Raw genomic sequence first — 57671 nt, 5'->3', positions numbered from 1 at the left:
CTCGTCGGGCCCGCGCATCATGCTCGACGTGCATATGGACGAGCTGGGCGGCATGATCCGCCGCGTCACCCCCGACGGCTATATGACGATGCAGATGCTCGGCGGCTGGCTCGATCAGGCGCTGCCAGGCCAGCGCTGGATCATCATCGGCGCGAACGGGCCGGTCCACGCCGTCACCGGCATCCGCGACGCGCACCTCGTCCCCGCCACGTCGGACGAGCGCAACAAGGTGGTCAGCCGCGACAACGTCTTCCTCGACGTCGGCGCGAAGGATGCCGCGGGCGTCGCCGCGCTGGGCGTGTCGCCGGGCGATCCGGTGATCCCCGATTCGACCTTCCTCGCGATGCCGAACGGCCGCTATGTCGGCAAGGCATGGGACGATCGTGCCGGTTGCGCGGTGGTGATCGAAGCGATGCGCCGGCTGCGCGCATCGGGCCACCCCAACCAGCTTTTCATCGCCGCGACCGTGCAGGAGGAGATGGGCATGCGCGGCGCGCAGCCCGCCGCCGAAGCGATCAAGCCCGACATCGCGATCGCGATCGAAGGCGGGCTCACCAGCGACAATCCGCCCAAGCAGAATGCCGAGGAGACGCAGGGGCGGCTCGGCGCCGGGCCGGGCATGTTCCTGTTCGACGGCAGCGCGCTGCCCAGCCGCCGCATGGTCCGCTTCGTCGATGATACGGCGCGCGCCAAGGGCATCCCGCTGCAGCACGATCTGATCGCCGGTTATGGCGAGGATACCGCGCCGATCCAGAAGTCCGGCACCGGCGTGCCGACCGTCAATCTGGTCGTGCCGGTGCGTTATACCCACGTGCATAACGGCATCATGGATCGCGCCGACTTCGACGGGATGGTCGATCTGGTGGTGGCGCTGATCCAGAAATTGGACGCGCCGACGGTGGCGAAGCTGCGCGACTATACCCCCGCGCCATAATCTCGAGCGAAACGCGCTGCAGGCGTCAGCCTTGCGCCAGCAGCGCCTCCGCCTCGGCGATCGCGCCGGGCCAGCCCACGTCGAACCATAGCCCCTGGTGGACGAAGCCGTAGAGGCGACCGTTCGCGATGGCGCGATCCCACAGCAGGTTGAACGAATAAGCACCTTCCGGCGCATCCTCGAACAGGCGGCGCGACACGATCTGCACGCCCGTGAAGACGAATGGCGCGACCCGGCCGGGTCGCCGCCGCGTGAGCTGGCCGTTCGCGTCCATGTGGAAGTCGCCGATGCCGCCATGGCAATTGGCGCGGGCGAGCGGCACGACCAGCAGCAGCGCATCCATGATCGAATCGTCCCAGCGCGAGCCGAGCAGGCGGATCGCGTCGACCGGACCATCGATCCACAGATTGTCGCTGTTGGCGATCAGGAAGCGTTCGTCCGGGATCAGCGGCAATGCGTTCGCCACGCCGCCACCCGTCTCCAGCAAGCGGTCGCGCTCGTCGGACACGATCACCTCGATGCCCTGCACGCGATGGCGCAGGTGCGCCTCCAGCGCATCGGCCAGATAGTGCGTGTTGACCACCGCTCGACCGATACCGGCGGCGCGCAACCGATCGAACACGTGATCGAGCAGCGGCTTGCCCGCCACCTCGACCAAAGGCTTGGGCCGCGTGGCGGTCAGCGGCCGCATCCGTTTGCCGAGCCCTGCCGCGAGCACCATTGCGGTGGCGAGCGGCGGCGCGTCGTGCGCCCCCGGCCGCAGCGTCAGCGCCGCGCGCGCGCTCATGCCGCCACCCAATGCGCGGCGCGCGCGGTCGGCGGCACGTGCGCGTCGAACCATTCGCGCACCGGCGCCAGCGCCGGATGCGCGAGGTCGCGCTCCAGATAGCCCCATACGCGCGGCTGGAAGGCGAGGTAGCGCGGCTTGCCGTCGCGGCGCCACAGCCGCGCGAAGATGCCGAGGATCTTGGTGTTCCGCTGCGCGCCGAGGATCGCATAGGCCGCGCGATCGAGCGCACCGTAGCGATCGAGCATCGCCGCCTCCAGCTCCGCGCTCACGTCGCGGCGCGCATCCTGCAACAGCGAGACGAGATCGTAGGCCGGATGCCCCGCCAGCGCGTCCTGGAAATCGAGCAGGCCGAGCGCGCCGCCGGGCAGCAGCATGATATTCTCGGCATGATAATCGCGCAGCACGGTCACGTCGTGGCGCCCGGCAATGGTGTCGAGCACCGCCTCCCATGCCGCCGCGAAACCGCCGCCTGCCTCCAGCCCGACCGCCGGCAGATACCATTCGGTGAACAAACCCGCCTCACGCTGATACACCGCCATGTCGTAAGGCGGCAGCATGTCCGGACCGTGACGGTGCAGATCGCGCAGTACGTCGATCGCCGCCTCGTAGATCGGGCGTTCGCGCGTCGGCTCGGCGGCGACCACCTCCGCCACCCGCGCATCGCCGAAATCCTCGAGCAGGATCAGCCCTTCGTCCAGATCCTGCGCCAAGATGCGCGGTGCGGCGAAGCCCAGCGCGTGCAGGTGCGCCGCCACATGCAGGAAGGGGCGGCTATCCTCATGCGCCGGCGGCGCATCCATCAGCACCGCGCGCGCATCGCCGCGCACCACGCGGAAATAGCGACGGAACGAGGCATCGCCGGCAAGCGGGAGGATCGCGGCCCCATCCCACCCGGCACGATCGAGGAACGCTGGCGCGGCGGACGGCGGAATCATCGTCGGGGCGGCGGCCATCGCCCGTCCCAAGCGTCCGGCGCGACCCAAGTCAAGCGGCGCCCACCGTCCGCCACATCGTCGAGCGCCAGACGGAGCATATCGGGCCACAGGCGCCCGCCCATCCGCTCGGGCCACTCGATCAGCAGCACCGAGTCGGTGCGCGCGTCGTCAAGGCCGAGTTCGTCGATCTCGTCCGCATCCTCGATCCGATAGAGGTCGACGTGCCATAATGGCAGCCGCAATTCGGGCGGCGCATAGGCGATCACGATCGGAAAGCTGGGGCTCGGCGCCTCGCCGGCAAGGCCGAGGCCGCGAAGGATCCCGCGCGCGAGCGTGGTCTTGCCCGCGCCCAGCGGCCCAGATAGCGCGATCGCGTCACCCGGCCGCAGCAAATCGGCGATCGCAGCGCCGAGCGCATCGGCAGCCGCCTCGTCCGGCAAGGCGATCATGCCTTTGCTCACGCGGGCGACGCGCCGGTGTCGTCCTGTTGGCGCAATGGCAGGCGGATGACGGCGGTCGTGCCCCGGCCTACTTCCGAAAGCAGATCGATCCGGCCGCCATGCGCCTCGATCAGCTGGCGCGCGAGCGGCAGGCCGAAGCCGTTGCTCTCGCTCGCTTCGGGCTCATCGTCGGTCGGGGTGAAGCTGTTGCGGCTGAAGCGATCGAAGATGCGCTCGCGCTGCTTGGCGGGCATGCCGCGGCCATTGTCGGATATGACGACCTCCGCCATCTCCTCGACGATGCGGCTGCGGACGAGGATGCGGCCGCCCGCGGGCGTGTAGCTGAGCGCGTTGCGCAGCAGATGGCCGATCGCCTGCCCCAGCCGCTTGGGATCGCCCGCCACCTCGCCGCTTTCCGGCGCGATATCGGTCGCGAGCATCAGCCCGTCATTCCGCGCCGCATCGCGCGTGAGGTCGACCGTGCCACGCACGAGCTCGGCCATCGACACCACCTCGGTCGCCATCGGCAGGCTGCCGGCGACGCTCTGCGTCAGGTCGAGCGCGTTGTTCATCAGGCCGGAAAGCCGTCCCACCGCCGAAAGGATCGACTCGACATAATCGCGCGCCGTGTCGCCAAGCTCCCCGGCATAGCCGCCGGCGAGCAGTTCGGCGAAGCCGGTGATCGTCGTCAGCGGCACGCGCAATTCGTAGCTCATGCTGGCGACGAACGCGTTCTTGAGCTGGTTCGCTTCCTCCAGCGCCTCGTTGCGGTCGCGCAGCGCTTCTTCGATGCCGCGGCTGGCGGTGATGTCGAGCAGCGTGAACAGCGCGTTGCCGTCGGGCAGCGGCACCGCGGCGAACTCGAAATGACGGCCGTCGATCAGGCTGATCCGACCCGACCGCTGCTGCCGGTCGATCGTCGCGATCCGCACCAGTTCGCGGATCAGCCCCGCGCGGCTCGGATCGAGCAGTTTGGGTGCGATCGCCTGCACCAGCGCGTCGACGCGCGGATGCCGTGCAAGCTCCTCCTCCGACAGCCCCCAGATCTCGCGGAAGCGATTGTTCCAGAGGTGCAGCCTGCCGTCGGCTGCGAACACGCCAACCGCCTCGAACAGATTGTCGAACGTCGCGGTGCGCACGCGCAGCAAGGTGTCGCGCGCGCTGGCAAGCTGCAGATGCTCGGTCCGATCCTCGAAGATCAGGAGCAGGCCGCGATCGGGCAGCGGCTGCGCCACCACGCGCAGATGCGTGCCACCGGGCAGCAGCCAGCTTTCCTCGACCGGATCGGTGGTCGAGAACCATTGACGACGCTCGGCACGCCAGCCGGGAAAGTCGCGGCTTTCGGGCGCGCGCTGCGACTCGCGCATGCGCTCCAGGACGCGATCGAACTCGGGCCGATCGGCCAGCCAGTCCGGTTCCATCGCGAACAAGCGTGCGAAGTGACGATTGCAGAACACCAGACTGTGGTCGCTCGCAAACTGTGCCACGCCCGCGGAAAGACGGTCGAGCATGTCGCGTTGCGCACGGACGAACAGGCCGAGATCGGCACGCGCCTCCTCCAGTTCCTGGATGTCGATCGCGTAGCCGGCGACGCCCGCCTCGCCGATCGGCACGTCCACGACGCGCATCATCCGGCGCTGGCCGGCGACGATCGCGGGCGCAGTCCGCATCCCGATCGTGCCGCGCTCGCGTGCGGCGGCGGCGCTGGCCATCGGCGTCGGCCCGTTGCCGCTTTCGATCAATTCCAGCCCGCGCGCGATCACGTCGGCGGCGTCGGCGGCCTCGATCGCGCGGACATAGGCGCCGTTGACGAGCGCGAGGCTCATGTCGGCGCCGCGATGCCACATCGGGAAGGGCGCCGCCTCGATCAAAGCCGACAGTCCGTCGAGCGCTCGGGCGAGCCGCGAGGCGCGTTCGGTCATCAGCGCCACTTCGCGCTGTTCGACGGTGGCGTCGAGGAACCACAGCAGCACGGCGCGGCGCGCATCGCGGCGGACGCTGTAGGGCTCGCCCTGGATGCGGAAGATGCGCGACGATCCGGGCAGCGCCATGTGCCGGCGGATCGGTGCGCCGGTGGTTCGGCAGGCGGCGACCTCTCCCGCCAGCACGTCGAGATCCTCGGTGGCAAAACCGCCGGGGCCGCCAAGCCCCTCCAGCGTGCGCGGCACCTCGGTCAGGCCGATCCACACCGCGACGCGCGGATCGGCATCGACGCCGCCATCCGGGTAGACCAGCATCGGCGCCGCCGGCGAGCCCGCCAGCAGATCGGCGATGGCGTGCGATTCGTCGATTGCGCGCCCGGCGCGGGTCGTGCGGCGGATGCCGACCACGGTCGCGATCAGCGCGACGATCAGCCAGACCGCCCCCAACGCCACGACCGGCGCGAAATGCGCCAGATCGTTCATTGGTTTACGCCCGGCCGAAACGGGCGCGGCGCAGGCCCCTGCATGCGATAGCCTTAGAACAGAGGCGGGGGCGGATGCACGCCCTTTTGTGGCGAGCTGTCACGCTGCCCGGACCGCACCCGTCCGTCCCTCATCCAGCCGGCAGGCTGAAAGAGGGACGGCGGGCGCCTTCGCGATCAGTAGCGGTAGTGATCGGGCTTGAACGGACCTTCGGTCGACACGCCAATATAGGCAGCCTGCTTCTCGGTCAGCTTGGAGAGCTTCACGCCCAGCTTGTCGAGGTGGAGGCGGGCGACCTTCTCGTCGAGATGCTTCGGCAGGACGTAGACCTGATTGGCATATTGGTCCGCCTTGGCGAACAATTCGATCTGCGCCAGCACCTGGTTGGTGAAGGACGACGACATGACGAAGCTCGGATGGCCGGTCGCGCAGCCGAGGTTCACCAGCCGGCCCTTGGCCAGCACGATGATCTCCTTGCCGCCGGGGAACTCGACCAGGTCGACCTGCGGCTTGATCTCGGTCCACTTGTAGTTGGACAGAGCCGCGATCTGGATCTCGCTGTCGAAGTGGCCGATGTTGCAGACGATCGCCATCGGCTTCATCTTCGCCATGTGATCGGCGGTGATGACGTCGGCATTGCCCGTCGCCGTCACGAAGATGTCGGCGCGCTCGGCGGCCTCTTCCATCGTCACGACCTCGAAGCCCTCCATCGCCGCCTGCAGCGCGCAGATCGGATCGATCTCGGTCACGATCACGCGTGCGCCGCCGTTGCGGAGCGACTGCGCCGAGCCCTTGCCGACGTCGCCGAAGCCCGCGACCGCCGCGACCTTGCCGGCGAGCATCACGTCGGTGGCGCGACGGATCGCGTCGACCAGCGACTCCTTGCAGCCGTAGAGATTGTCGAACTTCGACTTGGTGACGCTGTCGTTGACGTTGATCGCCGGGAACGGCAGCTCGCCGCGCTTGGCGATCTCGTACAGGCGGTGGACGCCGGTGGTGGTCTCTTCCGAGACGCCCTTGATCGCCTTGACGGTGGCGGTCAGGTAGCCGGGCTTGGCGGCGACGAACGCCTTGAGCGCGCGGTGGAACTCGACCTCTTCGTCATTCTCCGGCTCGGCCAGCGTGCCGCCGGCTTCCAGCTTGGCGCCGAGCAGAGCGAACATCGTCGCGTCGCCGCCGTCGTCGAGGATCATGTTGCAGGGCTCGTCGCCCCAGTCGAAGATCTTGCCGACATAATCCCAATATTCGGCGAGCGACTCGCCCTTGACCGCGAACACCGGGATGCCGGCGGCGGCGATTGCAGCCGCGGCGTGATCCTGCGTCGAGAAGATGTTGCACGATGCCCAGCGGACCTCGGCGCCGAGCGCGGTGAGCGTCTCGATCAGCACAGCGGTCTGGATCGTCATGTGGAGCGAGCCAGTGATCTTCGCGCCCTTCAGCGGCTGGCTCGTGCCATATTCCTCGCGGAGCGCCATCAGGCCGGGCATCTCGGTCTCGGCGATCACGATCTCCTTGCGGCCCCAGCCGGCGAGCGCGATGTCGTGGACCAGATAGTCGTTGAAGCTGTCGAGAGCGGCGGTGGCCACGCGATATTCTCCTGAAGGAAGGCGGGACGGCGGCGGGGCCGTCCCCGCATGCCGCCGCGCCTACCCTATCCGGATGTGCCGACGCAATATAAAGCTTTCCTTATATCAGTTCCGCCCGTCCCATCCCGGCTGCGGGGCGTAGCCCGGTTGCGGCGCATAACCCGGTTGCGGGGCATAGCGCGGCGCCTGCTCGTAAGCAGGCTGGGGCGCGTAGCGCGGTGGTTCGGGATAGTCGGCCGCCTGATATTGCGGCGCCTGCTGGTAGCGCGGCGCGGGATAGTCATAGCCAGGGGCTGGCGCACGATCGGCATATTGCCGCGGCGCTTCCGCATAGCGCGGCGCAGGCCGATACTGCGGAGCCGGCTCCGCATAGCGTGGGGCATATTGCGGCGCTGCCTCGGCATAACGCGGCGCATATTGGGGTGCGGGCTCGGCGTAGCGCGGCTGCGGCGCATATTGGGGCGCCTGCTGGGCATATTGCGGCGCGGGAGCGGGGGCGGCTGCCGCAGCCGGCATCGGCGCAGACGCGGCCGCCGCGACCATCACCGCCGCCTGTGCCACGGGCGCGGCCGGAGCGAATGCCGCCGCCGGATCGACCTTGCCGACCGGCGTCGCTGCGACCGATTCGTCTCCCGGCACCGGCTCGTAGCCGGCGGGAAGCGGGGCTCCGTTCGCCATCGCCGACGCGACCATCACCGCCGCGGCCGGAACAAGGGCATCGGTCGGCGGCGATGCCGGCACCGTCAGCACGGCCGGCGCGACCGACGGTTCGCGACCGCACGCACCCTCGGCAAGTTGGGCAGCAATGCCCTGACGTTCGGCGATCAGCAGCAGGCCTTCGACCGAGCCCGCCATCATTCCGGCCTCGCGCGCGAGTGCTGCGACGCCCACGCAATCCTCGGCTCCGCTGCGCCCGGCGCCATAGCCGTTGGCCATCGAGGTGGTGAAGGCATCATAAGCGCGCTGTCCCTCGACCGGGCCGCGAGCGTGGATGAAATGCGCTTTCAATCGTTCGTTCTGGCTGACGATCGCCACCCTGTTGGCAAGAACGAACGCATTGTAGTCGCTCATCATGCCGTGGCCGGCCGCCTGACAGCGCAAAGCCGCCACCATCAGCATCGACTGGAACTGGCGCACCGTCGCCGCCGAGCTGTCCTCCGCGCTCCAGCATGCCGCGCCCGCCGGTGAAATGAGCATTGCGGCTGCGGCCGCGCCCCCCAGGAACCCCTTGAACATCATTGCCCTCCAAGCAGAACAGGCACTCCCCCAAGCGCAGCGCCAATCTGCCCGGAAATGATGAATCACGACCTAAAGATCGAAGATCATTGGTCGAATGTTGATGCTCGATGCCGGGTTAACCTTCCGGCCTTGCGCGCGCCCCTGGAAGCAGCCTGGGCACGGATCGATGGACGCTGGAGCGCGGCGCGTGATTTGGCTATGATCGGCCAATGTCTTTTCGGGCGAAGCTGCACGTCACCGAACGCCGCCGATCGGAACGCCGTACCGGCGACACGTCGGGCACGATCGCGAATGGCGGGATCACGCGGACGGTGATCGTGCGCGATCTGTCGCTGCACGGCTTCCGGGCCGAGGGCGCTGCCGAGTCGGACGTGGGCGCCGTGGTGCACCTTCAACTGGCCGGGCCGAAACCGGTCGAGGCGCGCGTCATCTGGCGCGAGGGCAAGGCGTTCGGCTGCGAGTTCGTGACGCCGATCAGCGCAGTCGCTCTCGCCGATGCTTTTTCGGGCCGCGCCGTCGTCGGCTGATCGCACCGTCGGGGATCGCGCCGCGTGCGCGCGCGTTCCGGCCCCATGAAACGCCTGCTTCTCGCCGCCGCGATCGTCGGCACTGCCGCCACCGCCGGCACCGGCGATCTCCGCTCGGTCGCCGGCATGCAATATCACCAGCGCGTGCTGCTGGTGTTCGCGCCCAGCCTGCGCGACCCGCGGCTGACCGAGGAGCGCAAGGCGATGGCGGCGATCGCGCTGGATGCCGCATCGCGCGACCTCGCCTTCGTGCAGGTCGCCGATCAGGCGGTGATCGGCGCACACGACAAGGCCGAGCATCTCCGCCACGCCTTCAAGGTACCTCAGCCCGTGTTCAAGGCGCTGCTGATCGGCAAGGACGGGCATGTCGCGGTCGCCTCCGATCGACCGATCGACGGCCGCACCCTGATCGGTGCGATCGACGCGATGCCGATGCGACAGGAAGAGGTCCGCCGCGCCAAGCAGGGGCTACCCCCACCGCAGTTCTGACGCACCGGAACATATCGGGGGTGACGCAGCCGCACGAAATGACCTAGTCTGCCGTCACGATGGCCGATGACCTCTTCGCTTCCCCCGCCTCCGCCACCCCGCAATCCTATGACGCCTCCGCCATCGAGGTGCTGGAGGGACTCGAGCCGGTGCGACGCCGGCCGGGCATGTATATCGGCGGGATCGACGAACGCGCCTTCCACCATCTCGCCGCCGAGGTGCTCGACAATGCGATGGACGAGGCCGTCGCCGGCCACGCCACCCGGATCGAGATGACGCTGGCGGCAGGCAACCGGCTGACCATCACCGACAATGGCCGCGGTATCCCGGTCGATCCGCATCCCAAGTTTCCGGGCAAGTCCGCGCTGGAGGTGATCCTCACCACGCTCCACTCGGGCGGCAAGTTCAGCGACAAGGCCTATGCTACGTCGGGCGGCCTGCACGGCGTCGGCATCAGCGTGGTCAACGCGCTGTCGACCGACACCGTGATCGAGGTCGCGCGCGACCGCCAGCTCTATCGCCAGACCTTCGCCAAGGGGCATCCGACGTCGGGGCTGGTCCAGGTCGGCGCGGCGCCGAACCGGCGCGGCACCAGCGTCGCCTTCACTCCCGATAGCGAGATCTTCGGTGATGTGATGCGGTTCAAGCCGGCGCGGCTCCACCGCCTAGCCCGCTCCAAGGCCTATCTCTATGCCGGGGTCGAGATACGCTGGCATTGCGATGCAGACCTGATCGGCGACGACACGCCGGCCGAGGCGGTGTTCCAATTCCCCGGCGGCCTTGCCGATCATCTGCGCGAGCAGCTCGGCCAGCGCGCCTGCGCGACCGCGGAACCCTTCATCGGCCGGCAGGATTTCCCGAACGCGCAGGGCTCGGTCGAATGGGCGGTCGCCTGGCCGCTCTATTCGGACGGCTCGTACAGCTATTATTGCAACACCATCCCTACGCCCGACGGCGGCACGCACGAGCAGGGGCTGCGCGCGGCCTTGGTGAAGGGCGTGCGTGCGTTCGGCGATCTGGTCGGCAACAAGAAAGCCAAGGATCTCGCGCCCGAGGATATCGTCACCGACGTCGAGCTGATGCTGTCGGTGTTCATCCGCGACCCGCAATTCCAGAGCCAGACCAAGGACCGCCTGACCAGCCCCGAGGCGGCGCGGCTGGTCGAAAGCGCGATCCGCGACCATTTCGACCATTATCTGTCCGACAATATGGAACGCGGGCGCGCGCTGCTGGGGTTCGCGCTCGATCGCATGGACGATCGCCTCCGCCGCAAGGCCGAACGCGACGTCAAGCGCAAGACCGCCACCTCGGCGCGCAAGCTGCGCCTGCCCGGCAAGCTCACCGATTGCGCCAATGACGATCCGGCCGGCACCGAACTCTTCATCGTCGAAGGCGACAGCGCCGGCGGCTCGGCCAAGCAAGCGCGCGACCGCAAGACGCAGGCGATCCTGCCGATCCGCGGCAAGATCCTCAACGTCGCGTCGAACAGCGCTGCAAAGGTGGGCGCGAACCAGGAGATCGCCGATCTCGGCCAGGCGCTCGGCTGCGGCGTGCGCGACCGCTGCGACCCCGCCACGCTCCGCTACGAACGCATCGTCATCATGACCGACGCCGACGTCGACGGCGCGCATATCGCGACGTTGCTGATGACCTATTTCTTCCAGGAAATGGCGCCGATCGTGCGCGACGGCCGCGTCTTCCTCGCCCAGCCGCCGCTCTATCGCCTGACCGCGGGCGGCAAGAGCCTTTACGCCCGCGACGACGAGGATCGCGCCCGCATCGAGCGCACCGCGTTCAAGGGCAAGAAGGTCGAGGTCGCGCGCTTCAAGGGCCTCGGCGAGATGAACCCGCAGCAATTGCGCGAGACGACGATGGACCCGAAATCGCGCACGCTGATCCGCATCACCCTGCCGCAGGAATATGAGGAACGCGCCAGCACGCGCGATCTGGTGGAGCGACTGATGGGCAAGAATCCCGAGCACCGCTTCGCCTTCATCCAGGCCAATGCAAGCGCGCTGGATGAAGAGGCGATCGACGCCTAGCGCGTCGCCGCATTCGATACGCCTGCGGAATAATAGCTTTAGACCAAAGACTTAGCCGGCCACACCAACGCGATCTTAACCAATAGAAACTATCACGGTCCTCGTCGAGCGAGGGGGGCCCAGTTATGTTTCGTAGCGTTGCGTTCACTGCCCTCGCGCTCCTCGCCGCCGCACCGGCCTTTGCCGAGGGCAATCTGTCGCTCTCGGTCACGGGCGGCACCCTGGGCGTCGGCCCGCAGCTTGCTTATCGCATCAACAAGTCGTTCGGCCTGCGCGCCGATGCGACCTTCCTGGCGTTCAGCCACGGCTTCAATTCCAACGATCTACATTATGACGGCCACGCCCACCTGCAATCGGCGGGCACCGCGATCGACATCTATCCATTCGGCGGCAATTTCCGCTTTTCGCTCGGCGGTCGCGAGAATGGCAACCGGGCGAGCGTGGAGGCGATGCCGACCAGCGACGCCAATGTCGGCGGCATGGTCTTCACGCCGCAGCAGATCGGGTCGCTTCTGGGCCAGGCCAAGGTGCGCAGCGTCGCGCCGACCGCGACGATCGGCTTCAGCGGCAAGCTCAAGCGCGGCTTCATGATCGGTGTCGATGCCGGCGTGATGTTCCAGGGCATGATCAACCTGTCGAAATTCACCTCGTCGACCGGGCTGATTCCGCAGACGCGGCTGGAGCAGGAGGAGGCGAGCCTCCAACGAGATCTGTCGCGTTTCAAGGTCTACCCGATCCTCCAGCTGGCGCTGGGCTACCGCTTCTAGAGTCCGCCCGTCATGCCAGCGCAGGCTGGCATCCCATCTGCAATTCCCATCCGTCATGCCGGACCTGTTCCGGCATCCACCCCTCGCCTTGACGCCGCGCTCGCGGGTCGGTGGCCCCCGGAACAAGTCCGGGGTGACGATATCTTCCGGAGTTAACGCTTAGTCGTCAGGCTCAGCTACTGCGTCAGCGCGGCGACCAGCGACTTGACCTTCTTCTGCCGCCACTGCGGCACCGGCGCGATCAGCCAATAGCCTCGCTCGACCTCCTGCCGGCCGAACTCCACCGCCCGACCGGCGGCCAGATCGGCCTCCGCCAGCAGCACCGGTACGGTGGCGCGGCCCAGACCCGCAATCGCGGCGTCGATCGCAAGGCCGGCATCGGCCACCGTCGCGATCGGCTCGCTTTCCCCGCCCGGGCAGCCGGGCCAGCCAATCGGCCGCGCCGATCCATCGGGCGCCCCCACCGTGACGAACGCGCGCGGCCCGATCGGCACGCCTTCATGCTCACCCTTCTCGCCGGTGAAGCATACCGCCAGATCGAGATTCGCCTGAGTGAAATCGAGCCCGTCGTCGGACGCCACCAGCGCGAAGGCGAGCTCGGGATCGGTCCGCCCATAAGCGGCGAGCCGCGCGCCGAGCCACTTGGCGGTGAAGTCGCGCGGTGCTGCGATCGTGAGATGGCGGGACGATTGCTGCGCCTGCATCGCGCGCACCGCTTCCTCCATCTCGAGGAAACCGCGCCGCAGCGCGTCGAGCCCCGCCGCGCCCTCCGGCGTCAGTTCCAACCCCTTGGCGGTGCGGCGAAACAGGACGACGCCCAGCACATCTTCCAGCGTGCGGATCTGCTGGCCGACGGCGGCGGGCGTCACCGCCAGCTCGTCCGCCGCGCGGGTGAACGACAAATAGCGCGCGGCGGCATCCAGCACGCGCAGGCCGTTCAACGGCAGATGGGTCCGCTTCATTCCGCCACCGCCGGGCCGTTGAGCGGAAAGCGCGGGATCGTGACATCGAAGCTACGCCCGTCCGCTGCGACCATGCTGTAGCTGCCCTCCATCGCGCCGGAAGGCGTTTCCAGCGGGCAGCCCGAGACATAATCGAACGAGTCGCCCGGCCCGATCACCGGCTGCTCGCCGACGACGCCCTCGCCCTCGACATGGCGGCGCGCGCCGCGCCCGTCGGTGATGATCCAGCGGCGCGCGAGGAGCTGGATCTCGCGCGTTCCCTCATTCTCGATCCGGATATGGTACGACCAGAACCAGCGGCCGTGCGCCGGCTCCGACTGATCGTGAAGAAAGCTCACCGCCACGCGCACCACCACGTCGCCCGTCGTGGCGCTGTGGGGGAAGAACAGGCCGAGCGTGGGACTGCTCATAGCCCGACCGCGCGCAACGCATGATCGAGATCGTCGATCACGTCCTGCGGATCCTCCAGCCCGACGTTGAGGCGCAGCATCCCCTCGGTCACGCCCATCGCGGTGCGCGTCTCGGCCGACAGCCCGGCATGCGTGGTCGAGGCGGGATGCGTCATCAGCGAGCGTGAGTCGCCGATATTGTTGGAGATGTCGATCAGTTCCAGCGCGTCGAGCAGCCCGTGCGCCTGTTCCCGCCCGCCATCGACCGTGACCGCGAGGATCGTGCCGGCGGCCTCCATCTGCCGCATCGCCAGTGCATGCTGCGGATGGCTTTCCAGCCCCGGATAGAGCGTCGCCACGCGGCCATCGAGGAAGCGTGCCACCGCAAGCGCATTCTCGCTCTGGCGGCGGATGCGCAGATCGAGCGTTTCCAGCCCCTTCAGCACCACCCAGGCGTTGAATGCCGAAAGCGTCGGCCCGGTGTTGCGGGTGAACGACAGCAGAGTCTTCTCGATGAAGTCCTCGTGCCCGCACACCGCGCCGGCCAGCACGCGCCCCTGCCCGTCCATCATCTTGGTGGCCGAATAAGCGACGATGTCGGCGCCATGTTCCAGCGGCCGCTGCAGGACCGGCGAGGCGAAGGCATTGTCGACCACCGAGAGGATGCCCGCCTCGCGTGCGATGCCGCACACCGCGCCCAGGTCGACGATGTCGAGCGTCGGGTTAGCCGGCGTCTCGAAGAAGAACAATTTGGTGTTGGGCTGGATCGCGTCGCGCCACTGATCGGTATCGCGCCCGTCGACGATCGTCGTCGCGATGCCGAACTTCGGCAGCAAGGTATCGGTCAGCCAGCGGCACGAGCCAAAGGCGGCGCGGCCGGCGACGATATGATCGCCCTGTTCGAGCTGGCACAGCAAGGCCGCGGTCATCGCCGCCATGCCGGTTGCCATCGCGCGGCATGCCTCCGCGCCCTCCATCAGCGCGATTCGCTGCTCCAGCATCTCGACGGTCGGGTTCTGCAGGCGCGAATAGGTCATCCCCTGCTGCTCGCCGGCGAAGCGCGCGGCGGCGTCGCCCGCGCAATCGTAGGAATAGCCGGAGGTGAGGAACAACGCCTCGCTGGTCTCGCCGAATTCCGATCGGGCGGTGCCGCCGCGCACCGCTTGAGTCGCCGGCCGCCAGCGGCTGGTGATGGAACGGTCTTGACCTGTCCTGCGCTTCATGGGCGAAGCCTTTGCCCGCGCGGGCCCATCGCCGTCAACGCTGGCCCATATCGATAGGAGCCGATCATGACCGACATCCAGAACGTGCCCGTGAAGACGCTGGCCGGCAAGGACAGCAGCCTGAGCGATTATGACGGGCAGGTGCTGCTCGTCGTCAACGTCGCTTCGAAGTGCGGGCTGACCCCGCAATATGAGGGGCTGCAGGCGCTTTACGAGAAATATAAGGACGAGGGCTTCGTCATCCTCGGTTTCCCGTCGAACGACTTTGCCGGGCAGGAGCCGGGCAGCGAGGAGGAGATCGCCGACTTCTGCAGCACCAATTACGGCGTCACCTTCCCGATGTTTTCGAAGATCGCGGTTGTCGGCCCCGACAAGCACCCGCTCTATCGCGAGCTGGTCTCCGCCGCGCCGGTGGCGGCCAATACCGGCGCGTTCCGCGCGAAACTGAGTGGCTACGGCATGACGCCGAACCCCGAGCCGGAAGTGCTTTGGAACTTCGAGAAGTTCCTGGTCGGCCGCGACGGCGAGGTCGCGTCGCGCTTCTCGCCCGATACCGCTCCCGACGACGACGCGCTGATCCAGGCGATCGAGCGCGAGCTGTTCGCGAGCGAATAACCGACGCGACACCGACACTTAGTGCGGGTAGGCGCGGCCGATCGCAACGAGGGGGACGGAATGCGGATCGGTTTCGCGCTTGCCGCGCTTGCAGCCACGGCGGGCAGCCCCGCTTGTGCCGACGACGGCGCGCTGCTGCCCGACTGGCTGGCCCTGCATGGGCAGGGCACGTTCGTGCTGCAGGGCACGCCCGGCTTCCCCTCTCCTTATGAGGGGCAGAACAGCCTGGCGCCGCACCAGCGCAAGGAGACGGTCGACGCGACGCTCTATGCCGGCGTGCGACCGTGGGCCGGCGGCGAATTGTGGGTCAATCCGGAGGTCGACCAGGGCTTCGGCCTGTCCAACACGCTCGGCGTCGCCGGTTTCCCCAGCGCCGAGGCGTACAAGGTCGGCAAGAAGCATCCTTATGTGCGCCTCCAGCGCCTGTTCTTCCGCCAGACGATCGGCCTCGGCAGCGAGACCGAACAGGTGGAGGGCGCGCAGAACCAGTTTGCCGGCACGCGCCGCGCCGACCGGCTGGTGCTGACCCTCGGCAAGGTCAGCGTCGGCGACATCTTCGACACCAATCGCTACGCGCACGACCCGCGCGGCGATTTCCTCAACTGGTCGGCAGTCGACGTCGGCAGCTTCGATTATGCGGCCGATGCGTGGGGCTATTCGACCGGCGCCGCCGCCGAGCTCTATCGCGGCGCGTGGACGCTGCGCTTCGGCGCGTTCAACCTCTCCAAGGTGCCGAACGGCGAGACGCTGGAGCGCTCGTTCGGCCAGTATCAGCTCGATCTGGAGCTGGAGCATCGCCACAGCATCGGCGGTCGCGACGGCGCGGTGCGGGTCACGATGTTCCGCAATCGCGGCCGCTTCGGGCGCTACGACGACGCGCTGGCGCTCGCCGCCGCGACCGGTGCTGCGGCACCCGACACCGCCTTGGTGCGCGCGCGACGCACGCGACTGGGGGCGAGCGTCAATCTGGAGCAGGCGCTGACCGACACGATCGGCCTGTTCGCGCGCGCCGGCGTGGCGGACGGCCAGATCGAGCCCTACGACTTTACCGATATCGATCGCACGGGCCAGATCGGCCTGTCGATCGACGGCGCCGGCTGGGGGCGGCATGGCGACACGATCGGGGTAGCGGCGATCGTCAACGGCATCTCGCAGGCACACCAGCGCTATCTCAACGCCGGCGGCTATGGCGTGCTGGTCGGCGACGGCCGCCTGCCGCATCCAGGCGCCGAGGCGATCGGCGAGGCTTATTATCAATATAAGCCGATCGAGGCGCTGGCGGTGGCACTCGATTATCAGCTCGTCGGCAACCCCGGCTACAATCGCGACCGCGGCCCGGCGAGCGTGTTCGCGATCCGCCTGCACGGGCAATTCTGATTATCTACGTGCTCCTGCGCAGGCAGGAGCCCAGAGCTGCAGGGGGCGCACTCCGCTATCCTGGGCTCCTGCCCGCGCAGGAGCACGTTAGCTTATAGCTCGCCGAAGCCGCCGCCCGTCGGCGTGGTGATCGACACGCGATCGCCCGTCGCCACGTCGAAGCTTGCGCAGCTATCCAGCCGCTCCTCCGTCCCGTCGCCGCGCAGCACCGCATTCACGCCGGTCTCGCCCGGCGCCCCCCCAGCAAGCCCCGGCGGGGCGATCCGGCGGCTGCCCGACAGGATCGAGCATTGCATCGGCCGCAGGAAGCGCATCACCCGCCGCGTGCCGTCGCCCGAGCGATGCCGCCCCGCCCCGCCCGACCCGCGCCGGATGACGAACTCCTCGAGCAGCACGGGGAAACGCGTCTCGAGGATCTCGGGATCGGTCAGGCGCGAATTGGTCATGTGCGCATGCACCCCGGCCGCGCCGTCGAAGTCCGGCCCGGCGGGCGAGCCTGAGCAGATTGTCTCGTAATATTGCACCGCATCGTCGCCGAAGGTGAAGTTGTTCATCGTCCCCTGCGCCGGTGCCAGCGCGCTAAGCGCAGCGAACAGCGCATTGGCCACCACCTGGCTCACCTCGACATTTCCGGCCACCACCGCCGCCGGATAAAGCGGCGCGAGCACCGATCCTTCGGGCACGATCAGCTTCACCGGGCGCAGGCAGCCGGCATTCATCGGGATGGCATCGTCCACCAGCACGCGCATCGCATACAGCACGACTGCACGCGTGACCGGCGCGGGCGCGTTGAAATTGTCGTCGCGCTGCGGGCTGGTGCCGGTGAAATCGACAACCAGTTCGCGCCGCTCGCGATCGGGCCGCACGGCGACGCGAACGACCGATCCCTGATCGATCTCGCACTCGAACGATCCCGGCTCCAGCCGGTCGATCAGGCGGCGGACCGACTCCGCCGCATTGTCCTGCACGTGGCCCATATAGGCCTCGACCACGTCGAGCCCGAAGCCGCCGATCATCTGGCGCAGCTCGGTGACGCCCTTGGCGTTGGCGGCGACCTGCGCCTTCAGGTCATTGACGTTCTGCGCGACGTTGCGCACCGGGTAAGGTGCGTCGAGCAGCAGGTGGCGCAGCGACTCCTCCTGGAACGCACCGCCGTCGACCAGTTTGAAATTGTCGATGTAGACGCCTTCCTCGCGGATGGTGCGCGCATCGGGCGACATCGATCCCGGCGCGATACCGCCGATGTCGGCATGATGGCCGCGGCTCGCCACCCAGAAGATCAGCCGCCCCGTGCCCTCGTCGAACACTGGGGTGCATACGGTCACGTCGGGCAGGTGCGTGCCGCCATTATAGGGCGCGTTGAGCACGAACACGTCGCCCGGCCGGATCACCTCGTTCTGCGCGGCGATTGACTGGACCGAGCGATCCATCGAGCCGAGATGGACCGGCATGTGCGGCGCATTCGCCACCAGCTCGCCCGCCGCGTCGAAGATGGCGCAGGAGAAATCCAGCCGTTCCTTGATGTTGACCGAATAAGCCGTGTTCTGGAGCGTCACGCCCATCTGCTCGGCGATCGACATGAACAGGCTGTTGAAGATCTCCAGCATCACCGGATCGGCGTGCGTGCCGATGGGGGCCTGATTCACCTTCGGCTGCGGCCGGGTGAGCAGCAGATCGTCGCCCGCGGTGAGTTCGGCCTGCCAGCCGGCCTCGACGACGATCGTCTGGTTGGGCTCGGCAATGATCGCCGGGCCGGCGACGATCGCGCCCGGCGCCAGCTCGGCGCGGCGGAAGACGCCGGCATCGTGCCACGCGCCGTCGCTGAAGAAGCGCGTGCGCCGGCCGGCTTCCGCCATATGGCGCGGGGGCGAGGCGTCGACTGCCTCGATCAGGGGCGCGGCACCGCCGACCGCCTCGACGCCGATCGTCTCGATCACCAGCGGCTTGGCCTCGTCGACGAAGCCGTAGCGGCGGCGATAGGTATCGAGGAAATCGGTGCGCAGCCCCGTCCGCCGATCGTCAACGATCGCGCCCGCGCGCAACCTGTAGGCCGGCAGCTCGACCGTCGAATCGGTGCCTTCGTAGCGGATATGGACGACGACGTGGACGTCCGCCGCATCCTCGGCCACGCCTTGTGCCGCCAGCTCCGCAAGGCAGTCGGCGGCGAGGTCCGCGCCCCAACCCTCCAGTAGCGGCGCCGCTTCTTCCAACCGCAGGCCGATCGTGCGGACGCGCGTTGCGCGCAGCTCGGCGAGACCCATGCCATAGGCCGAGAGCAGCCCCGACAGCGGATGGATCAGCACGCGCGTCATGCCGAGCGCGTCGGCGACGAGGCAGGCATGCTGCCCGCCCGCCCCGCCGAAGCAGCCGAGCGTATAGCCGCTCACGTCATGGCCGCGCTGAACCGAGATCTTCTTGATCGCCTCGGCCATGTTGGCGACGGCGATACGGATGAAGCCATCCGCCACCTCCTCCGGCGTGCCGCGCCCCACGTTCGCCACCAAGGCGGCGAAGCCCTGTCGCACCGCGTCCGCATCGAGCGGCTGGCGCCCGTCGACGCCGAAGATCGCCGGGAACAGATCCGGCAGCAGCTTGCCGACCATGACGTTCGCGTCGGTCACCGCGAGCGGTCCGCCGCGCCGGTAACAGGCCGGCCCCGGATTGGCGCCGGCCGATTCCGGGCCGACGCGGAAGCGCATGCCGTCATATGCCAGCAGCGATCCGCCGCCTGCCGCGACGGTGTGGATAAGCATCATCGGCGCGCGCATCCGCACGCCGGCCACCTCGGTCTCCAGCGCGCGCTCGAACGTGCCGCCATAATGGGCGACGTCGGTCGAGGTGCCGCCCATGTCGAAGCCAATCATGCGATCGAACCCCGCCGCCTCGCCCGTCCGCGCCAGCGCCACCACGCCTCCCGCCGGGCCCGACAGGATCGCGTCGCGCCCCTGAAACAGGTGCGCGGCGGTGAGGCCGCCCGACGACATCATGAAGCTCAGCCTTATGCCGGTGCGGCCCACATCGAGCGCGCCGGCGACCTGCTCGACATAGCGGCGCAGGATCGGCGAGAGGTAGGCATCGACCACGGTCGTGTCGCCGCGGCCGACCAGCTTGACTAGCGGCGACACGGCATGGCTTGCCGAAACCTGGGTGAAGCCGATCGCGCGCGCCAGCGCAGCCAGTGCCGCCTCGTGCGCCGGATAGCGATAGCCGTGGATCAGCGCGATCGCGACCGAACGGATGCCCTGCGCATAGGCATCGCGCAGCGCCGGCTCGGCCGCGTCGATATCGAGCGCACGCTCGACCGTGCCGTCGGCGCGAACGCGCTCGTCGACCTCGATCACCGCCTCGTAGAGCAAGCTCGGCTTGACGACCTCGCGCGCGAAGATGTCGCGCCGGTTCTGGTAACCGATCTCCAGCACGTCGCGGAAACCGCGCGTCGTGACGAACAGGGTGCGGTCGCCCTTGCGTTCCAGCAATGCGTTGGTCGCGACGGTGGTGCCCATCCGCACCTCGCCGACGAGCCCTGCGGGGAGGATTGCATCGGCGGCGAGGCCGAGCAGCTGGCGGATGCCCGCCACCGCCGCGTCGGGATAGGCCTCCGGGTTTTCGGACAGAAGTTTGGCCGCGTGCAGCCGCCCGTCGGGATCGCGGCCGATCACGTCGGTGAAGGTGCCGCCGCGATCGATCCAGAAATCCCACACGCTCATGCCGCCGCCACCTTCGATCGAAACCGGCGCGACCTACCGGATCGGCGGCCGATGGCAAGGGATGGCGGGGTGGACGCGAGGCGCAGCGCGCGCCCCGCGTCCCTAGGTCATCAGAAGTTGTAGCGGATACCGGCGCGGTACATGCGCCCGAGCACGTCATACAGCTGCGGATTGACGTCGATGCCGGTGTTGGTCTGCGGCGAACCGGCCGGATCATGATTGAAGACGTTGTCGACCTTGAAATAGGCCGTCAGCTTCTTCGTGATGTTATACGAGCCGCCGACGTCGAAGTAGAAGGCGCCCGGCATGTGGTTATAGTCGACCGTCGGGTTGTTGACGGTCGAAACCGGGCAGTTCGTCGTGCAGACGACATATTCGTTGCTGAACACGCCGTCGCTGAACCAACGCTGCGTCAGCGTGAAGCTGAACTTGTCGGTATCCCAGCTTTCGGTGCCGAGCAGCTTCCATGTCGGCGTGGCACCGGCGTTCACACCCGCGAGCTGGGTCGGGATCGTGCCCGGCAGACCGGTATCCTGGATGAAGTTGCGGACGTTGGTCGCAAGCGCGCGAACGCTGAACCGGCCCGGCAGCTTGAAGCGATCGAGCGCGAACTGGTAGCTCGCCTCGATATCGAAGCCGTCGGTGAAGATCGACGCCAGGTTGAACGCCTGCACGTTCACGAAATTGGCGCCGTTGGTGTTGTTGAGGTTGAACGAGCCGCAGGTGGCGGTGACGCCCGAGAAGCAGAGGTTGATCTGCTGCTGCGCGCTGAGCGACGAGACGACGCCCTTCACCTTGATGCGGTAATAATCGAACGACAGGCTCAGCCCCGGCAGGAAGCTGGGCCGCGACAGCACGATGCCCGCCTCGGTGTTGCGCGCGATTTCAGGCCGCAGCGCGGTGTTGCCGATCGTGTTCTGGATGATCGTGACGGCGCGGTTGTTGAACGGATCGGTGATGTTCGGCACCGTCGTCGCGATCGGCGCCGCGAACAGCTCCGACAGGTTCGGCGCGCGCACGTCGCGCGAGGTGACGGCGCGCAGGCGCACCGCCTGGATCGGCGTCTGCCACGTGCCGCCGATCTTCCACGTATAGACCGTGCCCGACGTGCTGTAGTGGGTGCCGCGCCCGGCGAGGTTGAGGTTCGCCTTGCCGATCGTCTGCGAATCGAACAGCGGCGTGTTCAGCTCGATGAAGCCTTCATAGACGTCATACTTGCCGTGGCCGTCGTGATAATTGCCGGCATACCAGTTGTTGCCCGCCGTGCTGAGCAGCGGATCGGACGGATATTGGTTGGTGTACGGGCTGTCGGCCGACACGCCGTTGCCATAGGGATCGGCGGTCACCTTGTAATATTCGCGGCGATATTCGGCGCCGAACGCGACCGACAGCGGCCCCGCCCACAGGTTGACCGGCTGGCCGCTGAAGCTGAGGCTCGCCGCATCCTGCGTCTGGCGAGTATGCTGGTACGGTCCGTTGCCGGGCTCGATATAGGCCATCGTCGCCGCGCTCGGCGTCGCGCCGCCGATGATGTTGAGCGGCTGGCAGCCAGCGGCCACCGCGACCGCGCTGGCGCAGGTGATCTGGCCGTTGGCGCCGACCACCGCCTGGATCGCCGCATTGTAGCGCGGCGTCAGCGTGATGTTGCGGACGTGGATGTCGGTGATGTTCTCGCCATGCTCGTAATATGCGTCGTAGGTCCAGCTCGACCCGAACACGCTGAACTTGCCGTCGGCGCCCAGCACGCCGCGATACTGCTGGCGCACCGGATTGACGTCGATGTTCTCGGGGAAGATCGCGTTGCTGACGCCGTACTGGAAGCTGGTGATGTTGTTCGCGGCGCACGCCGCCTGCACCGACGACGGCACATAGGGGTTGGAGCACTGGATCGTCAGGCTCGCCGCCTTGGCCGCACCCGGATTGGGGGTGTTGTGCGAGCCGACGCGCGCGATGTTCACCGTCGCGTAGATCTCGTTGTCGGGCGCGATATCGAAGCCGACGCGGCCATAGCCGTCCCAGCGGGTCAGTTCCGACTGGAGGCTGGTGCCGTTGCCGACATTGCCCGACAGATCGCCGCCGACGCAGAAGCCATTATAGCAGCCGCTGACGTTGCCGGCCGCATTCTTGGCCGGGACACCGTTCGAGCCGTACTGGAACTGGAACGGCTGCCCCGCCATGTTGAACGCGGTGCCCTGCAGCGGGCCCGAGGTGATGAGGCCGTATTTGGTGTACTGATAGGCCTGCGCGTGCTGGCGGAACAGGTATTGCGGGCTACCGTCGTTGGTGATGCCGCGGTTGATGAGCGTGTCGGTCGAATACCAGTCGCGCCCGTTCGGCCCCGGCCCCTCGCCGAAGCCGTAAGCGGGGACGCCATCCTCGTGGCTATATTCGCCGCTGACGACCACGTGCAGCCGACCGTCGAGGAACGACTTACCCGCGGCCGCCTGGAACGTGTAATTGCGGTCGTCGCCATAGGTGGTGCCACCGCCGAGCGCGTTGGCCTTGAAGCCCTCGAAATGCTTGTTGGTGATGAAGTTGACGACGCCGCCGACCGCATCCGAGCCGTAGGAGGCCGATGCGCCGCCGGTCACCACGTCGACGCGCTGGATCAGCAACTGCGGGAACAGGCTGACGTCGGGTACGCCGGTGACGTTCGCGCCGACGACGCGCTGGCCGTCGATCAGGGTGAGCGTGCGGATCGTGCCGAGGCCGCGCAGCGAGAAGGAGCTGAGGCCCTGCGTGCCGCTCGACGTGCTGTTGGTGCCGACGGTCGCGCCGGTGCTGCCCTGCAGCGACGGCAGCTGGGCGATCGTCGTGAAGACGTTCGGCTGCGCGCTCTTGGCGAGTGCGGCGGCGCTCAGCACCTGCGTCGGCGTCGGCGCGCTATAGCCGCTCGATGTGATGCGCGTGCCGGTGACGACGATGTCGGCGGGCGTGGCGTTGCTCGATCCGCCTGCCTGCGCCTGCGGCGTCGGCAGCGTGGCGGCCGGATCGGGCAGCGCGTTGGTCGCATTCTGGCCGCCGTTCGGGGCGGGCGCGGGCGCCGGAGCGGGCGGCCCCTGCACCGCCGGCGTCGCCTGCGCGAACAAAGGCGCGGCGCAGATCATCGCAGCCAGCGCAACGCCCGTGGCGAGCGCGCGACGCGCGGTGCTGCGGTGGGTCTCGGTCATTCTTTCCTCCACGAAATTCTTAATTGGCCACCGTCACCCGCGCACTGCGAACAGCGCGTGGTGGGCGAGGATGAAGAGGGTGCGGCGGTCGGGACCGCCGAAGATGAGCTGAAGCGGCCGTTCGGGCACGTCGATGCGGCCGATCTCGCGGCCGTCGGGCGCGTAGACGAACACCTGGCCGTTCGCGACGTAGACATTGCCCTGCGCGTCGACCGCGACGCTTTCGCCGCCGCGATTGGCGAACGGCTTGAGCCCGGTCACCGCCCCGCCCGCGCCGACCATGCCCGAATAGGTCACGTTCTCCGACGAATTGGCGACGAACACGCGCTCGCCCACCTTCGCCGAGACGAAGCCGTGCGTGTCGAGCGTGTCGGAAAAGCGCCAGCCGAGATGCGTCACCGGCCCCTGCTGGAACACGCGGAAGGCGGGCAGGACGACGCTTCCGTCGGCCGAGACATATTCCCGAGCCTTCGGCGCGCCGATGTCGCGCGCGAACATCTCGGCCAGCGTCGTGAAATGGTCGGTGGCAGGATCGTATTGATCCTTGAACTCGCCATTGTTCCAGAAATTGCCCGGCAGCAACGTGCGCGCATCGGGATGCGCGGCGGCCGGCGTCGGCGGGATGAGCGTGATATGGCCGTCCGCGCTGCCCGGCGTCAGGCTGTAGACGCTGGCCTCGGCACCGAGCGACGACAGGACGAGCAGGTCGCCCGAAGCCGCCACTGCGAGGTTGACCGGATCGGTCGGAAAATCGGCGACGATGCCGAGCCCGGCGCCTTCAGCCCAGCGATAGACGCGCTGGAAGCGATGATCGACGAAGTAGAGCGTGCCCTTGGCATCCACCGCCGCGCCGGAGATCGACCAGAAGCCGTCTTCCAGCTTCTCCACCTTCGCGCCCGCCGGGAAGACGGACGACGCTGGCGCTGCCGGGACAGCGGCGACCGGCGGCACGTCGAGCGCCGCAAATTCGCGCTCGCGCACCTCCAGCTTGTGCGTCATGTCGGTGATGGCATTTTCGAACGGAAACTTGCTGGTGCGCAGATAGGTCGCGCAGCCATTGTCGTCGCAGGTGGCGTAGCCGCTCTCGGCATTGACGTGGACGTTGCGGAAGCGCAGATCGCCCGAATTGTAGAGGCGCGCGGCGCTGGCATTCGGCTTGTAGTTCCGCGTCACGCGATAGGCGTGATAATTGGCGAACAGGATGTTGCGCGAGTTGCGCACCTCCAGCGAGATGGCGTCGCCGCCCTCGCCCACTTCCTGCTCGGTCTGCGGCGCGAGGAATTCCCAATTCTGCACGCCGTCGAGCACGATCTCGTTGCGGACGTGATGCTCGTTCGAGAATTCGTAGACGTGGCCCGGCGTCTTGGTGTTCGAGACGTAGAGGCCGTTTTGCGCCTGCGTGTTCGGCGCCCAGATGTCGGCGAAGGTGCCGCCGCCGCCATCGGTCACCCACAGGCCGGGATATTGCGCGTCGATCAGCTGGCTGGCGATCGGATCGCCGCCGGGCCGCGCATAGACGCCGAGCGGCTTGCCGTCGGCGATGAAGGTGCCGCCACCGCCCTGGATCTTCACATCGTCGATCAGCGAGCTTTCGCCCGAGCGCCACAAGATCGGGTTGACGCGCGGATTGATGCGGCCGCCGAAGACGCCGAGGCCCGACAGGATCGTGTCGCTGCCCTTCGCGGTCTCGATCATCGGCTTGGGGCCGCCCAAGCCCGCAAAAGCCGGGCTGTTGTCGGGCAGCTGGATCTGGGTGAGGCTGGGGTGAAGGCCGATCAGCACACTGTCGCGGCGCAGCTTCAGCGTGTCGGAGATCATGTAGAAGCCGACCGGGAAATACAGCACGCGGTGCGTGTCGATCGCGCGCTGCAGCGCCACGGTATCGTCGCTCGTGCCGTCGCCCTTCACACCGAGCGTGCGCACGCTCACCCAATCGCTCGTCGGCGGCAGCGCGCGGATCGCCGCCGCGTGCGCAGCCGGCAATCCTGCGGTGCGGACGGCGTCCATCTTCGTCTGGTAGGTGCCGGGCGCGCCGAGCCCGGCGAGCGTCAGGCCGTAGGTGAATTCCTTGACGCGATAGCTCGCCGCCGGCCCGGCCACAGTCTTGCCGCTGGTGCGGAAGCGGGCGAAGGTCGGCATGCCGGTGGCGACCGCATTCTCGAACCCGATCTGGGTGAAGGCATTGTTCTCGTTCGAGATGACGATGCCGGCGGTGCGGACGTTCTGGAAGCGGACGTCCTTGCCCCAGAAGCTGTCGCTATAGCCCTCGTCGATGTCGATCCCGACCGGCACGTCGCGGATCGCGACGTTGACGAGCGTCAGGTCCGCCTCATGCTCGCGGATCGCGGCGTCGCGCTGCCCGTCGAAAGTGGAATCGATCAGGGTGAACTGCCACGCCGGCGAGGTCTTCTCGGTGACGATGCCGTAGCGACCGCCGTGAAAGTGGAGATCCTCGCACTCGTTGCCCGCCTGATAGATTCCGGCGAAGCCCGATCCGAGGCGGAAGTCCATGTGGGTGAGGAAAGCGTGCTGCGCCACACGGAAGCGCACGCCCGCAGCACCCTGATTGCCCGCGCCTATCTCGATGTCGACGTTGCTCATCGACGAATAGAAGGTCGCCGAATTGGCGTCGCGGATCGTGTCGTTGAACGGCACCGTGCTCGGCACGGGCACCGGCACCTTGCCGACATCGTACTGGTCGCCGCCGGTGAAGACCACCATCGTGGCGACGCCCTTCTGGAAACCGGGCGTGTTGTCGCCCAGCACCAGCACCGGGCGCGTCCGGCCGACACCAAAGATTCGCACGCCCTGCGGCACCAGGATCGAGCGGCTGATGCGGTAGCGGCCCGACGGCAGGAACACGATGCCCTCGCCCGTATGCCCGCGCGAGGCCTGGATAGCCGCCTGGATCGCGCCGGTGTCGTCGGCGCGGCCATCGCCGACCCCCTTCACCGTCACGGCGCGCGGATCGTCCGGGCGCGTCGCCAGCACCGACGATGCCGCAGACACGCTCGTGCCTGCGAGCGCACCCATCAGGAGCCCCAAGCACCATATCGCGCGCATCCGCCTGCCTCCTCGTCGGCACCGCGTCATGGCGCGCGGTCCTTAAGGGTGGCGCGATAAAGATTAGCGCTAACAGCATCATCCGCGACGAAGGTCTTAGTGGCGGGTTTGCAACGGCGGCGGGTAAAGCCCAGACTATGATAGAGCCTCATGGGGGAGAGGGCCTGATGGGGAATCGCGCCATCGTAGTGATGGGTGTTAGCGGCAGCGGCAAATCGACGCTGGGCGCGATGCTGGCGGGGACGCTCGACGCGCCGTTTCTGGAGGGCGACGCCTTCCACCCGGCCGCCAACGTCGCGAAGATGCACAGCGGCGAGCCGCTAACCGACGAGGATCGCTGGCCGTGGCTCGACCGGCTCGGCCGCGCGCTCGGCGAGGCGGTGATCGAACGCGGGACTGCGGTGGCAGCCTGCTCGGCGCTGAAACGCAGCTATCGCGTCCGGCTGCGCGAGGCGGCGGGGATGCCGATCACCTTCGTGCTGCTGGAGGCGGACCGGCAGGAATTGATGCGCCGCATGTCCGAGCGGCCGGGCCATTTCATGCCGACGAGCCTGCTCGACAGCCAGCTCGACACGCTCGAGCTGCCGGGCAGCGACGAACCGGCGATCATCCTCGACGCGCGCGAACCGGCGGATCGCCTGTGCGCGCGCATCCGCGAGAAACTGGAGGCCAGCCTGTGACCCGCATCCTGACGGCGATGTTCGCCTGTCTCGCCGCGGCGGGCACTGCACAGGCGCAGGGCACGCCGGCCGATCATCCGACCATCCTGCTCTGGCCGAACGGCGCGCCGGGCGCCGAAGCGCATCATGGCGAGCCCGAAAAGGTCGTCGATACCTATGTGCGGCTGGTCAACGATCCGTCGCTGACCGTCTATCGCGCCGATCCGACCCACGCCAACGGCGTCGGCGTGGTGATCGTGCCCGGCGGCGGGCATCGCATGCTCGTCTGGGTGAACGAGGGCGTGCAGCCGGCGCGCGCGCTTAACCGGGCCGGCATCACCACATTCGTGCTGAAATACCGCCTCGCCCGCGCCGAGGGCTCATCCTACCAGATCGAGCGCGATGCGGCGGCCGATGCCCGGCGTGCAGTGCGCTGGGTCCGCGCGCATGCCGCCGATTATGGCGTCGACCCGCACCGCATCGGCCTGATGGGCTTCTCGGCCGGCGGCGAGCTGGTCTCGCTGGTCGCCGACAACCCCGCACCGCCGCCGCCGGCGCATCCCGATGCGATCGACGCGGCCGACGCCCGGCCCGATTTCCAGGTGCTGGTCTATCCGGGGCCGCTCGGCATCCCCGCCAAGGCGGTCGCGGGTGCGCCGCCGGCCTTCCTCGCGGCAGGCTCGCTCGACCAATGCTGCGGTACGCCGACGCTGACGCTCTACCAGCAGCTGCGCTCGGCGGGCGTCTCGGCCGAACTGCACATGTTCGCCGACACCGATCACGGCTTCAACGTCGCGATGCATTCGGAGCGGCTGTCGCTGCAGCATTGGCCCGACCGGCTGATGGACTGGCTGGGCGACGAAGGCTGGCTGACGCCGGACGGCCGCAAGGCCGCCGCCGCGCGCAAACCGTTCGAGTAAAACCCGTGCTCCTGCGTAGCAGGAGCCCGGAGCTATGAGCGCCACGGTGGCCGCCCTGGGCTCCTGCTTCCGCAGGAGCACGGCAGCTAGAGCCGCGCGGCGTAGAGCGCGTGGTGGGTCAGGATGTAGAGCATCCTGCCGTCCGTCCCGCCGAACAGCAGTTGCAGCGGCCGCTCCGGCACGTCGATGCGGTCGACTTGGCTGCCATCGGGCGCGTAGACGAACACCTGTCCGTTCGCGACGTAGACGCGCCCGTCCGACCCGACCGCGACGCTTTCCCCGCCGCGATTGGCGAACGGCTTGAGATCGGTCACGGCCCCGCCCGCGCCCACCAGCCCCGAATAGGTCTTGTTCTCCGATCCGTTGCTGAGGAACACCCGCTCGCCCGGCTTGGCCGAGACGAAGCCGTAGCTCGACAGGCTGTCGGAGAAGCGCCAGCCGAGATGATCCGACGGGCCTTGCTCGAAGGCGCGGAACGCCGGCAGCACGAGACTGCCGTCGGGCGAGACATATTCGCGCGTCTTCGCCTGCCCCATGTCGCGCGCGAACATCTCGGCGAGCGTCGTGAAGCGGTAGGTCGCGAAATCGAGCTGGTCGCGGAATTCGCCATTGTTCCATAAATTGCCGGGCAGCAACGTGCGCGCGCTGCTGTGCGCCGCGACCGGCGTCGGCGCGATCACGGTCAGTTTCTCGGCGGACGTGCCCGGCTTGAAGCTGTAGACCGTGCCTTCGCGGCCATAGGACGACAGCACGATGATGTCGCCCGAGCGGTCGATCGCGAGATTGACCGGATCGAGCGGGTCGTCGCGCTCGACCGTCAGGCCTTCCGCCTCGCTCCAGCCGTGGATGCGCTGGAAGCGATGATCGACGAAGTAGAGCTTGCCCTTTGCGTCGACCGCGCCGCCCGATGCCGAATAGAAGCCGTCCGCCAGCTTGCGCACGCGCGCGTCGGGCGCGGCCGGCGGCGTCGCGCCGGGCAAATCGAGCACGGCGAACTCGCGCTCGCGCACCTCCGCCTGTTTCGTCACGTCGAGGATGGCATTCTCGAACGGGAATTTGCTTGCGCGCAGCTCGGTGGCGCAGCCGTTTTCGTCGCAGGTGGCGAGCCCGCTTTCGGCATTCACGTGGACGTTGCGGAAGCGAATCTGATTGTCGCCCTGCAGCCGCACCGCGGTCAGCGCCGGCTTGACCGTGCGGGTGACGCGATAGGCGTGGAGATTGGCGATCAGCAGATTCTTCGCGTCGCGAATGTCGAACGAGACGGTGTCCTGGCTCTCGCCGCTCTCCTCCTCGGTCTGGGGGCTGAGGAATTCCCAGTTGGCGATGCGCTCCAGCCCGAATTCGGTGACGACGTGATGCTCGCTCGACACTTCGTAGACATGGCCGGGCGTGGTCGTGTCGGAAACGCGGAAGCCCGTCTGCGCATAGGTGTCCGGCGTCCACAGATTGCTGAAGGTGCCACCGCCGCCATCGGTCACCCACAGGCTGGGATATTGCCCGCTCCAGCGCTTGCGCTGGTCCTGATCGGCGCTGTGCGTGTCGTTATAGGGGTCGAAGCGCGTGCCGTCGGCGAGCGCGGTGCCGTGGCCGCCCTGGAACTTCACATCCTCCAGCAGCGACTCCGCGCCGGCCTTCCACAGTAAAGCGGTCGCGCGCGGGTTGATGCCGCCGGTGAACAGGCCGAGGCCGGACACGATCGCCGCGCCGCCCTTCGCGGTCGCGATCAATGCGCGCGGCGCGCCGATGCCCTGGAAAGCGGGCGTGCCGTCGGGCAGCACGATCTGCGTCATGTCGGGGTGCAAGCCGATCAGCACGCTATCCGGCCGCAGCTTCAGCGTGTCGGTGACGACGTAACGGCCCGCCGGGAAATAGAGCACGCGGTGCGTGTCGATCGCGTGCTGGAGCGCGGCAGTGTCGTCGGCGGTGTTATCGCCCTTCGCGCCGAGCGTGCGCACGCTGACCCACTCGCGCGACGGCGGCAACGGCCGGATCGCGCGTGCGGCCGGCGCCGGCATGGCGGCGATGCCGGCAGCGTCGATGTTGGTCTGATAGGTGCCCGGCGCACCGAGGCCGGGCAGCGTCAGGCCGTAACTGAAATCTTTGACCCGATAGCTCGGGCCGGCACCGGCGATCGTCTTGCCGCTGTCGCGGAAGCGGGCGAAGGTCGGCATGCCGGTCGCCAGCGCATTTTCGAAGCCGATCTGGGTATAGGCATTGTCCTCGTTCGAGATGACCACGCCGGCGCGCGCGACATTCTCGAAGCGAACGTCCTTGCCCCATAGCCAGTCGCCATAGCCCTGGTCGATATCGATACCAACGGGCACGTCGCGGAAGCCGACATTGACGAGCGTCAGGCTCGCCTCATGCTCGCGGATCGCCGCCTCGCGCTGGCCGTCGAAACTGGAATCGATCAACGTGAACTGCCACGCCGGCGACGGCTTCTCGGTCAGGATGCCGTAGCGGCCGCCGTGGAAGTGCAGATCCTCGGCTTCGTTGGCGACCTGATAGATGCCGGCCAAACCCGATCCGACGTGGAAGTCCATGTGGTGCAGATAGGCATGCTGCGCAGCATGGAAGCGCACGCCGACCGCTGCCGCATTGCCCGCGCCGATCTCGATGTCGACGTTCGCCATGCCCGAATAGAAGGTGCCCGGATTGGCGTCGGCGATGGCCGGATCGAACGGCACGTTGTCACGCGGCGGGAATGGCACGCGGCGACCGGGGCGATGCGCGTCGGGATCGGTCGCGCGGCCGCTGCCGACGAACACCACCATCGTCGCCACGCCCTGCTGGAAGCCCGGCGTGTTGTCGGCCAGCACCAGTACCGGCCGGGTTGCGCCCGCGCCGAACAGCCGCACGCCCGGCCACAGGTGGAGCGAGCGCGAAATGCGATAGCGGCCGGCGGGCAGGAACACGATCCCCTCACCCTTCGCCGCCGCCGCATCGAGCGCCTGCTGGATCGCGGCGGTGGCATCGGTGCGGCCATCGGCAGGCGCCTGCACCGTCACCGCGCGCGGATCGTCAAGCGGAGCGGACAGCAGGTTCAACGGCATCATCGGCCGGTTCGGCGCGGCCATGCCGGTCCCCGCCAGCGTCGCCGCGACCGCGGTGCCGATCATCATCCTGTGGCGCAATTTCATCGAAGCCTCTCCGCTTGTTCTCTTGGTTATGGCATCAGCCGTTTGCGGCCCTGCGACAGGTGCCAGCGCATCGCCAAAGCGGCGCCGTCGGCATCCTGCACGCGAATCGCCTCGACCAGCATTTCATGCTCCTCGATCATCGCCGCGATCGCCGACGGCGGCCGCGAGCGCGAAATGTCGACGCCGGCGCGCATGATACGATCGATTTCCTCGTGCATATGGTCGAAGCTCGACAGGAATACCGGATTGGCGGTGGCGAGCACGATCTCGCGATGGAGCGCCATATCCTCGCCATGCGCCGGGTCGCTCGACACGAGCGCGGTGCGCAAGTCGGTCAACGCCGCCTCGATCGCGTCCATCTGCGCGAGCGAGCGACGCTGCGCGGCCAGCCGTGCTGCCTCCGCCTCCAGCACGAAGCGCACCTCGTAGCTGCCCAGCGTCGCCGACAGATCGGCCATCGGCATGTGCGAGCCGAGCCGCGCCGACGGCCGGCGCTTGACGAACGATCCGGCGCCGCGTCGCGCCTCGGTGATGCCGTCGGCAGCCAGCCGTACCAGCGCCTCGCGCACCACCGTGCGCGACATGCCGAACATCTCCGCCAGCGCCGATTCGGACGGCAGGCGGTCGCCGCTCTGCAGATCCTCGACGTCGATGATCTCGACGATGCCGGTATAGGCGCGGTCTGCGAGCCGGCCCTCGCGAATGAGGCCGGTCACAGGATCGCGCTGGCGAGCAGCACGAACAGCAGCCCAACCACCGCCACGATCGTCTCGAGGATCGACCATGTGCGGAACGTGTCGGGCGTCGACGTGCCGAGATAGCTTCGCACCAGCCAGAAGCCGGGATCGTTGACGTGGCTGAAGAACAGCGAGCCGGCGCCGGTCGCCAGCACGACCAGTTCGGGGCGTGCCCCGGTCGCGGCGACGACCGCCGGCATGATGCCGGCGGTGGTGATCGTGGCGACGGTGGCCGAGCCGGTCGCGAGCCGTACGCATACCGCGATCAACCACGCCATCAGGACCGCCGGGACATGGCCTTCCGACGCCACCCGCGCGAGGAATTCGGCAAGTCCGGCCGTCACAAGCACCTGCTTGAGCGAGCCGCCCGCACCGATCGCGAGGATGATCGCGCCGGCTGCCTTCATCGCTTCCAGCCAGATCGGCCCTTGCACGTCCGCCTCGCGCATCCGCCACCCAAACAGCAGCGGCAGCGCGGCGAGGTTGGCGATCAGCAGCGCCAGGATCGGGTTGCTGGCAATGCCGAGGAACGCGATCCTGGGTGCGATCGACGGGGGCAGGACGGCATGGATCTGCCCCGCGGCGATCAGCACGACCGGCAGCAGGATCGCCGCCAGCGTGCGCGCATTCGACGGCGCCGTGACGAGCGGCCGGTCCATGTCGATCACCGGCGTCGACACCTTTACCCAGCGCGAGGCGAACATGGCGAAGATCGGGCCCGCGATGATCGCGGTCGGGATGCCGATGATCACGCCATAGACGATGGTGAGGCCGAGATTGGCGTGCAGCGCATCGACCGCCAGCAGCGGCCCGGGATGCGGCGGCACCAGCGCATGCACCACCGACAGGCCCGCCAGCGCCGGCAGCATCAGCCGCAGCCGCGCCTCGGTCGGGCTACGATCGCGGATACCGGTCGCTGCCGCCGCGACGATCGGGAGCAACAGGACGAGCCCGGTCTCGAAGAAGAGCGGCAGGCCGACCAGCAAGGCCACCGCCATGCTCGCCCATGGTGCACCCTTGGGTCCGCTGAGCCGCAACCCGGCGGCGGCGAGCGACGCCGCGCCGCCCGAAAGCTGCAGCATGGCGCCGAGCGACAGGCCGAGCGCGACGACGAGGCCGGTGCCGCCGAGCACGTCGCCTGCGCCCTTCTGCACCGCCTGCGCCGTCTCCGCCATCGGCAGCCCGGCCAGCAGGCCCACCACGAAGGCGCCACACAAAAGCGAGACGAAGGGATGCAGCCGTCCGCGCACGATCAGGACGATCGACAGGCCGATGCCGATCAGGGCGGCGAGAATGAGTTTGATATCGGCGGGCGTCATTGGTCGCTGCCCCGGTGCAGGTGCACAGCCGTCATCGCACTCCCCCCTTTTGATCGCGCCGCGTTCGCGCGGCTTTCACCAACCTGTATGACAGCCAGCAACCGTTCGCAGCAAAAATCTTTTGTTGACGCTGTAGGACGGGCGGCATAGCCTGAAATCTGTCCAACCGATTTCGACTATCGATCGGCAGACACGATGCGGCACGGCGCAAGGCCGGCGCATCTCACACGGGGAGAGGCTGCATGGAACAGCAAGCGCAAAGCATCGGAAATCCGGGAATGGCCGGCCACCGGAGCGTGGCGCCGTCCATGCTCGCCAACCTGACGCCGACGCAGCTGAAGGTGATGGAGGGGGTCCATTCGGGCCTGCTCAACAAGCAGATCGCCTTCCGCCTCGGCATCGCCGAAAAGACCGTCAAGGCGCACATGACCGCGCTGATGCGCAAGCTCAACGTCCGCAACCGCACCCAGGTCGCGGTCGCCGCACAGACGCTGCTGTGGGTCGCCCGCGACGAGGCGGCGTGACGCTCTAGCCGTCCATCGCCTCGACATTCTCCAGCACGCGCTGCAGCAGCGCGATCAACGTCGCGACCTCCGCCTCCGTCAGCCCACGCGTCGCATCGCGATTGCCCTGCTGCAGGATCGCGCGACCTTCCGGTAATTTTGCCAGCGCGGTCTCGGTCAGCGAGACCAGGCTGCTGCGACCGTCGGCCGGATCGGGCTCGCGTCGGACAAGGCCGTCGCGCTCCATCCGCGCGAGCAATTGCGCCATCGTCGGCTGCTCGACCCGCGCCCAACGTGCAAGCTCGGTCTGCGAGCGCCTGGCCCCATCCTTGAGCGCGGTCACCACGGGCAACTGAGCGGTCGCAAAGCCGAGCGGGCGCAGGCGCGTATCGCCCACCCGCGCCAGTCCGCGCGCGATCCGGCTGATATAATGGCCGGGCGTCCCGAACGGGTTCCAGTCGTCGCGCCGCATTGCATAGCGTCCTATGTTTTTGTATAGGCTCCTATGTAAATGGAGGTTATGGTGATGGCAACGACTCCACGCATCGCGATCATCGGCGGCGGTCCGGGCGGGCTGATGCTGGCACGCCTGCTCGCGCTGCACGATATCGCTTGCACGGTGTTCGAGCGCGACACGTATGCCGACGAGCGACCGCAGGGCGGTTCGCTCGACCTTCACCCCGACACCGGCCAGCGCGCGATGCGGCGTGCGGGGCTCGACGCCGCCTTCCTTGCAGAGGCGCGACCCGAGGATCAGGGCGACCGCCTCTACGATCCCGACGGCACATTGCTGTTCGACCGCAGCGGCGCGGGCGACGACCGGCCGGAGATCGACCGCACGGCGCTGCGGCGCATCCTGCTCGAGTCGCTGGCGCCCGGCACCGTGCGCTGGAACAGCCGGGTCACCGCTATCATCCATGCCGGCGACGATCGCCACGACGTCATGGTCGACGGCGCATCGGCGCGATTCGACGTCGTCGTCGGCGCGGATGGCGCATGGTCGCGCGTACGCCCGCTGCTCTCGGCCGCGACGCCGGGCTATGAAGGGGTCGCGCTCATCGAACTGGGCCTCGATGTGCGTCGCCATGCGTCGGTCGATGCGCTCGTCGGCGGCGGCAAGATGATGGCGGTGGGCGACAATCGCGTGCTGATCGGCCAGCGCAACGGCCATGGCCATATCCGCGGCTATGCCGGCTGGCGGATGCCCGAGCCGGCAGCCCGCGCGCTCGCGGCCGCGACGCGGGAGCAGGTGCGTGCAACCGCGCTAGCGGCATTTGCCGGCTGGGCGCCGCACCTCATCGACCTGATCGTGCAGGGCGACCTGCTGGCGGTTCGGCCGCTCCACGCGCTGCCGATCGGGCATTGCTGGACGAGTCGCCGTGGCCTCACCTTGATCGGCGACGCCGCGCATCTGATGTCGCCGTTCAGCGGCGAAGGCGTGAACCTCGCGCTGGCCGACGCCGCCGATCTCGCCGAGGCGATCGCATCGAACACGGGATGGGCCGCCGTTACAAAGTTCGAGCGACGGATGGTCGAGCGCGCCACGCCGGCCGCCGAAGGAGCGGCTGACGGACTGAACGGCGCCTTTTCCCATGCTGGCGTCACCCACATTCTCGCCCATTACCGCGAGCGCAGCGCCGCCTGACGCGGTGGGCGGCTGGCGATGACGTCGCTCGCCACGCGCAATCCGAAGCCCGAGCTGCGATAATCCGCGATCGGCCTGCGCGGCGGCGGCGCGTAATTGCGCGCGGCCGAACGGATCAGCGCCGGCGGATCGCCCCACGTGCCGCCGCGCGCCACGCGGAACCGGCAATCGGGCGCATCGACCGCCGCCGCGTCCACTGGCCGGCCCGCAAGCGTGTCGACATAACAATCCTGCACCCACTGCCAGACGTTGCCGATCATGTCGGACAGTCCGAATCCGTTGGGCGGAAACGAGCCGACCGGCGCGGTATTGAGCCAGCGGTCGCGCCCCGCGGTCGCCGGCGTGCAGCATTCGTCCGCACCGTAATTGGCGAAGTCGTGGCTGGCCGCGGCGCCCCACGGGAATGCGGTGGTCGTTCCGGCGCGCGCGGCATATTCCCACTCCGCTTCGGTCAGCAGCCGATAGGGCCGGCCGGTGCGCGCGCTCAGCCAGCGGACATAATCCTGCGCCTCGGCCCAGCTGATGCACACCACGGGATCGTGGTCGGTCTGGGCAAAGCCGAGCTTGCGCCACGATGCCTCCGCGCCATTGGCGAGGCCGCTATAGGCGCAACCGAGCCCATCAGGATGGCTGCTCGCTTCGACGAAAACACGCCATTGGGCGCGCGTCACCGCGAAGCGCCCGACCGCGATGCTGCGCACCGCGACATTCGTCTGCGGCTCCTCGTCCGGTTTGTGGCCGGGCTCGTCCGGCGGCGATCCCATCGCGACATGCCCGGCCGGGATCACCACCATCTCCGGGCAGTCGGGGCAGTCATGGAACATGTGGGGCTGCCGCGCGGCCCCGCCCAGCAGCAGGCCGAGCGACACCGCCGCTGCACATGCGCCGAAACGCCTGAGAATCGCCCCCGCCCCCACGCTCCCGCCATAACCGATTCGGCAGGCGCGCGGGAGACCAGGCTCAATGCTCGATCGTGTAGGCCGCCATCGCCGACCAGTCGCGGTCGCCATTGCCTGCCTCGACCGTCTCGCGCATCCGGCCATGCACCGCGTCGAGCATCGGCAATTGTCGGCCGGCCGTCTCCGCCGCCTCGCGCGCGAGCCGCAGATCCTTCAGCCCGAGCGTCGCCTTGAAGCCCGGCTCGTAATTGCCGGCGGCGATGTTAGCCGAATAGGTCTGGTAGGCACGCCCGCCGAACAAGGTGCCGAGGATCAGCTCGAAGAAGCGGTCGCGCGGCAGATCGTTGGCCTCGGTCAGCACCACCGCCTCGGCCATCGCCTCGATCGCCATCGTCAGCATCATGTTGCACGCAATCTTGGCGGCGTTGGCGGTGGGCGGCTCGGCGCCCATATCCCAACTCCGTCCGCCGATCACCGCGAAGATCGGCGCCACGCGCGCGACCGCGTCCGGCGCGCCGCCGGTGAGGATGTTGAGCTCGCCCTTGGCGGCGACGTCGGGCCGGCCGAGCACCGGCGCCGAGACGTAGCCGATCCCGGCATCCCTGTGCGCGGCGACCAGTTCATGCGCGAACGCGACCGAGATGGTCGACGCGACGACGTGCACCACGCCGGCCCGCGCCTGCGCGAGCAGGCCCGCATCCAGCACGACGCTGCGGATCGCGGCATCGTCCGACAGCATCGTCAGCACCGCATCCGCCTGAAACGCCTCGGCCGGCGAGCTTACCATCGTCACGCCATCGATCGCACCGCCCGAGCGGTTCCACGCCTTCACCTCATGCCCGGCGGCGGCGAGGTTCTTCGCCATCGCGCTGCCCATCGCGCCGAGCCCGATAAAACCGATCTGCATTCGATATCTCCTGTGCCGGCGCCAGAACGCCGCCGCGGCGCCATGGCTCCAACGCGGCGCTTGCGTTCCGCCGCGCGCCGCCACAGAGGCGCGCCATGCGGATCGTCTTCATGGGAACCCCCGACTTCGCGGTGCCGACGCTGGATGCGCTGGCGGCCGATGGGCACGACATCGTCGCCGTCTACACCCAGCCGCCTCGGCCGGCCGGGCGCGGCAAGGCGCCCACCCCCTCGCCGGTGCAGAAGCGCGCCGAGGCGCTCGGTCTGCCGGTGCGCTCGCCGGTCTCGCTGAAGAGTGAGGCCGAGCAGGCGTCGTTCGCGGCGCTGGAGCCCGACGCCGCCATCGTCGCCGCCTACGGCCTGATCCTGCCCGAGGCGATCCTCGACGTGCCGGTGTGGGATTGCCTCAACGTCCACGCCTCTTTGCTGCCGCGCTGGCGCGGCGCCGCGCCGGTGCAGCGCGCGATCCTCGCCGGCGATGCCGAGACCGGCGTCACGATCATGGGCATGGAGGCCGGGCTCGACACCGGGCCGATGCTGGCGACCGCGCGCACACCGATCGGCGCGAAGGATGCCGGCATGCTGGCGCACGAACTGGCCGGGCTGGGCGCGCGCCTGATCCTGGAGGTACTCGCCGATCCGGGCGAGCATCCGCCCGAGGAACAGCCCGAGGCCGGCGTCACTTATGCGGCCAAGATCGACAAGGCCGAGGCGCGGCTCGATTTCACCGCGCCCGCGCTGCAGGTCGAACGGCAGGTGCGCGCCTTCGCTCCCGTGCCGGGCGCATGGTTCGAACATGCGGGCGAGCGCATCCGCGTGCTCGCCGCCGATCTGTGCGACCATGCCGGCGCGCCGGGCGAGGTGCTGACCGACGGGCTGGTGATCGGCTGCGGCGCGGCGTCGATCCGCCCGACCAAGGTGCAGCGCGCCGGCCGCGCGTCGATGGCGACGCAGGACCTGCTGCGCGGCTTCCCGATTGCGGTCGGCACGCGCCTGACATGACGCGATTCCGCCTGACGGTGGAATTTGACGGACGTCCGTTCATGGGCTGGCAGCGGCAGGCGCACGGCCCGTCGGTGCAGCAGGCGATCGAGCAGGCGGTCCAGTCGATCACCGGCGAGGAAGCCGCGGTCCACGCCGCCGGCCGCACCGATGCGGGCGTGCATGCCTTGGCGATGGCCGCGCATGTCGAACTCGCGAGCGCGATCGCGCCGTTCCGGCTGATGGAGGCGCTGAACGCGCGCCTTCGCCCCGCTCCCATCGCGATCCTCGCATGCGAGGCGGTGGCGGACGATTGGCATGCACGCTTCTCGTGCATCGGCCGCAGCTACGAATATCGCATCGTCAATCGCCGCGCGCCGCTGACGCTGACGCGCGGGCAGGCATGGCGGATCGCCCGCCCGCTGGATGCCGATGCGATGCACCACGCCGCGCAATTGCTGGTGGGGCTGCACGATTTCACCACCTTCCGTTCGGCGCATTGCCAGTCGGACAGCCCGGTCAAGACGCTCGACCGGCTCGACGTGCGGCGCGAGGACGAGATGGTACTGATCGCCGCGGCGGCGCGCTCATTTCTCCATCATCAGGTGCGCTCGATGGTCGGCTGCCTCGCGCTGGTCGGCCAGGGCCAGTGGCGCGAAACCGATGTCGCGCGGGCGCTCGCCGCATGCGATCGCGCCGCGCTCGGCCTCAACGCGCCGCCCGACGGCCTGTATTTCACCGGCGCGCGCTACTGACTTTGCGCGTGGCCCGCGCTGCGCTACCAATCCGCCATAACCAGATCTGAGGAAACGCTCCCCATGCGCCTTTCGGGCCGTCTGCTCGCCTTCGCCTCCATCCTGCCGCTCGCCTTCGCTCCAGCGCTGTCGGCGCCCAAGCCCGACGACAAGAAGGCGGCGAGCGAGGCTCCCGCGGCCAAGGGCCCGGACAAGGCCGACATGGGCGACAAGCCCAACCTGCTCCCCTTCCCCGTCGACCGCAGCATCAAGCAGGTGACCCACGTCGCCGGCAAGACGATCGCCTACACCGCCACCGTCGGCTCGCTGCCGGTGCGCGACGCCGACGGCAAGAAGACCGGCGAGGTGGTGTTCACCGCCTACACGCTCGACGGGCCGCGCGATCCGAGCCGCCCGATCACCTTCGCGTTCAACGGCGGCCCCGGCGCGGCGTCGGTCTATCTGAACCTCGGCGCGATCGGGCCGAAGCGCGTGCAGTTCGGCGCGGCGGGCGATGCCCCGTCCGATCCGGCCGTGCTGCGCGACAATCCCGGCACGTGGCTCGATTTCACCGATCTGGTCTTCATCGATCCGGTCGGCACCGGCTTCTCGCGATCGCTGCTCAAGCAGGATGAGACCGACAAGACCTTCTTCACGATCGAGCACGACATCCAGTATCTCAGCCGCATCGTCTACGACTGGCTGCAGAAGAACGGGCGCATGACGTCGCCGAAATATGTCGTCGGCGAAAGCTATGGCGGCTATCGCGCGCCAGCGATCGCGCACACGCTGCAGACCGATATGGGCGTCGGCGTCTCGGGCGTGGTGATGGTGTCGCCCGCGCTCGACGGCCGCGCCGAGGGCGATCCGGATCTGTCGCCGATGGGCTGGGTCGCGACGCTGCCGTCGATGGCGGCCGCCAATTATGAGCGGCAGGGCAAGCCGCTCAATCCCGAGACGATGAACGCGGTCGAGACCTATGCCCGCACCGAATTCGTCACCGATCTGCTGAGCGGCCGCGCCGACACGCAGGCGACCGCGCGGCTGGTCAAGAACGTCACCACCTATACCGGCCTCGATCCGCGCGACGTGCAGCAAATGGGCGGCCGCATCGAGAGCCGCGAATTCCTGCGCGCGCTGTATCGCACCACCGGCAAATTGGGCTCGTGGTACGATTCCAACGTCACCGCCTACGATCCTTTCCCCTGGTCGCCGCGCCAGCGCACCGGCGATCCGATCCTCGAGGGCATCCTCGCGCCGACCACCTCGGCGATGGTCGATTTCGTCACCAATCAGGTCGGCTGGAAGGTCGATGCGCATTACGAGGCGCTCAACGGCTCGGTGAACGAGCATTGGGAAAAGAACTGGTTCACCCAGATCGAGAGCGCGTCGGACCTGCGCCAGGCGCTGGCGGTCGATCCCAAGATGAAGGCGATGATCGTCCACGGCTATGACGACCTCTCCTGCCCCTATTTCCAGAGCAAGCTGATCGTCGCGCAGATCCCCGAAATGGGCGGCGTGCAGCGGGTAAAGGTGAACGTCTATCCGGGCGGCCACATGTTCTATTCGCGCTCGGACAGCCAGGCGGCGTTCCGGCGCGACGTGATGGCGCTCTACGGCGTGCGCTGAGGAGCGACACGCCGTCACACCGGAAATTCTCTACCGTTCCGCGACGCTCGAGGTGCGGCGGGTCGCCGCACCCGACGCGCCTGCGCGCGTCGTCACGTTCGACAGCCATCATGACGATCCGGGCACGGACAGACTGGGGTTCGGCGAGGCGTTCTTCGCGAGCGAGGGTATCGGCGCGATCCATGTCCTGACGGCCGCTAACGACTGGTTCCAATGCCCCGACACGCCAGCGGCGCTGGCGGCGGTGCGCGCCGCTGCCAATGCGCCGCTGCTCGCCTACGGATCGAGCATGGGCGGCTATGGCGCGGTGCGGTTCGCGGCGGCGGCCGGGGCCGACCGGGTGCTGGCGCTGTCGCCGCAATATTCGATCGATCGGCGCAAGGTCGATTTCGAGACCCGGTGGAAGGAGGAAGCCCGCCGCATCCGCTTCCGCCCCGAACTCGACGGCCCGATCGCGGGCGTGGTGCCCAGCGTGGTTGCCTACGATCCGCTGTTGGACGAGGATCGCTGTCACGTCGATCGCATCGCCGGCGACGTCGCGATCGAACGGCTGCGGGTGCCGCATGGCGGCCATAATTCGGCGGCGTTCCTGTCCGATCTCGGTCTGCTGAAACCGCTGGTGCACGCCATGCTCGACGGCAATCTCGACCTTCCAGCGGTGGCGGGCGAGGCGCATCGTCGGCGCAAGGAATCACCGACATGGCTGGGTGAGCTGGCCGGGCGCCAGCCTGCCCACCGCCTGGGCACCGCCATCGGACTGGCAGAGCGCGCCGCCAAGCTGGGGCCCGACAGCCCGGTCGCGCTCAACCAGCTCGCGCTGCGCCTGCGCGAAGCTGGCGAGCTCGATCGGGCGATCACGATCCATCGGACGGTCGTGGCGATGGCGCCGCTGCCGGCCTATCTGTGGGGCCTCAGCAAGACGCTCGCGGCGGCCGGACAAACCGGCGAGGCGCTGGCGGCGGCGGCCGAGATCCAGCGGCAGGCGGCGAGCGTCGCCGGCTACCACCGCTGGGCGGCCGAGCTGCGGATGCAATTGCACGATCGGGCGGGCGCGATCGCCGATCTGCGCCGCGCGGTCGAGGCATTGCCGAGCCACCGCGGCTATCGCTGGACGCTCGTGCGCGAGCGCCTGTTACAAGCGCTGGGGCTTTGACCAGCGCTCGATAAGCGCGAGTAGCGGCCATGCCACGATCAGACCCACCACCGATGCCGCCATGTCGGCGAACCAGTCGGCCCATTCGGCGTCGCGATGCACGATCGGCACCGCCTGGCTCAGCTCGATGAAGCCGCCGAACGCAGCCATCGCGATGAAGACCAGCGGCACCGCCCGCTCGGGATAACCGAGGCGCGCCAGCACGGTGATCGTGAAGAAGGCCGCCATATGGTCGACCTTGTCGGAATAGCCGAGATGCGGCGCTTCGCGCTGCGGCAGGATCGCCGCCACATAAGCGACGATCACCGCCAGCCAGAACAGGATGATGCAGATACGGCGAAGCGGGGGCATGGCTGCCCCCTGCCCGCTCGACATCGTAAGGTAAAGCCACGTTGCGCCGGGCCGAACCGGCCCGGACGCGCGCGCCTTACTTCTTGCTGAGGCTGAGGCCGCCGAAGCGCTTGTTGAAGCGCGCGACCTGGCCGCCCTGATCGAGCAGCTGGCTGCGGCCGCCGGTCCATGCCGGGTGGACGGTCGGGTCGATGTCGAGCTGCAGCGTCTCGCCGACCGCACCCCAGGTGGAGCGCGTCTCAAACACGGTGCCGTCCGTCATCTGCACCTTGATCGAGTGATAATCGGGGTGGATGTTCTTCTTCATGGAGCGATCCTCTGGGTCGGGCTGGTTTCCGACCAGCCGAGGGAAGCGGCGCCCATAACGATATGGGCGCGAAAAGGGAAGAGCGAAGCACGCCGGTCAAACCCGTGCTCCGGCGCAGGCCGGAGCCCAGGCCTTCGAACGCGACGCCTGTGGCTCTGGGCTCCGGCCTGCGCCGGAGCATGCGAAACCTTCAGGCCTTCGGCGGATCGGCGATCATCGCGGTGAAATTGGCCTGCGCTGCCAGCTTGTCGCCGATCAGCGCGCGGCCGGCGAACTTGCACACGGTCGCACGCTTCTGGACGAACTCGACCTCCAGCCGCAACAGCACGCCGGGCTCGACCGGCGCGCGGAACTTCGCCTCGTCGATCGCCATGAAATAGACCAGCTTGCCGGAACCGGCGAGGCCGAGGCTTTCGACGGCCAGCACGCCGGCGGCCTGCGCGAGCGCCTCGACGATCAGCACGCCCGGCATGATCGGCCGGCCGGGGAAATGGCCCTGGAAGAAGCCTTCGTTGATCGTCACAGCCTTGATCGCCGTGATCGATCGGTCGGGGATCAAGTCCTCGACACGATCGACCAGCAGCATCGGATAGCGATGCGGCAGCGCCGCCATCACGCGGGTGATGTCCAGCGGACCCAACCCCGCGGACGGCGTCGCTTCGTCGCTCAAGCGCTTAGCGGCCCTGACCGGCCGCCGCAGGCGCCGCGGCAGCGGCACGCTGCTGGCCCGGCTGCCAGCCGGCCGGCGGGGTGACCGACACGGTCTTCACGGTGTTGTTGAGCTGCGCGACGATATCGTTGGTAATGTCGCCGGCGGGCGCCACCGCCATAACCGTATCGGGACGGACGAGCACCGTGACGTTCTTGGCCGCCATGGCGGCACGAACGGCGGCTTCCAGCTTGTCCTGCACCTGCTCCTGCGCATAGGCGTTGGGGCGGGCAAAGGGAGCGGCGAGGCCCTGCAGCTCGCGCTGCGCGGCCTGCTGCTTGGCCTGCGCGGCAGCAATCTTCGCGTCGAGCGTGGGCTTCGGCGTCGAGGGGCTGGCCTGCAGCGTCTGGATCTCCTGGACCATCGGCTGAAGCTGCGCCTGCAGCGCCTGCTGGCGCGTGTTGAACGCATCGATCTGCGGCTTGTACTGCGTCTTGATCTGGGCAGCGGCGGCCTGCATCGCGGCCGACTGCTCGACCGCAGCCTCCAGATTGGCAGTGGCGACTTCGGCCATGGCCGGAGCAGCGAGCGGCGCGGCGATAGCAGCCGCGACGAGAAGCTTTGCGATCATCCTCATCAGAATTGGGTTCCTACGTTAAACGAGAAGAGCTTGGGAGCATCCCCAGGATATTTGACGAGTGCCTTGGCGATATCGATGCGGAACGGACCGAACGGCGAGTTCCAGTTCACGCCGATACCCACCGATACGCGTGGCCGCCATGTATCGCCGAGATATTGTTCTTGGAAGCCCGAGATGGTCGTCCCGTAAGGGGTGAGCCCACTCGGGCAGGTCGTGTTCTGCTTGACGCTCTGCGACGGCAGCGTTCCGGCAGAATCGTAGCACAAGCGCGTACCGTCGGAATTCAGGATCTCGCGGAACTGGCCACCGACGCCGACGCTCTGCAGGTTCGGCGTGGTCAGACCCCACACCGAGCCGATATTGGCGAAGATCGACGGCCGGATGCCGAGTTCCTTCGCACCGTTGCCCAACGGCAGCAGCATCTCCAGTCGGCCGAAATAGTAATAACGGCCGCCAAGTGCGTCATCGACGGCATTCTTGCGGTCGGGATCCGGTTCGCAGACGGTGGTGCTGGTCGTGAGGCACGACCGCCGCAGCACGCGCGGACCGATGCCGCGAATGTCGAAGCCGGCGAAATCGGGCTGCTGCTGGCCGCCGAGGTAGAAGCGGTCGGTCAGGCGCACCTTGTCGACGCCCGGCCCCTTGTCGCCTTCCAGGCTGCGAATATAGCCGCCCTCGGCATTGGCGGAGAGGGTGAAGCCCCACAGGCCCCAATATTTATGCCCTTCGACGCGGGTCCGCACGTAGCGGACGCTGCCGCCGAGACCGGCGACGTCCTGGCTGAAGATCGCGCGCTGGCCGCGCGTCGGGTGGATACGGTCGTTCAGATTGTCGAACACGACGCTGTAGCCGACCGACGAGGTGGTGCGATTGCCGATCGCGTCGCAGAGATAGCGGCCGGCGAGGAGCGGGTCGCATCGCAGCGTGCCGGTCGGATCGAGCGTCCCGTCGGGCAGGTAGGCGGAATAGAAGGTCGACTGGTTGAGCGACACCTTATCCTGGGTCAGGCCATAGCGCAGCGCGAGGCTCCAGAATTCGGTGAGCGGCACGCCCGCGCGGATCTGGAAGCCGGTGCTGACCTGGTCGTAGGTCGTGTTGCGATTGGTATCGACGTAATTGAACGAGTTATAGTCGCGGCGGAACACGTCGCCGCCGACGGCGATATTGTGATCGAACAGATAGGGCTCGGTGAAACCGACGCTGACCGACTTAGAGTAGATCGAGTAATCGGTGCTGGCGCGCACCTCCTGACCCTTGCCCATGAAGTTGGACTGGGTAATCGACAGGCTGACGATGAATTTTTCGAGGCTCGAATAGCCGGCCGACACCTGCAGCTGACCGGTCGACTTCTCCTCGACGTTCGCCTCGAGCACAACGCGATCGGGCGCCGAGCCCTGCTTCTGCTCGATCTCGAATTTCTGCTGGAAATAGCCGAGGCTCTGGATGCGATCGCGCGACCGCTTGACCCGGAAGCCGTTGAAGGCGTCGCCCTCGGCCAGTCGCAGCTCGCGCCGGATCACCTTGTCGCGCGTGACGGTGTTGCCGTTGATATCGACCCGCTCGACATAGACGCGCGGCGCGTTGGCGATGCGGAAGGTGACGCTCATCGTGAGCGCGTCCTTGTCGCGTTCGAAATTCGGACGCACGTCGGCAAAGGCGTAGCCGAGCAGGCCAGCCGTCTCGGTCAGGCTGTCGACCGTGTCCTCGACCGTCTTGGCGTTGTACCAGTCGCCCTTCTTGATCTTGAGCAGATATTCGAGATCCTTCGACTTCAAGTCGCGGATGTCGCTCTCGATATGGACGTCGCCGAAATGGTAGCGCTTCCCCTCGTCCACCACGTAGGTGATGATGAAGTCGCGCTTGTCGGGCGTCAGCTCGGCCACGGCCGACACGACGTGGAAGTCGGCATAGCCGTTGGTCAGGTAGAATTGCCGCAGCTTCTGCTGGTCGTAGGCCAGCCGATCGGGATCGTAGCTGGTGCCGCCCGAGAAGATGTGGGTGATGCCGCTGGTCTTGGTCGCCATCTCGGCGCGCAGGCGGCTCGCCTTGAACTTGTGGTTGCCGATGATGTTGATCGCCTGGACGCGGCTCTTCGCGCCCTCGTGGATCTCGAACACGATATCGACGCGGTTCTGGTCGAGCAGCACCATCTTCGGCTCGACCGTCGCGGCGTAGCGGCCCTGGCGGCGATAGAGCTCGATGATGCGGGCGACGTCTGCGCGCGCCTTGGAACGGGTGAAGATCTGGCGCGGCGCGAGCTTGATCTCGGGCCGGATCTTCTCTTCCTTGATGCGCTTGTTGCCCTCGAGGACGATGCGGTTGATGACCGGATTCTCGCGCACGCGCAGCACGATGTCGCCCGTATCGGCTCCGGCGATCGTCACGTCGGCGAACAGCTCCGACGCGTAGAGATCCTTCAGCGCCTGATCGAGCAGTTCGCGGGTATAATGGTCGCCCGGCTTGAGCTTGATGTACGAACGGACGGTATCCGCCTCCAGCCGCTGATTGCCGCTGACGGCGATCGAACGGATTGTCCCGGAACCGGGCTGCACCGCCGGCGTTGAAACAACCGGAGCAGGAGCGGCTTCAGCGGCAGCCGGCTTGGGCGCGGGCGCTTTGCGCGCGGCGACCGCAGGCATGCCGGCGATCATCGTCCCTATCATCAGCGCGGGCGCCAGCCGCATGCGGGCGCGGCGTCCGACACCAACCTCAATTTCGCTCACGCAACCCCGCCTTCAATCAAATATCCGGAAAAGCCGGGGCCCCTTGTCCGGCAGGCCCTGCCCTGCCCCATCCCGATCAGCCGATCAAGCCGGCAAGCTTCCGGAAGAGACCAAACGAAGCCAGATCGTTGACCGTCACGAACAGCATGAAACCGAGCAACAGCGCAAGCCCCGAACGGAATGCCCACTCCTGCGCCTGGGCTGGCAAAGGGCGACGCCACACCCCCTCGATCAGATAGAAAAAGAGGTGGCCGCCATCCAGCAGAGGGATTGGCAGAAGGTTGATGAAGCCGAGATTAATCGAGATGAGCGCCATGAAGCGGATGAACGGCAGCAGCCCCAGACTGACCGTCTCGCCCGAATATTGCGCGATCTTCAGCGGTCCGCCAAGTTCGCGCGCCGACCGTTCGCCACCGACGATCTGGCCGATCACGTCGACCATCATCCGCACCGTACCCCAGGTGGCGTCGACCGCCGCCCCGAGCGTGCCGACCACGCCCAGCCGCACGTTCACCGCCATACCCGGACTGACACCGAGCAGCCCGCGCTCGGCGCGATTGCCGGCGGCGTCGACGTCGACGATCCGCTGCGGTGTGACCTGCACGATCTTCGTCGCACCGGCACGCTCGTAAACCAAGGGCAGCGGGCGGCCGGGCCGCAGGAACACGATCTGCGCGACATCCTCGAACCGGTCGACCGAACGGCCGGCAACCGCGACGATGCGGTCGCCGATGTGGAGGCCCGCCGCCTCGGCCGCGGAGCCCTTGACGATGTTAGCGATCACCGTCGGCGTGCGCGGCACGCCGTACGCCGCGAAGAAGCCGGCGAAGATCGCGATCGCGAGCAGGAAATTGGTGATCGGGCCTGCCGCGACGATGATGAAGCGCTGCCACACCGGCTTGCCCTGCAGGGTCTTGGCGCGCTCCTCGGGCGGCAGACGCAGCCATGCGGGATCGGGCTCGCTCGCCGGCCCCATGTCGCCGGCAAACTTGACGTAGCCGCCGATCGGGAGCGCCGACACCTTCCAGCGGGTGCCGCGCCGATCGGTCCAGCCCATGATCTCGCGGCCCATGCCGATCGAGAAGATGTCGGCCTTAACGCCGAACAACTGCCCGGCGAGATAATGTCCCATTTCGTGGATGAACACGAGCGGGCCGATGACGGCGATGAAGCCGAGGATCGTGAGGATGATGCCCGGCACGTGAATCATGCAGTCTGAAGCTCCGTCGCCGTTCTTGCCACCGCCCGCGCCTCGGCATCGATCGCGAGTGCCTCGTCGATCGAAGCGGGCGGAGCGGGGTCGTAGCGTTCGAGCACTTTCTCCACGATTAAGACGATATCGAGAAAACCGATGCGCCCGTCGAGGAAGGCGGCGACCGCCACCTCGTTCGCGGCATTGAGCACGGCCGGACGCGCGCCGCCGGCGGCAAGCGCCGCCATCGCCAGCCCCAGCGCCGGGAAGCGGCCGAGATCGGGCTCCTCGAAATCGAGCCGGCCGACCTCGGCGAGGTCGAGCGGCGCGCACGGCGTCCCCATCCGTTTCGGCCAGGCGAGCGTGTGCGCGATCGGGGTGCGCATGTCGGGCGTGCCCATCTGTGCGAGCACCGATCCATCGACATATTCGACCATCGAATGGACCACCGATTGCGGATGGACGATTACCGCGAAGCGATCAGCCCCGACCGGGAACAGGTGATGCGCCTCGATCAGCTCGAGCCCCTTGTTCATCAGCGTCGCGCTGTCGACCGAGATCTTGGCACCCATCGACCAATTGGGATGCTTCACCGCCTGCGCTGGCGTCACCCGCGCCATCTCGTCGCGCGGCATCGTGCGGAACGGACCACCGCTCGCGGTGAGGATGACGCGCTTCACCTGCGACACGTCGTGATGCGGGAAGCACTGGAACACGGCATTGTGCTCCGAATCGACCGGCAGCAGCGTCGCGCCGGCCTGTCGAGCCGCCTCGGTCATCAGCGCGCCGGCCGAGACGAGCGATTCCTTGTTGGCGAGCGCGACGGTTCGTCCGTGACCCAGTGCCGCCATGGTCGGGCGCAGGCCGGCGGTGCCGACGATCGCCGCCATCGTCCAGTCGGCGCCGAGCGCCGCCGCCTCGGCGATGGCGTCGGCGCCCGCCGCCGCCTCGACGTCGCTGCCCGCCAGCGCCTCGCGCAGCGGCGCAATGAGCGTTTCGTCGCCGATCACGGCCAAGCGCGCGCGCGTCCGCCGCGCGGCGGCAGCCAGCCCCGCGACATCGCGCTGCGCGGTGAGCGCGACGATCTCGAACGCCTCTGGATCGCGCTCGACCAGGTCGAGCGTGGAGGTGCCGATCGAGCCGGTCGCGCCCAGGATGGTGATCGTCCGCCGCATCGTCAAAAAGTCCCGTTCGCGTTGATGGCGGCGACCAGGATCAGCACCGGCAGCGCGCCGTCGATCCGATCGAGAACGCCGCCATGCCCCGGCAGCAGCCGCCCCGAATCCTTGACGCCCGCGCGCCGCTTGAGCCAGCTTTCGAGCAGGTCGCCCGCCTGCGCCACGATTGCAAGTGGCGCACCCAGCCACAGCGTCGCGAATGGCAGCCGGCCGCCCGCCGCGACAAGCCCGCCCACGATCGCCGCGGCGGCCATGCCACCGATCAGGCCGGACCACGTCTTGTTCGGGCTGATCGACGGCGCAAGCTTCGCCCCGCCGATCGCGCGGCCGGCGAAATAAGCGCCGATGTCGGTCGCCCACACGATCACCAAGGTCCACAAAGCGAGCATCAGGCCGTTGGGCAATTCGCGCAGATAGAGCAGGCCGATCGAGGCCGTCCCCGCATAGGCCAGCCCCCACGCCGTGGGTGCGCAGCCGGGCGCCAGCGCGAACAGCAGCGCGGCGATCAGCAGCAGCGAGACGGTCGACCGATCGGTATCCCACAGCATCGGCATGGCATAGGCCATCGCCACCGCGAGGATCACGATCGCGCCCGCCAGTCGCAAACGATCGGCGCCGACCAGCCCGCCCCATTCGATCAGCGCAACGAGGGCGACGATCGTCGCGAGCATCCACAACACGATACCGCCGGTCCACAACGCGCCCAGCGCGACCGCCGCCAGCACGACACCGACGACCGCACGGCGCCCGAGATCGGAACCTCGCTTGCTCGGCGTGGCCTGTATCTCAGCGTCCGCCATAGCGCCGTTCGCGCCGGGCGAACTCGGCCACCGCGCGTTCCAGCGCAGCGCGGTCGAAATCCGGCCAGAGGGTGTCGACGAACATAAGTTCGGCATAAGCCGCCTGCCACAGCAGGAAATTGGACAGCCGCTCCTCGCCCGAGGTGCGGATCAGCAGATCGAGCGGCGGCAGCGCGCGCGTATCGAGCCGCTCCTCGATCGTCGTGCGATCGATCGCGGCGGGATCGAGCAGGCCGGCCTGCGCCTCGGTCGCGATCGCCCGCACGGCACGCACCAGTTCGTCCTGCGCACCATAATTGAGCGCGACCGCGACATCGAGGCGGCGATTGCCCGCGGTGCGCGCGCACGCCTCTTCAAGGTCGGCGACGATGTCCGGAGCGAAGCGGCGCCAGTCGCCGATCAGTTGGAGGCGCACGCCGTTGCGATCGAGCTCGGCGATCTCGCGCTTGATGTAATAGCGCAGCAGACCCATCAGGTCGGCGACCTCTTCCTCGGGCCGTCGCCAGTTTTCGGACGAGAAAGCGTAGAGCGTCAGCGCCTCGATACCGATCTCGGCAGCAGCGCGAATCGTGCGGCGAACGGCATCGACGCCGGCGCGGTGGCCGGCGATGCGCGGCAGGTGGCGCTGCTTCGCCCAGCGGCCATTGCCATCCATGATGATCGCGACATGGCGCGGCAGCGGGGCACCCCCGCCGCCGTCCGGCACCGTCGCCGAGGACGGCAGCCCGCTCACTTGCCGAGGATTTCCTTTTCCTTCGCGCTCGTCAGCGCGTCGAGATCGGCGATGGTCGCGTCGGTCAGCTTCTGCACCTCGGTCTCGAGCCGCTTGCGCTCGTCCTCGGACAGGCCGTTCTTCTTCTCGTCGGTCTTGAGCGCGTCCATGCCGTCGCGGCGCACGTTGCGCACCGCGATGCGCGCCTTCTCGGCATATTGGCCGGCGAGCTTGGCCAGCTCCTTGCGCCGCTCCTCGGTCAGATCGGGGATCGGGATGCGCAGATTCTGGCCGTCGACGATCGGGTTGAGGCCCAGACCGGCCGACCGGATCGCCTTGTCGATCGGGCCGACATTGCTCTTGTCCCACACCTGCACCGCCAACATGCGCGATTCGGGTGCGCTGACGGTCGCCGCCTGGTTGAGCGGCATGCTGGAGCCGTAGATTTCGACCGTCACCGTATCGAGCAGGCTGGTCGAGGCGCGACCGGTGCGCAGCCCTTGCAGATCGTGCTTCAACGCATCGACCGCGCCATGCATGCGGCGCTCCAGATCGGCCTTGCTGTAGGCGTTCGCCATCGGCTTATTCCTTTTCGTTGCGAACGATCGTGGCGACGCCCGAACCCGCGAGGACATGGGCGAAGTTGCCCTGCTCGCGAATGTTGAACACCACGATCGGAATGTCATTGTCGCGGCACAAAGCCACCGCGCTCGCGTCCATCACCTTCAGGTCGGCGGCGAGCACCTGGCTGTAGCCAACCGTTTCGTAGCGGGTGGCGGTCGGATCCTTCTTCGGATCGGCGGTGTAGACGCCGTCGACCGACGTACCCTTGAACAGCGCGTCGCAGCTCATCTCGGCAGCGCGCAAGGCGGCGCCCGTGTCGGTGGTGAAGAAGGGATTGCCGGTGCCGGCGGCGAAGATCACGACGCGGCCCTTTTCCAGGTGGCGCTCGGCGCGGCGGCGGATGAACGGCTCGCACACCGTCGGCATCGGGATGGCGGACTGGACGCGCGTCTCGACGCCGATCTGCTCCAGCGCATTCTGGACGGCCAGCGCGTTCATCACCGTCGCGAGCATGCCCATATAATCGGCGCTCGCCCGCTCGAAGCCCTTGGCAGCGGCAGAGAGGCCGCGGAAGATGTTGCCCCCGCCGACGACGATGCACAGCTCGAAGCCCTGGCCGCGTGCATCCGCAATCTCGCCGGCGACGCGCGCCGTCATGGCCGGATCGATCAGCGGCTGACCGCCCTGCCCCATCAGCACTTCGCCGGACAGCTTCAGCAGGATGCGTTTGAAGGGCGGCTGCGACATGCGCTTCGAACGTCCTCGTGGCTTGTTGAAGTCGGCAGGTCTTAGTCGCGCGGGTGCGCGGTGCCAAGGGCGGCGATGCGGTCGCCCTGCCCCAGAGACGGATCATCCCGGCGCGAGGACGATCGACTCAGCAGATGAGCCGACCGTTCCCCGCGCCGGGACGACGAAAGCGTGTCGCTTAGTTGACGGGCGCCGGCTGCTGCGGAACGCCCGAAGCGGCAGCGACCTCGGCGGCGAAGTCGCTCGTTTCCTTCTGGATGCCTTCACCCAGCTGGAAGCGCACATAATCGGTCAGCGCGATCGAGCCGCCGGCTTCCTTTGCCGCCGCCGCGATCACGTCCTTGATCTGCGTCTTGTTGTCCATGACGAAGACCTGGCTGATGAGCGCATTTTCCTTGCGGAACTTGGCGACCGCGCCCTCGACCATCTTCTCGATGATGTTGGCCGGCTTGCCGCTCTCGGCAGCCTTTTCCATCGCGATCGCGCGCTCGCGCTCGACGAGGGCCTCATCGAGACCTTCCTCGTTCAGCGCCTGCGGGAAAGCGGCGGCGATGTGCATCGCCAGCTGCTTGCCGAGCGCCTCGATCTTCTCGACCGGGGCCGAACCCTCGAGCGCGACCAGCACGCCGATCTTGCCGATGCCGGCACCGGCCGCATTGTGGACGTAGGACACGACCGCGCCCTCGTTCACCGACACGACCTTCGCGCGGCGCAGCTGCTGGTTCTCGCCGATGGTGGCGACGTTCGCGGTCAGCTTGTCCTGCACGCTGCCCTCGCTGCCCGGATAGGGAGCGGCGGCAAGCGCCTCGATGCTGTTGCCCGTGGTGAGCGCAAGCTTCGATACGGTGCGGACGAAATCCTGGAACTGCTCGTTCTTGGCGACGAAGTCGGTCTCGGAATTGACCTCGACCGCGGCACCCGTCTTGCCTTCGACCGTGACGCCGACGAGGCCCTCGGCCGCGGTGCGGCCGGACTTCTTGGCGGCGGTGGCGAGGCCCTTGGTGCGCAGCCAGTCGATCGCGGCTTCCATGTCGCCGCCATTCTCGGTCAGCGCCTTCTTGCAGTCCATCATGCCGGCGCCCGAGCGCTCGCGCAGGTCCTTCACGGCAGCAGCGGTGATATCCGCCATAGTCCAGTCCTCCAAGTTGATACGTCACCCCGGCGCAGACCGGGGTCCAGATCCGACAGCGCGGGACTGGATCCCGGCCTGCGCCGGGATGACGACAGAATGATTACGCCAGCGCTTCCTCGGCCGGCGGAGCCTCGGACGCGCCGAGATCCTCGCCCATGTCGCGACGGCTGGCGACGCTGCCGCGCGTCGCGGCCTCGGCCACAGCCTCGCAATACAGGCGGATCGCGCGCGACGCATCGTCGTTCGCCGGGATCGGGAAGGCGATGCCGTCGGGCGAGACGTTCGAATCGAGGATCGCGACGACCGGGATGCCGAGCGTGTTGGCTTCCTTGATCGCCAGCTCTTCCTTGTTCGCGTCGATCACGAACATGATGTCGGGAATGCCGCCCATGTCGCGGATGCCGCCGAGCGACTGCTCGAACTTGTCGCGCTCGCGCGTCAGCTGCAGCACTTCCTTCTTGGTCAGGCCGTGCGTGTCACCCGAAAGCTGCTCCTCGAGCGCCTTGTAGCGCTTGATCGAGCCCGAGATCGTCTTCCAGTTGGTGAGCATGCCGCCCAGCCAGCGATGGTTGACGTAATGCTGGCCCGACGAGCGCGCTGCCTCGGCGATCGGCTCCTGCGCCTGGCGCTTGGTGCCGACGAACAGCACCTTGCCGCCCGATGCGACGGTCTGGCCGATGAAGTCGAGCGCGCGCGCCATCAGCGGCACGGTCTGCGACAGGTCGATGATATGGACGCCGTTGCGCTCGCCGAAGATGTAAGGCTTCATCTTCGGGTTCCAGCGGTGCGTCTGGTGGCCGAAATGCGCGCCCGAATCGAGCAACTGCTGCATGGAGACGGGACGAGCCGCCATTGTATTTCTCCTACCCGGTTGAACCTCTGCGAAGCGGCGACCGGGGGCGAACCCCGCGGCTCCGGTATGATGCTCCGCATGTGGAATGGGCGGGCCTTTATCAGCATTTCGCCAAAAAACAAGGCAGCCCGGCCGCTTGACAACAGAACATAACGCGAACATATGGAACGTCGTCGTATCAACCACGTTCAGGGTGTCACGTTTACGACACCGGACGGTAACCGGAGCATTATGTTATGGTTCAGACAGTTGCGACTATGCTTTCTCTCATGCTGGTCGCCGGCGCAACGCTGGTGATCGGCTGGAGCCTCACCGAAGACTGGGCCTCGCTCCGCCGCGCGCTCGGCGCGACACCGTCGCTCCCCGTCCTCCCGGCACGCACCCGCCGCGTGATGGGTGCGCGTCGTGCTCGTTTCGTTCGCATCAGCTCGGAAAGTTCAACGACACGCGCTGCCGCTTGACGCGCGCATAGCTGCGAATCGCCAGCGGAATGGCGACGACGTAGATCAGTACCAGCCCGCTCAGCGTGGCCCATGGCGCAGTCAGCAGCGAAGCGCCCGCCAGCCCGACGAGCAAGAGCAGCGGCAGGCGCACGCCGCGCCTTACCCGGAACGAACCCCAGCCGTAGGTCGGCAGGTCCGAGATCATCAGCAGCGCGACGATGATCGTCCACGGCGCGACCACATAGGTAAGCTGTAGTATCGGCCATTGATCGGTCGCGAGCCACAGGATCAGCGGCAGCAGCGCGAGCGCCGCACCGGCGGGTGCGGGCACGCCGTTGAAATAGCCCGCCGCCTTGCGCGGATTGTCGCCGGCATCCAGCGTTGCGTTGAAGCGCGCGAGGCGAAGCGCGCAGCACACCGCATGGGCCAGCGCGATCACCCAGCCATATTTGGGCACGTAATGCAGCGACCACAGGAACAGGATCACTGCCGGCGAGACACCGAAGGCGATCACGTCGGACAGCGAATCGAGCTCGGCACCGAAGCGGCTCTGCGCCTTCAGCAACCGTGCGATGCGGCCATCGAGCCCGTCGAGAACACCAGCGATGACGATCGCGCCGACCGCTTTGTCCCACTCCTCGGTGATGGCGAAGCGCACGCCGGTCAGCCCGAAGCAGAGCGCCAGCGCGGTCACCGCATTAGGGGTCACCGCGCGAAGCGGGATGCCCCGCCGGCGCGAACGCGGTTCGATCATGCGCGATACGATCCCGAAGCGATCACAGCGGGAGGCCGATCGCCGACTCCGTATCGCCCAGCCGCGCCAATACGGTCTCGCCCGCGATCGAGCGCTGCCCCAATGCCACCTTCGGTGCGGCGCCGGCCGGCAGATAGACGTCGACGCGGCTGCCGAAGCGGATCAGGCCGACGCGCTGGCCGGCCGCGACCATGTCGCCATTCTTCACGAACGGCATGATCCGCCGCGCGACCAGCCCGGCAATCTGGGTGAAGCCGATGAGCGTGCCGTCGGTGCCCTCGACCACGAAATGCTGGCGCTCATTCTCCTCGCTCGCTTTGTCGAGGCTGGCGTTCAGGAACTTGCCGGAGATGTAGACGACGCGCGCGATCGTGCCGGCGATCGGGCTGCGATTGATGTGCACGTCGAACACGCTCATGAAGATCGAGACGCGCGTGCACGGCGCCGGATCGAGCCCGCCTTCGCCGGTCATCTCGCGCGGCGGCGGCACCTGCACGATCATCGTGATCAGCCCGTCGGCCGGCGCCACGATCAGCCCCTTGCCCTGCGGCACGCTGCGCACCGGATCGCGGAAGAAGGCTGCGACCCAGATGGTGATGCCCAGCATGATCCAGCCCAGCGGATGCGCGAGCCACCACGCGACCAGAGCGATCGCCGCGGCGATCACCACGAACTTGCGCCCTTCGGGATGCACGGCGGGCCAACGCCACTCCGCGCTGGGTGTACCGGGAGGATCGGACTGAAGTGATGCCATTGCCCCTTCTACGGGCGGGCCTCACGCACCTCAATGTTGAATCCGTGGTCGCACCGCCGTAGGAGCCGCGGGCATTCCTCATATTCAGATTGGGCAGGCACGCATGGCGAAGATCAAGGTCAACACCCCCGTCGTCGAAATCGACGGCGACGAGATGACCCGCATCATCTGGCAATGGATCCGCGAGCGCCTGATCCTCCCCTATCTCGACATCGAGCTGGAATATTACGATCTCTCCGTCGAGAAGCGCGACGAGACGAACGACCAGATCACGATCGACAGCGCCAATGCGATCAAGAAGCACGGCGTCGGCGTGAAGTGCGCGACCATCACCCCCGACAAGGGCCGCGTCGAGGAATTCGGCCTGAAGGAAATGTGGAAGTCGCCCAACGGCACGATCCGCAACATCCTCGGCGGCACGATCTTCCGCGAGCCGATCGTGATCCAGAACGTGCCCCGCCTGATCCCCGGCTGGACCGACCCGATCGTCGTCGGCCGCCACGCCTTCGGCGACCAGTATCGTGCGACCGACTTCCTCGTCCCCGGCCCGGGCAAGCTGCGCCTGGTGTGGGAAGGCGAGAATGGCGAGACGATCGACCGCGAAGTGTACGACTTCAAGAGCTCGGGCGTCGCGCAGGCGATGTACAATCTCGACGATTCGATCCGCGACTTCGCCCGCGCCAGCATGAACTATGCGCTGGAGCGCAAGTGGCCGCTCTACCTCTCGACCAAGAATACCATCCTCAAGGCGTATGACGGCCGCTTCATGGACCTGTTCCAGGAGGTGTTCGACACCAAGGGCTTCAAGGAAAGCTTCGCCGCCGCCGGCATCGAATATCAGCATCGCCTGATCGACGACATGGTCGCGAGCGCGCTCAAGTGGAGCGGCAAGTTCGTCTGGGCCTGCAAGAATTACGACGGCGACGTGCAGTCGGATCAGGTGGCACAGGGCTTCGGTTCGCTCGGCCTGATGACGTCGGTGCTGATGACGCCCGACGGCAAGACGATCGAGGCGGAAGCCGCGCACGGCACCGTCACGCGCCACTATCGCCAGCATCAGCAGGGCAAGGCGACCTCGACCAACCCGATCGCGTCGATCTTCGCATGGACCGGCGGCCTCAAGTTCCGTGGCAAGTTCGACGGCACACCCGACGTGACGCGCTTCGCCGAGACGCTGGAGAAGGTCTGCATCCAGACGGTCGAGAACGGCCACATGACCAAGGATCTCGCGATTCTGATCGGCCCCGATCAGGCGTGGATGACGACCGAGCAGTTCTTCGAACAGATCCGCGTCAACCTCGAAGCCGCCATGGCCACCTGGGCCTGAACGCAACGGCTGCGCCGTCGCCGGGATGATCCCGGCGGCGGCGCGACGAACCATCAAAGCAAGACGAAATCCCGCGCCGACGCGACCGGCGGCAGGTCGACATGCCCCGCCGCATGGAGCAGTTCGCGTTCTATCGTGCGCACCATGCTGTCGAGCGGCAGGTCGTTCTGGTCGGTGCCGAACGGATCGCCCAGCTCGTCGCCGAGCGCATCCAATCCGAAGAAGGCATAGCTGACGAGGAAGGTCGGCAGCGGCGTCCACCAGCCCAATGCCGGCGCCAGCGCGAACGGCAGGAGCAGGCAGAAGACGTAGGCAGTGCGATGCAGCAGCAGCGAGTAGGAGAAGGGCACGGGCGTCCCCTTGATGCGCTCGCATCCGCCCTGCACATGGCTGAGCTCGGTCAGCTGGATTTCGAGGATCGAATAATGGATCGGCGTGATCGCGCCCGATGCCATCAAGGCGAGGCAGCGGGCACCGACCGCCGACAGCACGGCATTGGTCGGGTTGGGTGTGCCGCCCCAGTCGCCCGCCGGCGCGTAACGCTCGATCGCCGCAACCTCGTCACCCTCGCGCAGGCTCGCCGCGAGGCCTGCAGCAAAGCCACATAGCCCCTCAAGCAGCGGTGCCCGCTCGGCCAACGGCAGCGCCGACACCTGACGC

Annotated in this window: 50 protein-coding genes (2 of these 50 cut by a window edge); 16 read left to right on the top strand and 34 right to left on the bottom strand. The window is 67.7% G+C overall.

What is annotated here, in order from left to right:
* On the top strand, positions 1–934 hold the 3' portion of the coding sequence (locus tag K8P63_RS04145; RefSeq protein ID WP_223798605.1) for a M42 family metallopeptidase. The gene continues 221 nt to the left of window position 1, outside the view; the window shows 934 of its 1155 coding nt (coding positions 222–1155); its start codon lies beyond the left edge, outside the window; the stop codon is at positions 932–934.
* A 25-nt stretch (positions 935–959) separates the two neighbouring features.
* Here K8P63_RS04145 and K8P63_RS04140 read toward each other — a convergent pair whose 3' ends face one another.
* The 6 genes from K8P63_RS04140 to K8P63_RS04115 all read right to left on the bottom strand — a co-directional run bounded on the left by K8P63_RS04140 (position 960) and on the right by K8P63_RS04115 (position 8326).
* Positions 960–1721 carry a nucleotidyltransferase family protein gene (locus K8P63_RS04140; protein WP_223798604.1) on the bottom strand — a complete coding sequence of 254 codons (762 nt, stop codon included), beginning with the start codon at positions 1719–1721 and terminating at the stop codon, positions 960–962.
* Positions 1718–2659 (bottom strand): aminoglycoside phosphotransferase family protein, encoded by a 942-nt coding sequence (locus K8P63_RS04135; protein WP_223799718.1) that lies wholly within the window; start codon positions 2657–2659, stop codon positions 1718–1720. The genes K8P63_RS04140 and K8P63_RS04135 overlap by 4 nt, the downstream gene beginning before the upstream one ends.
* Complete coding sequence (tsaE, locus tag K8P63_RS04130; protein ID WP_223798603.1) at positions 2656–3108, bottom strand: tRNA (adenosine(37)-N6)-threonylcarbamoyltransferase complex ATPase subunit type 1 TsaE; 453 nt, start codon at positions 3106–3108, stop codon at positions 2656–2658. The genes K8P63_RS04135 and tsaE overlap by 4 nt, the downstream gene beginning before the upstream one ends.
* A gap of 8 nt (positions 3109–3116) precedes the next feature.
* On the bottom strand, positions 3117–5504 hold the full coding sequence (locus K8P63_RS04125) for a sensor histidine kinase (RefSeq protein WP_223798602.1): 2388 nt from the start codon (positions 5502–5504) through the stop codon (positions 3117–3119).
* Between the two features lie 176 nt (positions 5505–5680).
* Positions 5681–7090, bottom strand: coding sequence for an adenosylhomocysteinase (gene ahcY, locus K8P63_RS04120; RefSeq protein ID WP_223798601.1), 1410 nt, complete (start codon positions 7088–7090; stop codon positions 5681–5683).
* A 105-nt stretch (positions 7091–7195) separates the two neighbouring features.
* Complete coding sequence (locus K8P63_RS04115; RefSeq protein ID WP_223798600.1) at positions 7196–8326, bottom strand: hypothetical protein; 1131 nt, start codon at positions 8324–8326, stop codon at positions 7196–7198.
* Between the two features lie 212 nt (positions 8327–8538).
* Between K8P63_RS04115 and K8P63_RS04110 the strand changes: the two genes are divergently transcribed.
* From K8P63_RS04110 to K8P63_RS04095, 4 genes are all read left to right on the top strand, one after another.
* Positions 8539–8856 carry a PilZ domain-containing protein gene (locus K8P63_RS04110; protein WP_223798599.1) on the top strand — a complete coding sequence of 106 codons (318 nt, stop codon included), beginning with the start codon at positions 8539–8541 and terminating at the stop codon, positions 8854–8856.
* Positions 8857–8901: 45 nt separating this feature from the next.
* The gene (locus tag K8P63_RS04105; RefSeq protein WP_223798598.1) at positions 8902–9345 is read left to right on the top strand and encodes a DUF4174 domain-containing protein; all 444 of its coding nucleotides are present in this window, start codon (positions 8902–8904) and stop codon (positions 9343–9345) included.
* A 59-nt stretch (positions 9346–9404) separates the two neighbouring features.
* Positions 9405–11387 (top strand): DNA topoisomerase IV subunit B, encoded by a 1983-nt coding sequence (gene parE / locus K8P63_RS04100; protein ID WP_223798597.1) that lies wholly within the window; start codon positions 9405–9407, stop codon positions 11385–11387.
* Positions 11388–11512: 125 nt separating this feature from the next.
* Complete coding sequence (locus K8P63_RS04095; RefSeq protein WP_223798596.1) at positions 11513–12154, top strand: hypothetical protein; 642 nt, start codon at positions 11513–11515, stop codon at positions 12152–12154.
* A 176-nt stretch (positions 12155–12330) separates the two neighbouring features.
* On the opposite strand, the gene K8P63_RS04090 is transcribed toward K8P63_RS04095, so the two are convergent.
* The 3 genes from K8P63_RS04090 to K8P63_RS04080 are packed head-to-tail and all read right to left on the bottom strand — an operon-like array spanning position 12331 to position 14728.
* Entirely contained in the window at positions 12331–13116 is a 786-nt protein-coding gene (locus K8P63_RS04090; RefSeq protein WP_223798595.1) for a LysR family transcriptional regulator, read from the bottom strand.
* Complete coding sequence (gene apaG / locus K8P63_RS04085; RefSeq protein WP_223798594.1) at positions 13113–13526, bottom strand: Co2+/Mg2+ efflux protein ApaG; 414 nt, start codon at positions 13524–13526, stop codon at positions 13113–13115. The genes K8P63_RS04090 and apaG overlap by 4 nt, the downstream gene beginning before the upstream one ends.
* On the bottom strand, positions 13523–14728 hold the full coding sequence (locus K8P63_RS04080; RefSeq protein ID WP_223798593.1) for a trans-sulfuration enzyme family protein: 1206 nt from the start codon (positions 14726–14728) through the stop codon (positions 13523–13525). The genes apaG and K8P63_RS04080 overlap by 4 nt, the downstream gene beginning before the upstream one ends.
* 66 nt (positions 14729–14794) lie before the next feature.
* On the opposite strand from K8P63_RS04080, the gene K8P63_RS04075 reads away from it, so the two are divergent.
* Complete coding sequence (locus tag K8P63_RS04075) at positions 14795–15343, top strand: glutathione peroxidase (RefSeq protein WP_223798592.1); 549 nt, start codon at positions 14795–14797, stop codon at positions 15341–15343.
* Between the two features lie 60 nt (positions 15344–15403).
* The gene (locus K8P63_RS04070) at positions 15404–16720 is read left to right on the top strand and encodes a carbohydrate porin (protein ID WP_223798591.1); all 1317 of its coding nucleotides are present in this window, start codon (positions 15404–15406) and stop codon (positions 16718–16720) included.
* A gap of 92 nt (positions 16721–16812) precedes the next feature.
* On the opposite strand, the gene K8P63_RS04065 is transcribed toward K8P63_RS04070, so the two are convergent.
* From K8P63_RS04065 to K8P63_RS04055, 3 genes are all read right to left on the bottom strand, one after another.
* On the bottom strand, positions 16813–20427 hold the full coding sequence (locus tag K8P63_RS04065; protein ID WP_223798590.1) for a hydantoinase B/oxoprolinase family protein: 3615 nt from the start codon (positions 20425–20427) through the stop codon (positions 16813–16815).
* 110 nt (positions 20428–20537) lie between these two features.
* Entirely contained in the window at positions 20538–23597 is a 3060-nt protein-coding gene (locus K8P63_RS04060) for a TonB-dependent receptor plug domain-containing protein (RefSeq protein WP_223798589.1), read from the bottom strand.
* Between the two features lie 33 nt (positions 23598–23630).
* The gene (locus tag K8P63_RS04055; RefSeq protein WP_223798588.1) at positions 23631–26630 is read right to left on the bottom strand and encodes a glycosyl hydrolase family 28-related protein; all 3000 of its coding nucleotides are present in this window, start codon (positions 26628–26630) and stop codon (positions 23631–23633) included.
* A 197-nt stretch (positions 26631–26827) separates the two neighbouring features.
* On the opposite strand from K8P63_RS04055, the gene K8P63_RS04050 reads away from it, so the two are divergent.
* Both K8P63_RS04050 and K8P63_RS04045 read left to right on the top strand, forming a co-directional pair.
* Positions 26828–27340: a gluconokinase gene (locus K8P63_RS04050; RefSeq protein WP_223798587.1), complete on the top strand. Its 513-nt coding sequence runs from the start codon at positions 26828–26830 to the stop codon at positions 27338–27340.
* A complete protein-coding gene (locus K8P63_RS04045; RefSeq protein ID WP_223798586.1) occupies positions 27337–28239 on the top strand; it encodes an alpha/beta hydrolase in 903 nt (300 codons plus the stop codon). Before K8P63_RS04050 ends, K8P63_RS04045 begins: the two co-directional genes overlap by 4 nt.
* Before the next feature lie 86 nt (positions 28240–28325).
* Here K8P63_RS04045 and K8P63_RS04040 read toward each other — a convergent pair whose 3' ends face one another.
* The 3 genes from K8P63_RS04040 to K8P63_RS04030 all read right to left on the bottom strand — a co-directional run bounded on the left by K8P63_RS04040 (position 28326) and on the right by K8P63_RS04030 (position 33435).
* The gene (locus K8P63_RS04040; RefSeq protein WP_223799717.1) at positions 28326–31316 is read right to left on the bottom strand and encodes a glycosyl hydrolase family 28-related protein; all 2991 of its coding nucleotides are present in this window, start codon (positions 31314–31316) and stop codon (positions 28326–28328) included.
* An 89-nt stretch (positions 31317–31405) separates the two neighbouring features.
* Positions 31406–32083, bottom strand: a complete 678-nt coding sequence (locus K8P63_RS04035) for a FadR/GntR family transcriptional regulator (protein ID WP_223799716.1) — start codon at positions 32081–32083, stop codon at positions 31406–31408.
* An 8-nt stretch (positions 32084–32091) separates the two neighbouring features.
* On the bottom strand, positions 32092–33435 hold the full coding sequence (locus tag K8P63_RS04030; protein ID WP_223798585.1) for a GntT/GntP/DsdX family permease: 1344 nt from the start codon (positions 33433–33435) through the stop codon (positions 32092–32094).
* A 278-nt stretch (positions 33436–33713) separates the two neighbouring features.
* Here K8P63_RS04030 and K8P63_RS04025 point away from each other — a divergent pair, with 278 nt between their 5' ends.
* Complete coding sequence (locus tag K8P63_RS04025; protein ID WP_223799715.1) at positions 33714–33959, top strand: response regulator transcription factor; 246 nt, start codon at positions 33714–33716, stop codon at positions 33957–33959.
* Positions 33960–33963: 4 nt separating this feature from the next.
* On the opposite strand, the gene K8P63_RS04020 is transcribed toward K8P63_RS04025, so the two are convergent.
* Positions 33964–34410, bottom strand: coding sequence for a MarR family winged helix-turn-helix transcriptional regulator (locus K8P63_RS04020; protein WP_223798584.1), 447 nt, complete (start codon positions 34408–34410; stop codon positions 33964–33966).
* A gap of 54 nt (positions 34411–34464) precedes the next feature.
* Here K8P63_RS04020 and K8P63_RS04015 point away from each other — a divergent pair, with 54 nt between their 5' ends.
* A complete protein-coding gene (locus K8P63_RS04015; RefSeq protein WP_223798583.1) occupies positions 34465–35583 on the top strand; it encodes an FAD-dependent oxidoreductase in 1119 nt (372 codons plus the stop codon).
* Here the strand turns inward: K8P63_RS04015 and K8P63_RS04010 are convergent.
* Together K8P63_RS04010 and K8P63_RS04005 are read right to left on the bottom strand one after the other, a co-directional pair.
* Positions 35559–36500, bottom strand: coding sequence for a formylglycine-generating enzyme family protein (locus tag K8P63_RS04010; protein ID WP_223798582.1), 942 nt, complete (start codon positions 36498–36500; stop codon positions 35559–35561). The genes K8P63_RS04015 and K8P63_RS04010 overlap by 25 nt on opposite strands.
* Positions 36501–36543: 43 nt before the next feature.
* Entirely contained in the window at positions 36544–37473 is a 930-nt protein-coding gene (locus K8P63_RS04005; protein WP_223798581.1) for an NAD(P)-dependent oxidoreductase, read from the bottom strand.
* Between the two features lie 11 nt (positions 37474–37484).
* On the opposite strand from K8P63_RS04005, the gene fmt reads away from it, so the two are divergent.
* The 4 genes from fmt to K8P63_RS03985 all read left to right on the top strand — a co-directional run bounded on the left by fmt (position 37485) and on the right by K8P63_RS03985 (position 41885).
* On the top strand, positions 37485–38390 hold the full coding sequence (gene fmt, locus K8P63_RS04000) for a methionyl-tRNA formyltransferase (protein ID WP_223798580.1): 906 nt from the start codon (positions 37485–37487) through the stop codon (positions 38388–38390).
* A complete protein-coding gene (truA, locus tag K8P63_RS03995) occupies positions 38387–39124 on the top strand; it encodes a tRNA pseudouridine(38-40) synthase TruA (protein ID WP_223798579.1) in 738 nt (245 codons plus the stop codon). The genes fmt and truA overlap by 4 nt, the downstream gene beginning before the upstream one ends.
* 63 nt (positions 39125–39187) lie before the next feature.
* Complete coding sequence (locus K8P63_RS03990; protein ID WP_223798578.1) at positions 39188–40732, top strand: S10 family peptidase; 1545 nt, start codon at positions 39188–39190, stop codon at positions 40730–40732.
* Positions 40733–40784: 52 nt separating this feature from the next.
* The gene (locus K8P63_RS03985; protein WP_223798577.1) at positions 40785–41885 is read left to right on the top strand and encodes a tetratricopeptide repeat protein; all 1101 of its coding nucleotides are present in this window, start codon (positions 40785–40787) and stop codon (positions 41883–41885) included.
* Here the strand turns inward: K8P63_RS03985 and K8P63_RS03980 are convergent.
* From K8P63_RS03980 to K8P63_RS03910, 15 genes are all read right to left on the bottom strand, one after another.
* Positions 41865–42236 carry a VanZ family protein gene (locus K8P63_RS03980; protein WP_223798576.1) on the bottom strand — a complete coding sequence of 124 codons (372 nt, stop codon included), beginning with the start codon at positions 42234–42236 and terminating at the stop codon, positions 41865–41867. The genes K8P63_RS03985 and K8P63_RS03980 overlap by 21 nt on opposite strands.
* 76 nt (positions 42237–42312) lie before the next feature.
* Positions 42313–42543 carry a 50S ribosomal protein L31 gene (gene rpmE / locus K8P63_RS03975; protein WP_223798575.1) on the bottom strand — a complete coding sequence of 77 codons (231 nt, stop codon included), beginning with the start codon at positions 42541–42543 and terminating at the stop codon, positions 42313–42315.
* A 190-nt stretch (positions 42544–42733) separates the two neighbouring features.
* Positions 42734–43156 carry a 3-hydroxyacyl-ACP dehydratase FabZ gene (gene fabZ, locus K8P63_RS03970; protein ID WP_263282710.1) on the bottom strand — a complete coding sequence of 141 codons (423 nt, stop codon included), beginning with the start codon at positions 43154–43156 and terminating at the stop codon, positions 42734–42736.
* A 61-nt stretch (positions 43157–43217) separates the two neighbouring features.
* The gene (locus tag K8P63_RS03965) at positions 43218–43829 is read right to left on the bottom strand and encodes an OmpH family outer membrane protein (protein WP_223798573.1); all 612 of its coding nucleotides are present in this window, start codon (positions 43827–43829) and stop codon (positions 43218–43220) included.
* On the bottom strand, positions 43829–46516 hold the full coding sequence (gene bamA, locus K8P63_RS03960; protein ID WP_223799714.1) for an outer membrane protein assembly factor BamA: 2688 nt from the start codon (positions 46514–46516) through the stop codon (positions 43829–43831). The genes K8P63_RS03965 and bamA overlap by 1 nt, the downstream gene beginning before the upstream one ends.
* 115 nt (positions 46517–46631) lie before the next feature.
* The gene (gene rseP, locus K8P63_RS03955; protein WP_223798572.1) at positions 46632–47765 is read right to left on the bottom strand and encodes an RIP metalloprotease RseP; all 1134 of its coding nucleotides are present in this window, start codon (positions 47763–47765) and stop codon (positions 46632–46634) included.
* Positions 47762–48928 carry a 1-deoxy-D-xylulose-5-phosphate reductoisomerase gene (locus tag K8P63_RS03950; protein ID WP_223798571.1) on the bottom strand — a complete coding sequence of 389 codons (1167 nt, stop codon included), beginning with the start codon at positions 48926–48928 and terminating at the stop codon, positions 47762–47764. The genes rseP and K8P63_RS03950 overlap by 4 nt, the downstream gene beginning before the upstream one ends.
* Entirely contained in the window at positions 48925–49725 is an 801-nt protein-coding gene (locus K8P63_RS03945) for a phosphatidate cytidylyltransferase (protein WP_223798570.1), read from the bottom strand. The genes K8P63_RS03950 and K8P63_RS03945 overlap by 4 nt, the downstream gene beginning before the upstream one ends.
* Positions 49712–50458, bottom strand: a complete 747-nt coding sequence (locus K8P63_RS03940) for an isoprenyl transferase (RefSeq protein ID WP_223798569.1) — start codon at positions 50456–50458, stop codon at positions 49712–49714. The genes K8P63_RS03945 and K8P63_RS03940 overlap by 14 nt, the downstream gene beginning before the upstream one ends.
* Positions 50455–51015, bottom strand: coding sequence for a ribosome recycling factor (frr, locus tag K8P63_RS03935; RefSeq protein ID WP_223798568.1), 561 nt, complete (start codon positions 51013–51015; stop codon positions 50455–50457). Before frr ends, K8P63_RS03940 begins: the two co-directional genes overlap by 4 nt.
* 4 nt (positions 51016–51019) lie before the next feature.
* Positions 51020–51748 (bottom strand): UMP kinase, encoded by a 729-nt coding sequence (gene pyrH / locus K8P63_RS03930; RefSeq protein ID WP_223798567.1) that lies wholly within the window; start codon positions 51746–51748, stop codon positions 51020–51022.
* Positions 51749–51926: 178 nt separating this feature from the next.
* Positions 51927–52877 (bottom strand): translation elongation factor Ts, encoded by a 951-nt coding sequence (gene tsf / locus K8P63_RS03925; RefSeq protein WP_223798566.1) that lies wholly within the window; start codon positions 52875–52877, stop codon positions 51927–51929.
* A gap of 103 nt (positions 52878–52980) precedes the next feature.
* A complete protein-coding gene (rpsB, locus tag K8P63_RS03920; protein ID WP_223798565.1) occupies positions 52981–53733 on the bottom strand; it encodes a 30S ribosomal protein S2 in 753 nt (250 codons plus the stop codon).
* Between the two features lie 423 nt (positions 53734–54156).
* The gene (locus K8P63_RS03915) at positions 54157–54930 is read right to left on the bottom strand and encodes a CDP-alcohol phosphatidyltransferase family protein (protein ID WP_223798564.1); all 774 of its coding nucleotides are present in this window, start codon (positions 54928–54930) and stop codon (positions 54157–54159) included.
* Positions 54931–54952: 22 nt separating this feature from the next.
* Entirely contained in the window at positions 54953–55684 is a 732-nt protein-coding gene (locus K8P63_RS03910; protein WP_223798563.1) for a phosphatidylserine decarboxylase, read from the bottom strand.
* Between the two features lie 103 nt (positions 55685–55787).
* On the opposite strand from K8P63_RS03910, the gene K8P63_RS03905 reads away from it, so the two are divergent.
* A complete protein-coding gene (locus K8P63_RS03905; RefSeq protein ID WP_223798562.1) occupies positions 55788–57011 on the top strand; it encodes an NADP-dependent isocitrate dehydrogenase in 1224 nt (407 codons plus the stop codon).
* A 53-nt stretch (positions 57012–57064) separates the two neighbouring features.
* Here the strand turns inward: K8P63_RS03905 and K8P63_RS03900 are convergent, their stop codons facing one another.
* A protein-coding gene (locus K8P63_RS03900; RefSeq protein ID WP_223798561.1) for a bestrophin family protein crosses the window boundary here: on the bottom strand, positions 57065–57671 show its 3' portion. The gene runs 290 nt beyond the window's last position; the window shows 607 of its 897 coding nt (coding positions 291–897); the start codon falls outside the window, past its right edge; its stop codon occupies positions 57065–57067.

It is taken from the genome of Sphingomonas nostoxanthinifaciens (assembly GCF_019930585.1).
In the GTDB taxonomy this organism is placed as follows: Bacteria; Pseudomonadota; Alphaproteobacteria; order Sphingomonadales; family Sphingomonadaceae; genus Sphingomonas_I; species Sphingomonas_I nostoxanthinifaciens.
Note: the sequence above shows the minus strand (reverse complement) of the source record. Positions and strands in the feature narration are given on the sequence as shown.

Excerpts from the sequence above, each read along its gene's own strand:
- K8P63_RS04140 (WP_223798604.1), bottom strand. The coding sequence starts at position 1,721 with ATGAGCGCGCGCGCGGCGCTGACGCTGCGGCCGGGGGCGCACGACGCG.
- K8P63_RS04135 (WP_223799718.1), bottom strand. The coding sequence starts at position 2,659 with ATGATTCCGCCGTCCGCCGCGCCAGCGTTCCTCGATCGTGCCGGGTGG.
- tsaE (WP_223798603.1), bottom strand. The coding sequence starts at position 3,108 with ATGATCGCCTTGCCGGACGAGGCGGCTGCCGATGCGCTCGGCGCTGCG.
- K8P63_RS04125 (WP_223798602.1), bottom strand. The coding sequence starts at position 5,504 with ATGAACGATCTGGCGCATTTCGCGCCGGTCGTGGCGTTGGGGGCGGTC.
- K8P63_RS04115 (WP_223798600.1), bottom strand. The coding sequence starts at position 8,326 with ATGTTCAAGGGGTTCCTGGGGGGCGCGGCCGCAGCCGCAATGCTCATT.
- K8P63_RS04110 (WP_223798599.1), top strand. The coding sequence starts at position 8,539 with ATGTCTTTTCGGGCGAAGCTGCACGTCACCGAACGCCGCCGATCGGAA.
- K8P63_RS04105 (WP_223798598.1), top strand. The coding sequence starts at position 8,902 with ATGAAACGCCTGCTTCTCGCCGCCGCGATCGTCGGCACTGCCGCCACC.
- parE (WP_223798597.1), top strand. The coding sequence starts at position 9,405 with ATGGCCGATGACCTCTTCGCTTCCCCCGCCTCCGCCACCCCGCAATCC.
- K8P63_RS04095 (WP_223798596.1), top strand. The coding sequence starts at position 11,513 with ATGTTTCGTAGCGTTGCGTTCACTGCCCTCGCGCTCCTCGCCGCCGCA.
- K8P63_RS04090 (WP_223798595.1), bottom strand. The coding sequence starts at position 13,116 with ATGAAGCGGACCCATCTGCCGTTGAACGGCCTGCGCGTGCTGGATGCC.
- apaG (WP_223798594.1), bottom strand. The coding sequence starts at position 13,526 with ATGAGCAGTCCCACGCTCGGCCTGTTCTTCCCCCACAGCGCCACGACG.
- K8P63_RS04080 (WP_223798593.1), bottom strand. The coding sequence starts at position 14,728 with ATGAAGCGCAGGACAGGTCAAGACCGTTCCATCACCAGCCGCTGGCGG.
- K8P63_RS04075 (WP_223798592.1), top strand. The coding sequence starts at position 14,795 with ATGACCGACATCCAGAACGTGCCCGTGAAGACGCTGGCCGGCAAGGAC.
- K8P63_RS04070 (WP_223798591.1), top strand. The coding sequence starts at position 15,404 with ATGCGGATCGGTTTCGCGCTTGCCGCGCTTGCAGCCACGGCGGGCAGC.
- K8P63_RS04065 (WP_223798590.1), bottom strand. The coding sequence starts at position 20,427 with ATGAGCGTGTGGGATTTCTGGATCGATCGCGGCGGCACCTTCACCGAC.
- K8P63_RS04060 (WP_223798589.1), bottom strand. The coding sequence starts at position 23,597 with ATGACCGAGACCCACCGCAGCACCGCGCGTCGCGCGCTCGCCACGGGC.
- K8P63_RS04055 (WP_223798588.1), bottom strand. The coding sequence starts at position 26,630 with ATGGGTGCGCTCGCAGGCACGAGCGTGTCTGCGGCATCGTCGGTGCTG.
- K8P63_RS04050 (WP_223798587.1), top strand. The coding sequence starts at position 26,828 with ATGGGGAATCGCGCCATCGTAGTGATGGGTGTTAGCGGCAGCGGCAAA.
- K8P63_RS04040 (WP_223799717.1), bottom strand. The coding sequence starts at position 31,316 with ATGGCCGCGCCGAACCGGCCGATGATGCCGTTGAACCTGCTGTCCGCT.
- K8P63_RS04030 (WP_223798585.1), bottom strand. The coding sequence starts at position 33,435 with ATGACGCCCGCCGATATCAAACTCATTCTCGCCGCCCTGATCGGCATC.
- K8P63_RS04025 (WP_223799715.1), top strand. The coding sequence starts at position 33,714 with ATGGCCGGCCACCGGAGCGTGGCGCCGTCCATGCTCGCCAACCTGACG.
- K8P63_RS04020 (WP_223798584.1), bottom strand. The coding sequence starts at position 34,410 with ATGCGGCGCGACGACTGGAACCCGTTCGGGACGCCCGGCCATTATATC.
- K8P63_RS04015 (WP_223798583.1), top strand. The coding sequence starts at position 34,465 with ATGGCAACGACTCCACGCATCGCGATCATCGGCGGCGGTCCGGGCGGG.
- fmt (WP_223798580.1), top strand. The coding sequence starts at position 37,485 with ATGCGGATCGTCTTCATGGGAACCCCCGACTTCGCGGTGCCGACGCTG.
- truA (WP_223798579.1), top strand. The coding sequence starts at position 38,387 with ATGACGCGATTCCGCCTGACGGTGGAATTTGACGGACGTCCGTTCATG.
- K8P63_RS03990 (WP_223798578.1), top strand. The coding sequence starts at position 39,188 with ATGCGCCTTTCGGGCCGTCTGCTCGCCTTCGCCTCCATCCTGCCGCTC.
- K8P63_RS03980 (WP_223798576.1), bottom strand. The coding sequence starts at position 42,236 with ATGCCCCCGCTTCGCCGTATCTGCATCATCCTGTTCTGGCTGGCGGTG.
- rpmE (WP_223798575.1), bottom strand. The coding sequence starts at position 42,543 with ATGAAGAAGAACATCCACCCCGATTATCACTCGATCAAGGTGCAGATG.
- fabZ (WP_263282710.1), bottom strand. The coding sequence starts at position 43,156 with ATGGCGGCGCTGCCGCATCGCTATCCGATGCTGCTGGTCGATCGTGTC.
- K8P63_RS03965 (WP_223798573.1), bottom strand. The coding sequence starts at position 43,829 with ATGAGGATGATCGCAAAGCTTCTCGTCGCGGCTGCTATCGCCGCGCCG.
- bamA (WP_223799714.1), bottom strand. The coding sequence starts at position 46,516 with ATGCGGCTGGCGCCCGCGCTGATGATAGGGACGATGATCGCCGGCATG.
- rseP (WP_223798572.1), bottom strand. The coding sequence starts at position 47,765 with ATGATTCACGTGCCGGGCATCATCCTCACGATCCTCGGCTTCATCGCC.
- K8P63_RS03945 (WP_223798570.1), bottom strand. The coding sequence starts at position 49,725 with ATGGCGGACGCTGAGATACAGGCCACGCCGAGCAAGCGAGGTTCCGAT.
- frr (WP_223798568.1), bottom strand. The coding sequence starts at position 51,015 with ATGGCGAACGCCTACAGCAAGGCCGATCTGGAGCGCCGCATGCATGGC.
- pyrH (WP_223798567.1), bottom strand. The coding sequence starts at position 51,748 with ATGTCGCAGCCGCCCTTCAAACGCATCCTGCTGAAGCTGTCCGGCGAA.
- tsf (WP_223798566.1), bottom strand. The coding sequence starts at position 52,877 with ATGGCGGATATCACCGCTGCTGCCGTGAAGGACCTGCGCGAGCGCTCG.
- rpsB (WP_223798565.1), bottom strand. The coding sequence starts at position 53,733 with ATGGCGGCTCGTCCCGTCTCCATGCAGCAGTTGCTCGATTCGGGCGCG.
- K8P63_RS03915 (WP_223798564.1), bottom strand. The coding sequence starts at position 54,930 with ATGATCGAACCGCGTTCGCGCCGGCGGGGCATCCCGCTTCGCGCGGTG.
- K8P63_RS03910 (WP_223798563.1), bottom strand. The coding sequence starts at position 55,684 with ATGGCATCACTTCAGTCCGATCCTCCCGGTACACCCAGCGCGGAGTGG.
- K8P63_RS03905 (WP_223798562.1), top strand. The coding sequence starts at position 55,788 with ATGGCGAAGATCAAGGTCAACACCCCCGTCGTCGAAATCGACGGCGAC.